Annotated in this window: 47 protein-coding genes; 32 read left to right on the top strand and 15 right to left on the bottom strand. The window is 39.8% G+C overall.

The genetic code is table 11. The annotated features are described in order from the left end of the window. Positions 1-266: 266 nt before the first annotated feature. Positions 267-509 carry a transposase gene (locus KVY11_RS16150; protein ID WP_218289518.1) on the bottom strand — a complete coding sequence of 81 codons (243 nt, stop codon included), beginning with the start codon at positions 507-509 and terminating at the stop codon, positions 267-269. Between the two features lie 117 nt (positions 510-626). Here KVY11_RS16150 and KVY11_RS16145 point away from each other — a divergent pair, with 117 nt between their 5' ends. Then, entirely contained in the window at positions 627-863 is a 237-nt protein-coding gene (locus KVY11_RS16145; protein ID WP_218289517.1) for a helix-turn-helix transcriptional regulator, read from the top strand. 42 nt (positions 864-905) lie between these two features. Here the strand turns inward: KVY11_RS16145 and KVY11_RS16140 are convergent, their stop codons facing one another. The 4 genes from KVY11_RS16140 to KVY11_RS16125 are packed head-to-tail and all read right to left on the bottom strand — an operon-like array spanning position 906 to position 5,725. After that, on the bottom strand, positions 906-2,495 hold the full coding sequence (locus KVY11_RS16140) for an SAVED domain-containing protein (RefSeq protein WP_218289516.1): 1,590 nt from the start codon (positions 2,493-2,495) through the stop codon (positions 906-908). 5 nt (positions 2,496-2,500) lie between these two features. Beyond that, the gene (locus KVY11_RS16135) at positions 2,501-2,974 is read right to left on the bottom strand and encodes a Mov34/MPN/PAD-1 family protein (RefSeq protein ID WP_218289515.1); all 474 of its coding nucleotides are present in this window, start codon (positions 2,972-2,974) and stop codon (positions 2,501-2,503) included. Then, complete coding sequence (locus tag KVY11_RS16130; RefSeq protein WP_218289514.1) at positions 2,967-4,688, bottom strand: ThiF family adenylyltransferase; 1,722 nt, start codon at positions 4,686-4,688, stop codon at positions 2,967-2,969. The genes KVY11_RS16135 and KVY11_RS16130 overlap by 8 nt, the downstream gene beginning before the upstream one ends. After that, entirely contained in the window at positions 4,685-5,725 is a 1,041-nt protein-coding gene (locus KVY11_RS16125) for a nucleotidyltransferase (RefSeq protein WP_218289513.1), read from the bottom strand. The genes KVY11_RS16130 and KVY11_RS16125 overlap by 4 nt, the downstream gene beginning before the upstream one ends. 621 nt (positions 5,726-6,346) lie before the next feature. On the opposite strand from KVY11_RS16125, the gene KVY11_RS16120 reads away from it, so the two are divergent. The 9 genes from KVY11_RS16120 to KVY11_RS16080 all read left to right on the top strand — a co-directional run bounded on the left by KVY11_RS16120 (position 6,347) and on the right by KVY11_RS16080 (position 16,165). After that, positions 6,347-7,225, top strand: coding sequence for a sce7726 family protein (locus tag KVY11_RS16120; RefSeq protein WP_218289512.1), 879 nt, complete (start codon positions 6,347-6,349; stop codon positions 7,223-7,225). Next, a complete protein-coding gene (locus KVY11_RS16115; protein ID WP_218289511.1) occupies positions 7,191-8,111 on the top strand; it encodes a sce7725 family protein in 921 nt (306 codons plus the stop codon). Before KVY11_RS16120 ends, KVY11_RS16115 begins: the two co-directional genes overlap by 35 nt. 1 nt (position 8,112) lies before the next feature. Next, a complete protein-coding gene (locus tag KVY11_RS16110; protein ID WP_218289510.1) occupies positions 8,113-9,153 on the top strand; it encodes an RES family NAD+ phosphorylase in 1,041 nt (346 codons plus the stop codon). Between the two features lie 328 nt (positions 9,154-9,481). Further along, positions 9,482-10,480, top strand: a complete 999-nt coding sequence (locus tag KVY11_RS16105) for a hypothetical protein (RefSeq protein ID WP_218289509.1) — start codon at positions 9,482-9,484, stop codon at positions 10,478-10,480. Between the two features lie 134 nt (positions 10,481-10,614). Further along, positions 10,615-11,295, top strand: coding sequence for a hypothetical protein (locus tag KVY11_RS16100; RefSeq protein ID WP_218289508.1), 681 nt, complete (start codon positions 10,615-10,617; stop codon positions 11,293-11,295). Positions 11,296-11,506: 211 nt separating this feature from the next. After that, a complete protein-coding gene (locus KVY11_RS16095) occupies positions 11,507-12,736 on the top strand; it encodes an ABC-three component system protein (protein WP_218289507.1) in 1,230 nt (409 codons plus the stop codon). Continuing rightward, positions 12,726-13,391 (top strand): ABC-three component system middle component 1, encoded by a 666-nt coding sequence (locus KVY11_RS16090; RefSeq protein WP_218289506.1) that lies wholly within the window; start codon positions 12,726-12,728, stop codon positions 13,389-13,391. Before KVY11_RS16095 ends, KVY11_RS16090 begins: the two co-directional genes overlap by 11 nt. Further along, the gene (locus tag KVY11_RS16085) at positions 13,366-15,693 is read left to right on the top strand and encodes an AAA family ATPase (protein WP_218289520.1); all 2,328 of its coding nucleotides are present in this window, start codon (positions 13,366-13,368) and stop codon (positions 15,691-15,693) included. Before KVY11_RS16090 ends, KVY11_RS16085 begins: the two co-directional genes overlap by 26 nt. 19 nt (positions 15,694-15,712) lie before the next feature. Continuing rightward, entirely contained in the window at positions 15,713-16,165 is a 453-nt protein-coding gene (locus KVY11_RS16080) for a 3'-5' exoribonuclease (RefSeq protein WP_218289505.1), read from the top strand. A gap of 68 nt (positions 16,166-16,233) precedes the next feature. On the opposite strand, the gene KVY11_RS16075 is transcribed toward KVY11_RS16080, so the two are convergent. From KVY11_RS16075 to KVY11_RS16055, 5 genes are all read right to left on the bottom strand, one after another. Then, positions 16,234-18,201 carry a TniQ family protein gene (locus KVY11_RS16075; protein WP_218289504.1) on the bottom strand — a complete coding sequence of 656 codons (1,968 nt, stop codon included), beginning with the start codon at positions 18,199-18,201 and terminating at the stop codon, positions 16,234-16,236. Then, positions 18,198-19,151 carry a TniB family NTP-binding protein gene (locus KVY11_RS16070; RefSeq protein WP_218289503.1) on the bottom strand — a complete coding sequence of 318 codons (954 nt, stop codon included), beginning with the start codon at positions 19,149-19,151 and terminating at the stop codon, positions 18,198-18,200. Before KVY11_RS16070 ends, KVY11_RS16075 begins: the two co-directional genes overlap by 4 nt. Then, on the bottom strand, positions 19,141-21,018 hold the full coding sequence (locus KVY11_RS16065) for a Mu transposase C-terminal domain-containing protein (RefSeq protein ID WP_218289502.1): 1,878 nt from the start codon (positions 21,016-21,018) through the stop codon (positions 19,141-19,143). Before KVY11_RS16065 ends, KVY11_RS16070 begins: the two co-directional genes overlap by 11 nt. Before the next feature lies 1 nt (position 21,019). Further along, positions 21,020-21,727: a hypothetical protein gene (locus KVY11_RS16060; RefSeq protein WP_218289501.1), complete on the bottom strand. Its 708-nt coding sequence runs from the start codon at positions 21,725-21,727 to the stop codon at positions 21,020-21,022. Positions 21,728-21,979: 252 nt separating this feature from the next. Continuing rightward, positions 21,980-22,249 (bottom strand): hypothetical protein, encoded by a 270-nt coding sequence (locus KVY11_RS16055; protein WP_065724934.1) that lies wholly within the window; start codon positions 22,247-22,249, stop codon positions 21,980-21,982. 243 nt (positions 22,250-22,492) lie between these two features. Between KVY11_RS16055 and KVY11_RS16050 the strand changes: the two genes are divergently transcribed. Beyond that, the gene (locus KVY11_RS16050) at positions 22,493-23,389 is read left to right on the top strand and encodes a hypothetical protein (RefSeq protein WP_218289500.1); all 897 of its coding nucleotides are present in this window, start codon (positions 22,493-22,495) and stop codon (positions 23,387-23,389) included. A gap of 264 nt (positions 23,390-23,653) precedes the next feature. On the opposite strand, the gene KVY11_RS16045 is transcribed toward KVY11_RS16050, so the two are convergent. The 3 genes from KVY11_RS16045 to KVY11_RS16035 form a co-directional block, all read right to left on the bottom strand. Beyond that, positions 23,654-24,937 carry a ribonucleotide-diphosphate reductase subunit beta gene (locus tag KVY11_RS16045; protein ID WP_094148766.1) on the bottom strand — a complete coding sequence of 428 codons (1,284 nt, stop codon included), beginning with the start codon at positions 24,935-24,937 and terminating at the stop codon, positions 23,654-23,656. Positions 24,938-25,074: 137 nt separating this feature from the next. Beyond that, positions 25,075-25,212 carry a hypothetical protein gene (locus KVY11_RS16040; RefSeq protein ID WP_004695369.1) on the bottom strand — a complete coding sequence of 46 codons (138 nt, stop codon included), beginning with the start codon at positions 25,210-25,212 and terminating at the stop codon, positions 25,075-25,077. Positions 25,213-25,336: 124 nt separating this feature from the next. Next, complete coding sequence (locus tag KVY11_RS16035; protein ID WP_004695373.1) at positions 25,337-28,168, bottom strand: ribonucleoside-diphosphate reductase subunit alpha; 2,832 nt, start codon at positions 28,166-28,168, stop codon at positions 25,337-25,339. Positions 28,169-28,763: 595 nt separating this feature from the next. On the opposite strand from KVY11_RS16035, the gene bfmR reads away from it, so the two are divergent. Together bfmR and bfmS are read left to right on the top strand one after the other, a co-directional pair. Then, positions 28,764-29,480 (top strand): response regulator transcription factor BfmR, encoded by a 717-nt coding sequence (bfmR, locus tag KVY11_RS16030; protein ID WP_004695375.1) that lies wholly within the window; start codon positions 28,764-28,766, stop codon positions 29,478-29,480. Between the two features lie 36 nt (positions 29,481-29,516). Next, positions 29,517-31,181, top strand: a complete 1,665-nt coding sequence (gene bfmS / locus KVY11_RS16025) for a sensor histidine kinase BfmS (RefSeq protein WP_126037631.1) — start codon at positions 29,517-29,519, stop codon at positions 31,179-31,181. Positions 31,182-31,229: 48 nt separating this feature from the next. On the opposite strand, the gene KVY11_RS16020 is transcribed toward bfmS, so the two are convergent. Further along, positions 31,230-31,586: a hypothetical protein gene (locus tag KVY11_RS16020; protein ID WP_004695379.1), complete on the bottom strand. Its 357-nt coding sequence runs from the start codon at positions 31,584-31,586 to the stop codon at positions 31,230-31,232. Between the two features lie 491 nt (positions 31,587-32,077). Between KVY11_RS16020 and KVY11_RS16015 the strand changes: the two genes are divergently transcribed. The 16 genes from KVY11_RS16015 to KVY11_RS15940 all read left to right on the top strand — a co-directional run bounded on the left by KVY11_RS16015 (position 32,078) and on the right by KVY11_RS15940 (position 49,114). After that, complete coding sequence (locus KVY11_RS16015; RefSeq protein WP_004695380.1) at positions 32,078-32,626, top strand: NADH-quinone oxidoreductase subunit A; 549 nt, start codon at positions 32,078-32,080, stop codon at positions 32,624-32,626. Between the two features lie 6 nt (positions 32,627-32,632). Then, positions 32,633-33,310, top strand: coding sequence for an NADH-quinone oxidoreductase subunit B family protein (locus tag KVY11_RS16010; protein ID WP_004695382.1), 678 nt, complete (start codon positions 32,633-32,635; stop codon positions 33,308-33,310). Positions 33,311-33,398: 88 nt separating this feature from the next. After that, positions 33,399-35,186, top strand: a complete 1,788-nt coding sequence (nuoC, locus tag KVY11_RS16005) for an NADH-quinone oxidoreductase subunit C/D (protein WP_010327357.1) — start codon at positions 33,399-33,401, stop codon at positions 35,184-35,186. Positions 35,187-35,200: 14 nt separating this feature from the next. After that, complete coding sequence (gene nuoE, locus KVY11_RS16000) at positions 35,201-35,710, top strand: NADH-quinone oxidoreductase subunit NuoE (RefSeq protein WP_004982912.1); 510 nt, start codon at positions 35,201-35,203, stop codon at positions 35,708-35,710. Next, positions 35,707-37,038: an NADH-quinone oxidoreductase subunit NuoF gene (nuoF, locus tag KVY11_RS15995; RefSeq protein WP_178928348.1), complete on the top strand. Its 1,332-nt coding sequence runs from the start codon at positions 35,707-35,709 to the stop codon at positions 37,036-37,038. The genes nuoE and nuoF overlap by 4 nt, the downstream gene beginning before the upstream one ends. An 11-nt stretch (positions 37,039-37,049) precedes the next feature. Next, positions 37,050-39,731 carry an NADH-quinone oxidoreductase subunit NuoG gene (gene nuoG / locus KVY11_RS15990; RefSeq protein WP_218289499.1) on the top strand — a complete coding sequence of 894 codons (2,682 nt, stop codon included), beginning with the start codon at positions 37,050-37,052 and terminating at the stop codon, positions 39,729-39,731. Between the two features lie 3 nt (positions 39,732-39,734). Continuing rightward, positions 39,735-40,742 carry an NADH-quinone oxidoreductase subunit NuoH gene (nuoH, locus tag KVY11_RS15985; protein WP_004695391.1) on the top strand — a complete coding sequence of 336 codons (1,008 nt, stop codon included), beginning with the start codon at positions 39,735-39,737 and terminating at the stop codon, positions 40,740-40,742. Between the two features lie 16 nt (positions 40,743-40,758). After that, positions 40,759-41,301 (top strand): NADH-quinone oxidoreductase subunit NuoI, encoded by a 543-nt coding sequence (gene nuoI / locus KVY11_RS15980; protein WP_004651038.1) that lies wholly within the window; start codon positions 40,759-40,761, stop codon positions 41,299-41,301. Then, positions 41,301-41,819, top strand: a complete 519-nt coding sequence (gene nuoJ / locus KVY11_RS15975) for an NADH-quinone oxidoreductase subunit J (RefSeq protein ID WP_171056751.1) — start codon at positions 41,301-41,303, stop codon at positions 41,817-41,819. Before nuoI ends, nuoJ begins: the two co-directional genes overlap by 1 nt. Then, a complete protein-coding gene (gene nuoK, locus KVY11_RS15970) occupies positions 41,819-42,127 on the top strand; it encodes an NADH-quinone oxidoreductase subunit NuoK (protein ID WP_004695395.1) in 309 nt (102 codons plus the stop codon). Before nuoJ ends, nuoK begins: the two co-directional genes overlap by 1 nt. Then, the gene (gene nuoL / locus KVY11_RS15965; protein WP_218289498.1) at positions 42,124-44,013 is read left to right on the top strand and encodes an NADH-quinone oxidoreductase subunit L; all 1,890 of its coding nucleotides are present in this window, start codon (positions 42,124-42,126) and stop codon (positions 44,011-44,013) included. The genes nuoK and nuoL overlap by 4 nt, the downstream gene beginning before the upstream one ends. A gap of 7 nt (positions 44,014-44,020) precedes the next feature. Continuing rightward, the gene (gene nuoM / locus KVY11_RS15960) at positions 44,021-45,628 is read left to right on the top strand and encodes an NADH-quinone oxidoreductase subunit M (RefSeq protein WP_218289519.1); all 1,608 of its coding nucleotides are present in this window, start codon (positions 44,021-44,023) and stop codon (positions 45,626-45,628) included. Between the two features lie 3 nt (positions 45,629-45,631). Further along, positions 45,632-47,128 carry an NADH-quinone oxidoreductase subunit NuoN gene (gene nuoN / locus KVY11_RS15955; protein WP_005400347.1) on the top strand — a complete coding sequence of 499 codons (1,497 nt, stop codon included), beginning with the start codon at positions 45,632-45,634 and terminating at the stop codon, positions 47,126-47,128. A gap of 122 nt (positions 47,129-47,250) precedes the next feature. Then, positions 47,251-47,886, top strand: a complete 636-nt coding sequence (gene upp, locus KVY11_RS15950; protein WP_058870138.1) for a uracil phosphoribosyltransferase — start codon at positions 47,251-47,253, stop codon at positions 47,884-47,886. Positions 47,887-47,967: 81 nt separating this feature from the next. Then, positions 47,968-48,261, top strand: a complete 294-nt coding sequence (locus KVY11_RS15945; protein ID WP_005400349.1) for a cold shock domain-containing protein — start codon at positions 47,968-47,970, stop codon at positions 48,259-48,261. Positions 48,262-48,382: 121 nt separating this feature from the next. Next, positions 48,383-49,114: a cold shock domain-containing protein gene (locus KVY11_RS15940; RefSeq protein WP_218289497.1), complete on the top strand. Its 732-nt coding sequence runs from the start codon at positions 48,383-48,385 to the stop codon at positions 49,112-49,114. Between the two features lie 29 nt (positions 49,115-49,143). Here KVY11_RS15940 and gigC read toward each other — a convergent pair whose 3' ends face one another. Continuing rightward, on the bottom strand, positions 49,144-50,022 hold the full coding sequence (gene gigC, locus KVY11_RS15935; RefSeq protein WP_218289496.1) for a LysR family transcriptional regulator GigC: 879 nt from the start codon (positions 50,020-50,022) through the stop codon (positions 49,144-49,146). Positions 50,023-50,107: 85 nt separating this feature from the next. Here gigC and KVY11_RS15930 point away from each other — a divergent pair, with 85 nt between their 5' ends. From KVY11_RS15930 to KVY11_RS15920, 3 genes are all read left to right on the top strand, one after another. Beyond that, a complete protein-coding gene (locus KVY11_RS15930; RefSeq protein WP_218289495.1) occupies positions 50,108-50,869 on the top strand; it encodes a ferredoxin--NADP reductase in 762 nt (253 codons plus the stop codon). Between the two features lie 132 nt (positions 50,870-51,001). Next, the gene (locus KVY11_RS15925) at positions 51,002-52,669 is read left to right on the top strand and encodes a sensor domain-containing diguanylate cyclase (RefSeq protein WP_218289494.1); all 1,668 of its coding nucleotides are present in this window, start codon (positions 51,002-51,004) and stop codon (positions 52,667-52,669) included. Positions 52,670-52,746: 77 nt separating this feature from the next. Then, positions 52,747-53,769, top strand: a complete 1,023-nt coding sequence (locus tag KVY11_RS15920) for a molecular chaperone DnaJ (protein ID WP_218289493.1) — start codon at positions 52,747-52,749, stop codon at positions 53,767-53,769. Positions 53,770-53,951: the final 182 nt, after the last annotated feature.

Here is a 53,951-nt window from a genome sequence, read left to right as displayed (position 1 = left end):
TTGATTGTTAGTATGCAACATGAGAAGTTACCTTTATTGATTGAGATTCGACACCTTTAATCAAAATCGGTAACTTCTTCTTTTTCAAGCTCTGTGTCAGATTAAGTCGGAACTAATACATGTTAGGGCCTCATCAGATTTTTTGGAGAAGGTCAGGTTTCATAATCTCTTTGAAGAATCACATATCATGACAGTAGAAGCTATCTAAAATCCTTCGCATGTAAATTATCTTTGTAATAGACATTCGAGATTGAGATGAGAGAACCTCACATTTCTAGGCGTTTAGACAGTCTTTCTTCAGCATACATTTGTTTGAGAGCTAGATTTTCTTGTTCCAATTTATCTAAACGAATAAGAATTTGCTCATTAATATCTATATAACTTGCCTTCCAACGATAGAAAGTTGCCATACTGATTTTGTACTCTTCGCAAATTTGTTCGACAGTTGCACCTGCTAAATTCTTTTTAACAATATTGTTGATTTGAGCTACAGAAAATTTTTGCTTCACAATGAATTCCTAAACTATCGTTCACTAATTTTCCAAAGTAAAACTTAAGTAAACTGATAGGGTTAAATTTTAAATATCCTATTTTGGGATATTTTTGATTGTAACTGATATTGAGCCATGCGCTCAATACACGATCCTAGGTATCAACACCTAATTAAGAAACTTATAGAACTACGTGAGTCTAAGAATGTGACTCAGGTGGAGCTTGCACGTCGTTTAAATAAGCCCCAATCCTATGTTTCCAAAGTTGAGATCTTAGAAAGGCGACTAGATGTGATTGAATTAATGGACTGGCTAAAAGTATTGGAAACTGAAATTTCAGATTTTTGTACATTCTATGATTTTTCTAATTAAAAGGCTTAGATAATACTTCTAAGCCTTTTATAGCATCTATTTTTAAACAGATAATAGCTTATTCCCATGTTCCGTACTATTTATCCTTAGCACAGATTCTAAACCTGTTTTTTTATAGTCATAAACGATTATATCAGGATGATTTTTATCAATTCCTTGGCCAATAGCGACACATGCAGCATTTGGAGCAGTTATAAATAAGTGTACTCTTTCTATGCCATAATCACTCTTAAATTTATGAAGTAATTTTTGAATTTGTGCTGTGAGTTCTTTTACATTCAAGGGGTGTGGAATGCTTTTACTTCCCATATATTCAGGTAGTGTGGTTATTTCAATTATTTGATTATCAAATAAATTTGCTAATTCCTGTGCCTTTTTTAGAACTAAATCTACCTTCGCAGTTGCGTGAATACACAGAACAACTTCTTTCTTTTTTTTAAGTTTATCTAGGCCAATAATTTGATTAAATGGCTCTACCTTACTTTGGCTTGGCCATTCCCATTTTTGGCTATCTCTAAACTTTAACATGGGGATAAATTCGCCTTTATTCCCAAGTAATGCACCTAAACCAATTAAGGCAGGCATAGGACCAAATGCAAAAATGGCAGCTTTATGATGAGTAGTTCTTGTTTGGTGAATGATTTTTCCAGCCTCAATTTCAATATGTCGAATCATTTGCATATTGAATAGCTCTGTATCCATAGTGCTATCACATAGAGGAATAAGACATCCATTTACTCTATAGCGTAATGGTAGAAGGCTAGATGCAATTTCTTTTAGGTTAGGATTTGAGGCTGGTTGGCCATGAACAGGCCAAAGAACTGAATATACAGGAATCGGTTCAAAAGCAAGAGCATCTAAAAGCTGTTGAGCCATTACTTTATGGGTTTTTCTCATATTGTTTAAAATAAAGGAGTCATAATCACTTGGTGCTATTTTGTCAATTAGGCGATGATGTTTATCACATAAAAGTAGGACGTTATTAGGATCATCAGACAGGATTTCAGAAAGGAAAGGTAATCCTCTTTCACCATTGTTTGATGATGCAATATTATGTGCGTTATAAGCAAAATTTCCTTTTGATCCTGTTAATTGATCTATATCTAGATTCTCGCCACATCCTGTAAACATACAGCGACCATGGCTATCAATCATTAATTTAGTGATTGTTTTGCTTGTAAATTGTTTGCCCCGACCAATTTTTTTCTTATTACTATAAAAGTCTTTTATGAATTTTCTTTTTTCAGTTTTGTTTTTTAAAATTGCTGTAGCAAAGTTATACTTTTCCCAAAGTGAATTTATTGCTTCTATATTTGCAATGTCTTCAGTTGTCAAAGTTCTATCAGGAATCCCTCTCAGCTCAATAATAGCTTTAGAGCCAGAAATGTAATCCAGCAAGTTTAAAAATTCTTCTTCGCAGAGATTTGCTCGCATAATTGAGTAGATTTTTTCTTGCTTAATTAACAATATTAATAAATTTTGGTTTGATGTATTTCTGAAAAGTCCTATTCTTTCCCAAGTTAGTAAAGGTTTGATTCCATCAATATATGATTTAGCAGTTTGTAAGTCATCAAATGGTTCAAATTTACTTTGTAATAGTTCAAATTTAGGATCACAACTTATATCAGTCATTTGTTTTAAAACCTTAATATAGTAGAAATATGTAGATCGTTATCTTTTAAATAATAAATTTTGACTTCTTGAGTTCCAATGATAATAAAAAAAAGGTTTCTACCACTATTTCTCATTATGCATTTTCTCCAATCATCAATATCAATTGAAGAGGGGATTGGTATTTTCTGAGGATGGCTATGCCAAGTACCAAGATAGATTGATGTACCATTAGATTCTAGATACTTTTGATCTAGAAAGCTCTGATGATATGAATCTTTCATTACAAAGTTAAATCTGCTTCTTATATCTTGCTTTTGTGGTGTTGTAATATATTCTAATTGATAAGTTTTGGTATCTTGAAGTTGGCTTCCTATTAAGATTCCACATGCTTCATTAGATTTTGGTGATATTTGGCGATATTGATTCCATATTTCAGTAATTTCTAAAGATATATAAATAGTAGCATCATCTATATTAATACTTAGTTGTTCATTCATTACAAATATCACATTCTGGATTTAATAGTGGTGTGATTAGTAATGATTTTGAAAAGGCATAATAACGATCTGTTAATTTTAAATTTTCATTTAAAGCATCTAGATCAGAACCTTTCCAACTTACTTTTGAGGAATCTTTTACCTTTCCTTGTAAAAATTTTAAGGCCAAATCTGTAGCTATACTGGCGGTCTGAATGGCAGATAAGTTTGAATAGGGTAGAAAGGCATTACCACATCCTGAAAGATTCCTAGTTAAATCTTGATTCGGTTTTAAAAAATTAAGATTAGAAACTAAGCCTCTGCATAAATTTTCATTATCTATATAAGCACATCTTAAACATCCTTTTTGCTCGGGAATATCTAAAGCTGCATGTCCGCCAACCCCATAACCTTCTGTCCATACATTAATTACGGCTGTTTCTACATTATTCTTAATACAGTAATCATGAAATATCCGTTCTTTTGTTGGAGAACCTATAGCGATAATAACTAGATCAAATGAATTCAAAATAGAAACATCTCTAAGATTTAATAAACATCCCTTAACAGGCTTTATGTTGATCCAAGGATATTTTGTTGAAATTTTAACCTGCAGTCCTGTAGTTTTTTCCCAATTTAAGTAATCGATTGAAAGGTAATGCCTGTATGTATTTTCAATTGATATTGTATCTGAATCAACTAGCGTTAGGCTTCCTAGTCCACATGAAGCGAGCTGGTCTGCAATATATCCACCTACTGATCCACAGCCTACCAATAAGACTTTTTTCTTTTGTAGATCAGTAAAGGCACCACCACGGGGAATTAGACTTGATTTATCAAATAATTTAATCGAGCATGCTTCTATATTCCATTCAGTGAAGCTTTCTAGTCTAAGAGGAAGGGTCTTATTAACTTTATTTTTTTTATGCTGAAATTTCAATCCAAACCAAGATTTTCCTGATGGAGTGTCAATGTTGAATATTATCCAAAAAATATTCTTTCTAATTTGAGCAAAAGTAGTTAAGAAGTGGTGTTTTGTATCAGAATCTAATAATTCAATATGTTCTAAAAACCATACTGGAAGGTCTGATGCATTCCATGGAATAGTGGAAAGGTTCGGTAAAGGGAGAATGCAACCCAAATCAGGACTCTTTTTTCTTTGAGCTACTTGGATTTTAAAAAAAGGTTCTTTTGTTGCAAGATCATAATTTTCAGGGTGAACTAACACGCTACTTTTTAATCCATATTTCCCCTCTGGCGCATAAACTTTTAATTTACAAAATTCAGGTGAGTCTACTAGACAAAGAACATCATTAAATTTTGTATTATTTAAGCTATACCAACTGGCTAAGAACTCTCTTAAAAGCTCATTTTTGTTTTGAACTGGATCTGTTAAACATTTTGTAAGCAATTCAATATGCTTTTTTAATGAATCCTCAAATGCAAGGGTTGGGACTTCATAATTTACTGATACAGAGTCTGTGACATTCACACATATACTTGCTAAGTTGTAATCATTGAAAGATAAGGTATGGGCAAGTCTTGGAAATTGCTGTGGATCTTTTAAATAAAATGCGGGCATTGAAGTCAATTCATTAACTTTAATATGAATCAGTTTAAGTTCGTAACACCCAATAGTTACACTAACTTCTATTGTATCTAGAGTTAGTAGTTCAGCTGTAGATACTGAGTATCCACAGCTTTGTAGATGCTGAATTATTATCTGATAGTTCATGCGCCTTGAGAAGTTCCTACAGACCCAGCTGAAGAAAATACAACTTTAGCTGCTTCATTTTTTGAATTATTTTTAGTTCCTTCAGGAAAATCTTCACCAAATATTTCTCTTAATAGGTCACATTGTTTGGCTTCATCTGTTTCATCAATGACTTGTTGTAATTTATTTCTCAATGTAGATAGCTTATTTTTTAATTGAGTTCCTGTATCTATACTACTACCAGAGAAAATATCTCTGTATGGTGATACGGGTAAATCAACTTTTACTTTCCATTGACTGTCGTTTTGGTATAAAAAGTAATTTGACTGATCTAGTATTTGATCGATAGTTTTTTTCAAAGCTTCTAGATCATTTTCAAGGCCTTCATCATTAATTGAGCTTTGAAACTTTTCCTTGAGCATTACAGTAAGACCGATTGAAAAAACCTTTCGGCAGGTATCCTCATGGAATTTGATGTTTCTCCATCTTTTTATATATCTAGTTAATCGCTTAAATTGCTGAAGTTTCTGTGTTTCATAAATGCCAGAGCCATCTTTAGCATTGATCCAATCAATTAATCCTTTGGGATCTGAATCAGACCACTCTTTATTATTTTCATCAGAATTTTTCTTGCCCACAGCTAATTTGTAATAACCGCTCTCCGATTTACTATAAATAGGGATATCAATGTGTAAATCCTCATTTTTATAGTCAGCAGTTACACAGGGTTTTTTTATTTTAGCATTCTTAAAACCTCTATTTTCTAGAATTTCTAAGACAACTTTCTTCGGTATAGTTGGATCAACAGGAGCATCATTTTCGTTGATGACAATCGCTCTATCTATATCAAAGTCTTTCCCTTTTTCTTTGATCGCTGTGCTAGTGGCTAAAGAACCTTGAATGAAATCCTCTTGGACGGGATACCCATTTTCTTTAAATTTTTTGCGAATGTCTTCTGTAATGCTATCGTCTTTTTGACGTGCATTATTATATTCGCTGCTTTGACGAGTTATGTAGATATTGCTGTTGAATGTTGAAAATTTACTTTGTAGTCCCATTTTTACCTTCTAAATTGATTATTCACTATGAAATTGATTTTCTATTTGCTTGTTCTAAGCACAATTGTCCCTTAGACAGAATTAGCTAAACTTTTATATTCAATTTCAGATTTAAAGTAATTTATTATTAAGTTTCCCAATAAGAAACCTAGACGTCACGCGACACATAAGTTGTCATTTTCCATTTCAGAAATTCAAAAGCTTAGCGATTCTTGCGACATATAATGACAATTTCAGCGACACAACTATTGTCATTTTTGGAGTTTTGCGACACATAAGCTGTCATTTCCTGAAAATCATATGTTAAGTTCTCTGTTTATGATTGGGAGAGGGGTCTTCTTCTTCCAGACACCTATTTTAAAAAACTATCTCGGGCCCCTACAGACTCTAAAGTCTCACAACGAGTCTACTCATTATCCAGATTTGTGATACCAATCAATACATTCTGCCTATGGGGGAACTTAGATTGAGTCTATTTAATAAGGTGAGGTTTAGCGTAAGTTAACAACTGGTTAGAGTCTTATTTTGGCTTGAATTTTTTTTACGGGATGACTTCCAAATGTTTAGGGTTTATCATTTCAATAGAGTAGTTAGTGAGGCACCATCAGTGGTTGGCAATCAATGAGTTTGGATAATAGGGCTATTGCTAAAGTATTTAATAGCAACGTTCTTAATGAAATTTCTAATGGTAATTTTTCTTATATTGAAAAAGTTGCCAGTAGATACTTTTGCTTTGATGATCAAATTTCACTTAGGGATTTTTACCAACATGCGTTTAGCTATTTGCAAACTCACTATCAAAATGAATATTACTATAAGAGTTTAATCGTAAAAAAAATATTACTGGGTAGACACTCTCTAAATACTGCAACAATGTTGACGGAATTTAGAGTTGGCGTAAATAAGGCAGATTGTGTCATTTTGAATGGCAAGTCGACTTGTTATGAGATTAAAACAGACTATGACTCGTTAGCTAGGCTAGCAGATCAATTAGAGTCGTATACACAACTTTTTGATGAGGTATATGTCGTTTGCTCTCCTAAGTTTCAGCAGGCAGTATTAGAATTGGCGCCATTGGGGGTTGGGGTTTTAGAACTTACTGATAGGCACACCCTCAAAATGGTGCGTAAAGCACAAAATAGAACCCACCCAATAAATAAAACGCTATTAATGCAGTCTTTGAGACAACATGAGTATAAAGAGTTGGCAGAACTGTTAGCTGGTGAGCAAATTAGCTTACCTAATACTTTGTTGTATCATGGATGCCTCTCAGTGATTGAGAGTGTTACTGATGATAAAACATTGAGCAATAAATATATTAAAATTCTAAAAAAATCTAGGAAAAATAATGATAAACTGATCAACAACTTGCCAAACTCTTTAGCAAATGCAGCTATTAGTTATAGATTCAGAAAAAGTGAAATGGATGCATTGATAAAGTACTTTAATAAGAATGAGGGGTTGTATGTATTATCCGATCTTGAGAGGAAAGCTCAATGAGTTTTTAGCTTTGAGAGAGCTAGCATCTCTTTCATTGCAAGATCATTTTTGCCCTGTTATTGAGCCTGTTCGAGAAGACTTATCGGCACTTAGACGAGCAGTTTTAGAGCTAAATACCAATAATATTAAGCCGCTTATTATTATTAATCCTGTTATTGGTGAGTTTAAGGGGCAATTTTCAAATATTACTAATAGTTTAAATCATGGTTCTGATCTGCAATACATCCCATGTTTTATTTTGCATGATAGTATTGATGGGGTACCTTCAGAGGTTAAAGCGCTGGGAGAGTATGCGCTATTTGTTACTAGAGGAATTGATCAACAGGTAATTCAAGAGTCAAAAGAGGCTGTACTTACATTTGTTAATCATGATATTGCCCCTAACGTATTGAAACTACTGCATAAGGTGGTGTTATGTGGTGATTTCTTTAGAAGTCAGTTGCGGAATGCTGACTATCCTGAAGAGTCTTCTTTTTCAGCGTTGCATACATACTATAAAGGATATCAAAATTCGGTCGTAGGCTTTAGTGACTACACAATTACTGGACAAGACTTTTTAGAGTCTGGTGGACCGGCCTATGTGGTAACGATACACGTTTCTTATATTGATCCTAAACGGTTTAATGAAATTTTTATTAGACATTACTTATCTTATGAGGATGGAACTCCTGCACAACCTGGAGCCAAATTTTTAAGTGCATTACAACTTTTAATTAAAGATATTGAAAGTCGATCAGTTCCTTTTGTTAACACTACAGCGCTTTCGGAACTGGTAGCATTAAATATTAAACGACATTTCCCTGGTTTGGGACAAGTTAAAAAGATATGTATTAAGCATCATATAGAAACCCTTGTTGATTATTTGAATAATGAGGAAGGTTTTTAGAATGAGTGTTTGTTGTGCTAACTGCTTTAATGATAATCAACTAAAGCATTTTATTTTAAATGAATGTCATGGTGAGGCTTTAAGCCGATGTTCTTTTTGTCGAAGTGAGGGCGTGCAGTTAATAGATACGGGGCTTCTTACTGAGCACTTTGAAACATTAGCAAAAGCCTTTGATGTGGTTGAGTCTGATGGCTTAAGCTTGGTTGATGCATTACAGCAACATTTTTCAATATTTAATGAAAGGATAAGTGATAAAAATACACTGTTAAATCATATATTTAAAGATAATAAAAAATTACTAAGTAATCAATATAAATATTCTTATACTGATTTATGTACATCTGGGTGGACTTCTTTTAAGGATGAAATTGTTGAGCTCAATAGATTCTTTCCCCAAACACATATATATAAAGAAATTTTCTCTAAAGGGAATGGTTCTAGAGTTTTCTTTGAGTTAACTGAAACACTACTTTCTACATATAGCCAAGGGGATACCCTTTTTAGAGCTAGATTATCCGAGACCATGCTTAAAGCATCGGAAATGGGAAAGCCACCAGTAAACCTAACTGCTGCAGGGAGAGCTAATCCTGTTGGGATACCTTATTTATATTTGGCAAATAATATTGATACATGTATTGCTGAAGTTAGACCAAGTAAAGGGGCTAAGATTAGCATTGCGACTTTTAGGTTGAAAAAGCAGATAAAACTTCTGGATTTAACAAATCCCAGAGAGCGTGCAACCTTTCTTTTTTTTAATGATACCGAGTTGAAAGAGGCGCTAGATTATACGGCATTATTAGAAAAGTTTTCCTATGAGTTGTCTCTGCCAGTTTTACCTGCAAGAACCAATCTAGATTATATCCCTACTCAATTTATTTGCGAGTTCTTTAAAGCTGTTTGCGGATATGCAGGAGTGATATTTAAAAGCTCATTTGGCTTTGGAGATAATATCGTTTTATTTAATGATGAGGATGTTTCCTGTGAGAAGGTTATGCAATATCAGATTTCAGAAGTTATTAGTAAGTATGGCTGTATCAACTAAGTAGGTTCCTTTTAATAACTGCTAATCTAATTGATGATAATCACTATATTATGAGCATTTGTATCTAAAGTCCTAAGAATTATAAGACTCATTAAATAAAGGTAACTTAGCATACTGAATTGATAATAAGAATTATAATTTTTTAACAGTGATAAAGTTAACTTAGTATATCTTGAATATTTATACCACGACATGTCTTGTCGCTAGAAGTTCGTATAAAATTTTAACAGTATTGTAGAAGAATATCAAAATAGTATTAAATATAGGAACTAATAAGGTGAAATTATACATTTTTAAATTTTGAGTTGTATATGGTTGAGATAATTTTATGAATAGAGGTTATTTTGATATTTTAAAAAGCTTTCCAGGATATCAAGATTCAGAGAAGTATTGGCATATAACTATTGATAGATCAGACTTTTTTTGGTATGACTTGGTTGTTGATTCTCCAGGTGGATATTATAGTAAGGATGAGATTAAAAAATATTTAGATAACTTTAGAAAGCAGGTTGAGTCTGTAAACAAGAAACGTTTTATTTATTTATTCACCTCTAGAAAAAAAGTACGTTTCAATACTGCTAAGCAACCAAGATTTACCATCTTTGGTAATAAATTGATAATTCACTTATTAATTGGAAGTGGAAAAAAGAGAAAAATTATTCGATCTTTTCCAAAAGGTGAAAGACCGAAAGTCTATGTTGATAGTAAGTTCATTTATTTTGAAGGATCTAACTATTCAACAATATGCACAGTTCATGATTTTCTTCGCCTAAATAATATCCCATTAGGTTTGACTAGTGAGGTACATTACGTTGGGCTGACAGAAGATCCAGCTCAACGAACGTTGAATCGAGAACATCGTGGTTATGCAGATATGTTGTATTTTGCTCCAACATCAGAAAATGATATTTTTCTAACTGTAAATACATGTAAGGTTCTATCACATGCACGTTTGGGAAATAGTATGTTGAATATAGTCTCAACCAATTCAATGATTGATGACATTCCTTTGGCTGAAGAAGGATCTATTATTGAAAAAGCGATGATTCATTATTTTGATACTAAGTGCCAAGAAATAGGTAAAAAAAAGGATTGGGGGGAATTTAGAAACTTGTTGCGTGAGACAATGAGAGCAAAGAATATCAATTCATTATCAATGCATATTGAGATGAATAACCCTTCTGAATACGATATCCTCGGTTCAAGAAAAGTTGAGCCAAGCTTATCCCATTCGTTTGCTTGGGTACTTGAGAATGATGAGCCTAAACTTATAAAATTTGAATCTGAAATTGATATTCTTAAATACCATGGTGATTTTTTTGAATGAAATTGGAATCTTTAATAAATTCTCATAAGGCTTTAGATAACTGAAGAGTGTATTAATATGTCTAGAATAATAAGCTCTTTAAGTTTTTTATTTTAAATATATGATCTACTCAATTAGTTCAAGGTATGTTAAATATGTTTCTGCCTTTGTCAGCATGGATTGATCGCAGACAGCCGATTTCTCAGCGTTTCTATAAATCTGGTCATATTGATGTACCGAAAGATGATTGGAATGTTTGGCTTTCAATTGAGGAGGTTGCCCCCCTTTATCTTGCCAACGAAATGCAGTGGTTAAGCTTAAAAGACTCAAGGGAAAATACATCGCAGTACCTAGAAGCTGCAAGTGAATTGATATCTGGGTTAGATGGGGGCTGGTTGGATAAATGGGAACAAGAGCAGATTTTAAAGCATCTTGGGAGGCCTCCTTTGCCATCATTACCAATTTATTTAATTTCTTGCTTGGATGATTCTGGAGAGGAGCTCGTATATGTTGGGAAGACAAAGAATGTATCTAGGTTTAATGGTGGACATTCTGCAGCTTTAAAACTGCATGCTCCAGAATACAGTCAAAAGCAAAAGAAAATATATAGAAGTACAGTATGGTTTCATGATGATGAGGAATATATTTCTCTTGATTGGATTCAACCAGAGGCCTTAGCTCATGAACTTTTAGATAGTATTGAATCTCATCTTATATATCGATTCCAACCAGCTTTAAATATAGAAAAAAAGAAAAAACCAACAGCGAAATGGGAGTTTTATGTTCATATTCAGAATTTTCAAGAGGGGGCATTTCTGAATGATAATTTTGTATAGAGTGCCATCGTGATTGTTTAATTTATAATTTTGATATACAACATTATATTCTAGAGTTGTATTGCTACAATCTGTCTAAGATGGCGAATCGCTCATTTGACTAAGGAACTTAAATCCTTATGTAGACTGGTTATTGTCGGTCAAAAGGTATCTGCATCTTATAGTTAATAGTGTTTTTCAGAATTTTTATCACAATGCGAATGGAGTCGAAGTGAGCGAAGTAGAAGAACAGTATCCGCATAGTGCGATCTCATCTTGGAGTGGTTTTGTATATCAAGGGAAAGTTGCCTTATATCACTGCCTTAAATTGATACAACAAGGAGAGATTGATTTTGAGCTTCAGCTTGACAGTACTGATGACTTTGCGATTTATAGGAACGGAGCACTAGATAGTTCTCATCAAGTTAAGGCAAAGATTGGAAAATATCGTTCGAATTATCAAGAAGCATTGGAAAAATCAGCAAAGATAGAGCTAGATCGTACTAAGGGTAGTGCTCGCTACTTCCATATATCGGTATCCATTTCTGATACAAGTGATTACATAGATGCTAATGGTGAGGTCGTAAAATTTTATTTATATGGTAATGATAAATATTGTAGTTTGGCTGATATTGAGTATCTAACAAAAGTAATTATTACCAATATAAGTACAAAAAACGGGATTGAATTAACCGAAAAATTATTACATCAGATTTACTGCTTACTATCGGAAAGAATAAGTTCTAAAGCTGTAGAAATTCATAAGAAGATACAGGTTGATGGGGATTCAGAGCGTAAAGCTGCATATTCTGATCGGATTCAAGGACAAAATATTTTAGATGAAATTATTAAGGGCAGTCCTTATAACGATAGAGATTATTATGCAATGGACCTTAAATTTAGACTTCAGGAGTATCTTGAGGAACGACTGGATCAGTTTCTACCGAGCATGTCGGACTTAGATTATCAAAGGGCACGAGAGCTTTATGATCATATTCGTATGACTTCTAAGTATGAGTTAAAACAGTTATGTCAACTTATGAAACCTTCTGAGCGCTTTAATAGTATTCAAAAGAATGATATCAGAAAGTATATGGGATTAATTCAAGCAATAGGGATAGAGCCTATATTTGATAAAGTGCCACATTATTTGTGCAACCAAAGTAAGTTTTATATTCCTACTGCCATTGACCTCCCAGAAATCGAAGAAAACTCATATTGTGCTTCAGATATTCAAAGTGAAATGAGTAGTAATGAAGACTTACTTGAACTTCTTTACGAGTACAATAATCTTATCGCGTATAGGGCTAAAGAGTCATTCTTTGTAAATACTAGGTACACAGTCAACGCAGATTATTCCGATCCTGATAAACAAGAAAAATCAGATAGCCATATAACCAAAATGCTAAGCATTAGCATTCTAACCAAGGAAGATGCAGAGGCTCGCTTAAATGATTATTGAACTTATTGACGAAGCTTTAATTGCGCATCAATTTATAAAGGAATTCGAACTTGAAAGCACACATTTTTACAAAAGAGAGGTCGGGAGTGCAGTTCGCTTTGCCATACTTCATAAGCTTGAAGCACTTTGTACTCCTAAAGAGCTCCATGCGATAGTTAATCAAGCAACACCTGATAGTTTTAAAACAGATTCTGCTTTCAAGAAGAATTGTGACTTAATCTGCATTTATCATGTCAAGCAGCTTTCCGAGTTCAAGGCCCTTGAAGAAAAAATATTTGCTTTGGAAGAAGATCCACATTACTTCAAAAAATATGTTCTCTATTACAGCGATGCTGAAGAGCATGCGCTGAATGGGCAATCTTATGAAGCACTGAGAGCGGTTATTGCTGATAAAGAGTTATTCAAAGCATACAAGGAGAAGCCATTAACGGCCACTCACTTTAGTGCTGCAGCTAAGATATTTATCAAATTACCTTTCCTTGAGTTACCATTTAGCAAAAGAGAATTGGTTCCTCTACGTTTACAGGCAGAGGGCGCTGTCAGTGAAGTGGGTCTTGCTAATATATACCAAGCTATTCAGAAACTTAGTGATAATAACATTGATGATTTAATCAAGGAAATGATACGTGATGAACTGGCAAATATCCAAGATTGAAGTTTCTAGTTTTAAAGCATTCAAGAATATTTTTTTAGATTTTGAAAATTCATCGTTGGTGATCTTAGATGGTCCTAATGGTTTTGGTAAGACAAGTATATTTGATGCTATTGAATTATTACTTACTGGACAAATCAAACGGATTAATGATCTCTTTTCAAAGGTGATGACTAAAAAAAAGCAGAATTATGAGGATAATCTGTTTTGGAATACTCGATCAGGTGAGAAGGATTTATTCATCAAAATTGAGTTTTTTAACTCGGAGCAGAAGATTACACTAGCGAGGTACGCATCAGCTCCAACGTTGAAACAAAAGACTCTTAATCGGGCGGATAGTTTTTCGCAATTTGGGCTTTATGAGTTACCTGATTTCTCTTCGACAGATTTTTCTTCTGAAAATTCACGTAATAATGAATATATCGAGAAGCTATTTGGTAAAAATTTTAAAGAAAATTTTTGCTTTCTCAACTATCTAGAGCAAGGACAAAATCAACTTTTACATACGAGAGTTGATGAAAGAAAGGATGCTTTAGGCACCTTGTTTAACATAACAGATATCACGACAGAGATTGATAACTGTAAAGTACTTGAGCGTAGATTTGCTAAATACCTTGGTGATCCAGACCGGAAATCCAAAGAGACAGAATTAATCTCTGAGAGTGAATCACATAGATCCATTGCCCAAGCTGATTTGGGAAATATGGAATATAAAAAGCTGTCCAATGTTGAATTACAACCGAATTGGGATAAAGAAAATATATTTCCAACCTACTCCTCAGAAATCCTTGAGCAATGTTTAGCGTCTGTACAAAAACTTAAAGAGCTTTTGTTTCTTAAGGGAGCTATACAAATTAGAGATCAGAATGAACGTATTGAAACTTATATAGAACAGAATAAAACTCTTCTTCATAGCGTGGCTCTATTTGGAAGTGACATATATAAGCTAGATACTTTAGATCAGGTTCGCAAAGAGTTGACTCAACTGACAGCGGCTAAGACTACTCTCCAACGAGGTGTGATAGCTATAAATATCGAGGAGGCAAACGCTCTTCCTGGTTGGGATGCTGAGCGACTAAAGTGGTTTGAAATACAAATTGCTTTGCGTAATGAGCTACAACAAAAGAGTCAAATCAATACCAGTGTTTTGGCTGATTTAGTTCGCTTAAAGGCTAAGTTACTTGAAGAGCATAGTAAGTTATATCCTAATGATTCAATGTGCCCCCTTTGTGGGGCTGACTGGCAGCTGCAGCAAACTATGCTGGATGCAATTGAAGATAGATCAAAAAAAATAGCCAATACCTTGAGTGCTGATGAAAAAGCTCTAGTAAGTATTACAACGATGATGGATAACGAATTAGTGCCACTAGCTGCTGATATTCAGCATCGAGAAGCGGAACTAATGAAAGGTTATAATGGGACGCTTCATCTTGCCTTAGAAAGTCAAAGAGTTCGTTTAGATAGTATTACAAAGATAGTTGAGCGACTTAAGACTACTGGTAACATAATTAATTACCAGTATTCTGAAAGCAACGAAATTGTTGACGCGCGTTTGCTAGACTTGGTCACTCTGATACGTGACAAAAAGAGTATAGAGACCGAAGCATTGCCTGATGATTGGCGACAGATTATCAACTCCACCCTTAAAACAATAGAAGATTTCTACAATTTAGAGGAAAAAGATTTAGCAGATAAATTGCTATATATTAGGATTAAGGGTAATGAAGCTAAGAGTAAGAGGCTTCAACAGTCGTTGGAGTCTTTGCGCAAAATTCAACAAGAGAATGGTGCAGCAAAACGGGCTAGTGAAAAGGTTAAGAAGTTACGTAATACACTTGAAAGTGTTGAACGAACCTATGCAGATCACACTATTTCAGAAATTGAGTTGATATTTCATATCTATAGTGGGAGACTCATTCAGAATTACCAACGAGGTCTTGGACTGTTCATTGAAAGTGGTGACGGGAAACAACTAAGATTTCTTACTGCTGAAAAATCTGAGCATGATGCTATCCTCTCTATGAGTTCAGGACAGATATCTGCTCTGAGTCTGGCTTTTTTTCTGTCGCTCAATAAAGTTTATGCTGATACTCCTCTTATTCTAGTGGATGATCCATCTCAATCTTTGGATGAAGTAAACATAGCTTCATTGACGGACTTACTCCGATGTGAGTTACGGAATTCACAACTTCTCTTATCTTCACATGAAGAGGATATTTCATCATATATGAGATATCGGTTTATTAAAGCTGGATTGAAAACTTGTTCGTTAAATATGCAAAGTTTAGCAAAGGAAAAACTTTAGCTCAATTATGTGGTGATAAATGAATCTTTTCTTAGATTGTGAATTTAACGGCTGGCATGATCAAGGTACTGGTGAACTAATTTCATTAGGCTTGGTATCCACTGATGGTAAATATGAGTTTTATGAGACAGTTGGATGCAAAAATCCAAGCCCCTTTGTTTTACAACATGTCATGCCACTTTTAGGGCAATCCATCATTCCCATGTGGGAGTTGGCTGATAAGCTGTGTAGTTTCTTATGGGAAGTGAATAATCAAGAGGAGGGCTGCATCACGATCGTGGCTGATTACCCTTCAGATATAGAGTTGTTTAACCGTATTTTGCTATTGGGACAGGGGCAATGTATCAACGTGCCAGTATTAGGCTTTTTGCTCGATTTATCACTTAGTACAAAAAATTCCACAATTCCTCATAATGCATTAGCAGATGCTAGAGCTTTGAGCCAAGATTATGCATCAAAGTATCTTCAGTAAGTTTTAAAATAAGTGTGCATTGGCATACATATCCAATGCAAACTTAATTCGTACTTCAACAGAGCTTTCTATAAGTTTCTGCGCTTTATTCGTTGAACATCTGATCTCTTAAAAAGACGTATTGGAGTTCCTGTTCCAAGATAAATAGGTTGGATCAATCCCTGAGTGTGTAAATTGGTAATATGTGAGTGAGGCATACCTAGTAATTTACTGGCTTCAGCTCCTGTCATATAGGTTTCTTTCAACTTAATTACTTCATCGACATCTTTTTGCTGAACGAGTTTCCAATACACAAGATTTTCTATCGCCAAAAAACCAGATTTGCACCAATACTTACCTAACCAATTCACTGAGCAATTGAGTAGCTTTGCTGCTTGCTTAGTGGATATTGAGTTTTCACTCAGCAATTTATGCTTTAGCTGAAGTACAGATATTTTAGGAATTCTAATAGACAAAGGATAATTGGCATCTCTAATCAGAATATCTTTTTTAATCAAAATAGAAACTTTATTGGGACTAATGTTTAAGTGTTCTGCTGCTTCATTTAATGAGAAAAAATCTTGCTTTGTTTCTAGTTGGGTAGCATCTTTTTTAGGCCTGCCTGTGCGAGTTGGATATTGTGTTATTTCATCAAAATCATAATCTCTTAGATGATTAACGGAGCGCTTAAGATAGATATTTATTGGGGTGGCATCGATATGCGGACCTCGAATAGGAACAATCCCTATGCTTGCTAGTTTTTCAACAAAATTTGTAGGATTAAGGTTTAGCTTCTTTGCGAGTGTTGAGGCAAGAATATATTCGTTTTGGAAATTTTCTAGCTTTATAAAGGAATATCCTTTAGCTGCTTTTGCATCATTACAAAGTTGATCCAAATCGAACCATCCCATGTTTGTTAATTTTCGTGCAGTTTCGTAGTGTATATCGAGCTGTTGTGAAATTTCTTTTAAGTCTAATTGCTTAGGAGAAGAGAGAATCGCCTTCATACGGGGTTTTCGTAATAAAGGTTTATATTGGCTTACTGTTAGAAATTCTTCAATGAAATGGCTGGGGATGGTGCCATAGTAATGTTGACTCTCACCGAGTTTTAGAAAGTCTTGGTCAATCCAATGGTCGAGAGTTTTATGCGTAATGCCTAAAACAAGTTTTAATTCAGCCCTTGTTATATCAATAGTACAACCTTCATTACTAGGCGTATAAACACGACATTTGGCCTCTACTAAAGCTGCATAATTTTTAAAAAACCTGGAGTATTTCAAAAATGGGAGCAGTTGAATTCTAGGGTGTGCAAGTTTGATGCGTTGATTAACCAGTGTACTTAATCTATCAATGGACTGATTAGGATCATTAAAATATTCATACGTTATTTCTAACGCTACTTCAATGCTCATGGAGTTATCAAGCTTAGAAAAGCTAAGTATTGCTAGCCAGTATGCAGTGAAATTTTTAAAGAATTCATTTGAATCATGATTAAGAATTTCAACAAGCCATCTGATGGCTCGTATTGAAGAACATTTAATCTTAGGTGCATCTTGCAATAGCGCATGGCAATGATCGCACTTTGTCACTCCTGAGCTAAGCGATATTGAGTATCCACATTGATAACATTTATCGACAAGGAAAATAGAGTGTATTGGGCATGCATATAAGGGACGTAAAAGCCAAATTTTTTTTAAAAATGGCTGTTCTTTTATGCATTGTGGGCAATAAGAATAAGGGTAGTATTTTAGTAAATCTTCATGTAGTTCTATATTGCTCCATTTTCTCGCTGATCGGCTCGTGGGGCCAGTTTTTGCGAAAGCAAGACTTTGATGTTTTAGGTCAATATTAAGTAGTTGTAAGACATACTTAAAACGCGGAAGATCTGTTAGTCTACAATTTGGTGCACTTTTTGCTAAGAAGTGGCTCTGCTCTTTATTAATTAATCTCTCGATAGATGAATGTCTATTAAGCTCAGCAACTCTAGCTAAGAAGCTCTCTGCCGATTCGCCATCATAAGGAATGGGATGAATAAGAAGGTTGCTAACTAATGTCATGAGTACTCCTTTTTTAGAGTACTAGCTAGGCTTGATAAAGACATTTCAAAAGGATTAGTTATTTGTTTGCTGATAAATGATGTAATCCCTAGGTTCCAAGCCTGACTAAAGTCATTAATAGTTATGGTATTTCTATTTTCTGCCAAGGCAATTGCCATGCTTTCACGTATCAAGCTCATGACATAAGCATGATAGCCTTTTGTTGCTGTATATATTTGTACTCTCAATAGAAAGTTATCAAAATCTGGCGAAAACGAAATTTGAATTTCTGATGCCCTATGACTGACTTCTTTGAGAAAAGGGTAAAGGGTTCCTGGTGAGGTTTGAGTACCTAAAGTCAGAGGGTTTAATTGATAATGAAAAGGGAATCGTCGAGCGATTTGACTATCAATTTGAATGAGTTCGGCAAATTCAGGTAAACCAACGAGACAAAAGCTTATACCTGTTTCATTGACTAAGGTTTTAAGCCAATTACCCACTGTAATGTTTAAACGGGTAGATGTTGCTTTACGTTCAAATAAATGATGAAACTCATCAAGAAAAACGAGCTTGGTTTCACACTGTTGTAGTAAATAACCTAACCGATCTGTTAGGTAGGAGGTTGTGCCTGTGTGATGAGATGGATCCCCTAGCTTATGTAGCATTGTTATTGCCAAAGACTTCACAGTAGCTGGTGAAGGAACTTCAACATAGAATGCTGGAATAATCATTTTTTTACGATCTTTTTCTACTTTGATGGATCGTGGCATTTGACTCACAATCGTATTACATAGTGTTGTTTTCCCAAGGCCACCATTTGCCAGCAGCATACTTCCAATAGGTTCTTTGTACGCGATACTACGTTCGGTACATTGTCGAATTCCATTAAAGGCCTGCATGAATTCATCAGAAGTAATTACGATTTCGTTCAGCTGACTTATATGTTCATAGATAGATTGATTACTTATCATTTCTTTTCACCTTAAGTGAACCAAAACTTACAGCTGATTGTTGAGCATTCTGTTTGTGGGGAGTTGTTGTGAGTTCTTCGTTACTAGGGGGAGAAGTTAACTCGGACTCCAGTCGTGTAAGCTGTTTAGGTAGCTCAATTTTGAATTGTTTCAGTTTTGGTTTTTTACGGACAAGATCCTTTTGTATATCTTTCATAAGCTGATACAGATTATAAAGATCTGCGTATTTCCCCAGTCTTTGTCTATCGGATTCAGACATCAGTTTTTTACGCTTTTGAACTTCCAGATGGACACTGCGAGATAGGTTATACGTGTATTCAGGCTGAGTAGAGTCTGCTTGAATGACTAGATCCTTTTTATCTGGGTGTATGATATAAACTTTACTTAGGTCTAAATCATCAACAAGTACAGTAACTTTTTTGATGCCGTCAGCTTTCAATGTGGTGAGTGCATGTGAAAAGTAGCTAAGTCCATCAATAATCACTTGCCCATGATTGATATTTCGGTCAATAGGTCTTCGACAAATAATATCAGCATCGGTTTTAGTTAAAGATGCGGGCTTTGTATGCTCAATAGCATCTTGCCATGCAATAAGAGGGGCTCGTTTAGTAGTACTATGTATTGTTTGCTGATAAACCATTTTTATCCAAGAGTCGACGTATTCTTTAACCCTGTCTAATGTAAGACTAGCTTTGCTGGATGAATCATATTGTCCTCGTGCTGTAGGATTGGAGAATGTTGTACCTGGAAGTTTTTGCAGAATACCTTCTGTTAATGTGCTAAAAAAACGTTCAATATGAGGTTTGTTGTTTGGCGTCCCGATTTGCGATGGTGTGATAGTAATTGAGAGTTGTTTACATACACGTGCTAGAGCATTGTTTTTAAACTCAACACCATTATCTGGAATGATAATAGAAGGAATGCCACCAGGTAGATCTCGATCAGGGCGTGTAATCATGTCTTTGATTAAAGCTAAAGTTGTCAATGCACTAGGTGGAAACATACTGATGTAAGTCCCAACAATTGCACGTGTATATGTATCGATGGCACAGACCAGAAAAGGTCGTCCGAGTATTTGTCCAGTTTCAGGATCGATGACGATGATATCTAGATAATGGGTGTCGATTTCTACAGTATGTAAAGCAAATGAGGTTGGAGCACTTATACCAGCAGCTTGAAAATATTTGCGAGCGATACGACTTCCTTTCTTAACACGCATTTCAATATAAGGATCTAATTTTGCAATAGATCGCTGTATGGCTCTAAGGCTAGGTAAATATGTAGTTGGAATATTTTGTTCATTAAGCTTACATAATACGAAAGCCCTCACATCTTTGCTTGTTCGATGCTCTGGTTGTAGATATATCTCGGAAATAATCTGTTTGATGATTTGATAGACTTCCGGTGGGTATCTTAGCGTCTTATTACCTTTACCATGTTCGCTTAGGCTGAGAGCGTTATTGCTACTCATTCGATATTGAAAAATCCAGCGCGCAACAGTTCTTGCTGATGGTGGAGAGGCATCTTCAATTTCTAATGCAATTTCTTGAATAAGTTCTCGAAGTGGTTCAATAGAAGTGGGGGCTGTCAGTTTTGCTAGAGCAGTGAGTACATAGCGTTCTTTACGACGAATGGTTGAACAACTGTCTGGATTGATGAATAGCTTTTCTGGAGCGAAGACACATTGAATATCTCCAGCTTTATAGCGAGTTTCAAAGGTACTGGCGGAAATGGAAAATGGTTTTCCTCCTGCAATTGATGCATAGCGGATTACACCATAATTAGATGAGGTGATTTCAAATACATGTTCATGATCAGCAAAAGTGAATCGAAATCCAGGTTGAGGGATGAGTAATGGTTTTTCCATTTTAAACCTCCTCACCTGAATAATAAGTTTTGTGGCTGATTAATGTGATTAATTCATGAAAAAGTAAGTAGTCACCTAATCGGGGATCGAGGTCTGCTTGTTGTAGGGCTTGATATATTTGCTCGGAATGGCTGAATTTATGAGGCTTCAACGCTTCTGTTGCGAGTTCGAGTTCGTATTTTGTCCAAGAGCATGTATGACCTCGTTGATACCAATGTTGTAATTGTTGTAGGTCTTTATTTGATGGCAAGCTTTTCTGGTCAATCAGTCGAAATGCAATGTTTAGAGGATGTAGTAAGTTTGCTAACCTAAGAAATCTGTCTAGATCATTTACAGATAGAGTGGAGATATTAGGTTTAATTTCATGAACTTCATATTGGTTATTGATTGTTTTGACTAAGAAATCTGGGTAGCAGAATTCCTTTTCTCCAAGAGCGATTTTGAGAGATTGAGATCTAAAACATTTAACCTGTGGGTTTTTCTCAAGACAAATAGCATGTGCTAATTCAAGACGACTTTCGGTAGGAATGGAGCCTCCAGATTTTGCGCTGGGGAAAAGTGCAGTTCTTCGACCATAGCAGCCTTGGTAGATTTTCCTTTGACCATGGATTGTAGAGGCAAGATTCGGCTCTGCTTTAAAAGCATTATTAATTTGATTGAGAATAGATTGATGAGGATTGTGTTTATCATCAAAAGAAAAAGTGTACATAGAGTATTTCCAGTATGTATAGCCATTCATCCAATTTTTAGGGATGAGTTAATTCTTGCGTAAAAATACGCAAAACTTGACTGTTGGCTCTATACGGAAGATACTAGGATTCTCACATCTCTGTACTTTCACGTATAGAACCAACGGATCCGAAAGGGTCCGTTTTTTATTTGAGTAAAATTTTATGTCATGGCTTACTTCTCCTTATGTTGTTGGCTTTTAATCTGAGTAATCAGTAGTTTTTAAACTTTTCTATTTTTTAAGCTCTTGTTGCGTAATAGCAGCATTACGTTGTTTGACTAACCACTCCGCTACATCTTTGACTAGTGCATATTTCCCGCGACGGTTTTCAACAGAGAAGACAGGGATAGGTACAGTTTTTCTTGTAAGTGCTTTTCTGAATGCGTCAGTGGATCGATAGCCTAGAGCCACTCGTAATGCATCATCTGCAATCATCGGGCCATGGCGTTCAAAAAGCTCACGTTCAATGGTTTCTACACTAACTGGAGTGATGTGCTGCATTCCGGCTCTGTCCTAGCTTGTCCTAACAATATGATATAGACGGATGGAGAGTTATACTAGAAAGGCAAAATCTGTATTAACTTTACTCTATTAATAGTATTTAATTATATAATTTACAAAGACTAATTTAATTTAGGGTTCTGATTTAAAAAAGGGACTTATATGAGAGAGACGTGTCGTAAGAGGCGTGATGATATAGATATTGTGAGAGTAAAACTTTGGTACGAGGAGGTGAGATATAGGTTGTCATTAAAAACTTCTTATCAAGTTGAGAAGGCTATTGAACCAATGGCATTTGGGAAAAATGAATATGGAGATCCTTATCACAACAATAAGTGGTCAGGCTATGCCGTTGGACGGCATACACCTAATAAGCGATTAGTTGAATTGGTAGAACAACAACTACGCGGTACTTCTGAGGTGCTTAATAATATTCTTTGGGAAGCAATGCGTGGGCGCAAGGGAGTGGATTGGCTTATCAAGGAAGGGATAAGATATCTTCCATGGGAGGTTCAAAGGATTTTATATAAATACAATAAAGATGGATTATCTAACGAGTTGTTTTCTTTTTTATATACGAAAGAGCTTCAGAGACTTGAACGACTAGCTGGATTAGACTCTTTAGCTGCCTTGATTATTTTTTTACGTATTGCAGATAATAAAAACTACAGAACAGCTGCCTTCGATATAGGATGCTCAATATATCGAGTATTATTAATACTATGTACATTTCCGTACTATAGAGAGCACAACGCTGAGTTATTACAGTTGATGAAACGATATGTATTTCCATTAGCTCATGATGGAACTAAGTGCGTTGCAGTTGAAAATGAAGAGGGTTTTGCTTTAGAGGTTGAATATTTGAATAATGCTTTGCTGGAGTTGGAGCATGAAAGAGAAGGGCATCTGACCCAGAAGCAAAAAATACGCGTAATGCTAGATGTAATTCATGGCTTAGAAAGTTTTATACATAAATTAATCTTCGTTATTCCTTTTGAGATTAAAGATGAATCATCAGTCGATAATTTAGCCAATTTATTAGACATACAAAAAACAAAAAAATGGACAACAGAGTGCCTTAAGCGTGGTATTGCACCACTAAGTATTGACTCAGTTGAGTTTAGTCCCTTTAGCCATTAAGTTGAAAAAAGGCTGCAAGTTGAGTTGCAGCCTTTTTTACTATGGTGTCTATGACAACTTATGTGTCGTTCTTTGCCAACTTATGTGTCGCAAATGACAACATATGTGTCGCGTGACGCTAGATCTCTTATTGGGTATATATTGAAATTATCATCAATGATTATTTCTGTGTCTCTCGATAGTTTGACAAACCATGCGTCGTCTTATGACAAACAATGTGTCGTTTTTGACAAACCTTGTGTCGCATGACGGTGACGTTTTACCTTACCAGCTCAACGCACCGCCAGTTTGATAGTCTGTTACACGTGTTTCGAAGAAATTCTTCTCTTTACGCAAGTCCATCATTTCAGACATCCACTGGAACGGGTTGCTCACACCAGCAAACTGCTCAGGCAAACCTAACTGAGCTAAACGGCGGTTACAAATGAATTTCAAGTATTCTTCCATCATCGCAGCATTCATACCCAATACACCACGTGGCATAGTGTCACGCGCATATTCGATTTCAAGCATCGTACCTTCAAGAATCATTTGAACGATTTCTTCTTGGAATTCAGCAGTCCATAAGCTTGGGTTTTCGATCTTGATTTGGTTAATCATGTCGATACCAAAGTTCAAGTGCATCGACTCATCACGTAAAATGTATTGGAATTGCTCAGCAACACCATTCATCTTATTACGGCGGCCCATCGACAAGATTTGGCTGAAACCACAGTAGAAGAAGATCCCTTCAAGAACACAGTAGAACGCGATCAAGTTGCGCAGCAAAATTTGGTCGTTTTCAGGTGTACCAGTTTGGAAAGTAGGATCACTTAAAGACTGCGTATATTTCAAACCCCAAGCTGCTTTACGCGCAACTGATGGAACTTCGCGGTACATGTTGAAGACTTCGCCTTCATCCATACCTAAAGATTCGATACAGTATTGGTAAGCGTGAGTATGAATAGCTTCTTCAAATGCTTGGCGTAAAATGTACTGACGGCATTCAGGGTTGGTAATGTGACGGTAAATCGCCAACACCAAGTTGTTTGCAACCAATGAATCTGCTGTAGAGAAGAAACCAAGAGAGCGCATAACAATGGTACGTTCGTCTTCAGTTAAGCCATTTTCAGACTTCCAAAGCGCGATGTCATGGTTCATGTTGACTTCTTGTGGCATCCAGTGGTTTGCACAACCATCTAGATATTTTTGCCAAGCCCATTCGTATTTGAACGGTACAAGTTGGTTTAAGTCCGCACGACAGTTAATCATCGCTTTGTCGTCAACCTGTACACGTTGCGCACCCATTTCTAGTTCTTCTAGACCTGGAGCAACATCTAAGCTTTCTAAGGCGTTAGATGCTCTTGCCAACGGATCGGCTGAATTTGTTGATCGGCTTCGAGGGGTTGAAGCGGGTTGTGCAGTTGCCACATTCTTCTGTGGTTGCTCTGCAGCAGATACCATCTGCGGATTAGCCGCTTTTTGCGGTTCGACGGGCGCAGACTTGTGTTCAGGTGCAGCCGGTTTTTGCGAATCATCTTCGAAATCGTCCCAACTTAGGATAGACATATCAATTCTCTCTACGTTGCTTTATATCTTTTATCGACATCCAGCAGTGCTGAGATGTCTTACTATACGCTTAATTTGTGAAAGCAAAATTAAGTTTTGCCAATCATTGTTCTAAAACTGTGCATAGAACGTGACTCTCACGACTTATTTTGCTTTCGCTTTTTACTTTGGTTTGCTTTTACCCAAAAATAGGCAATCGGCATATAAAACAAAACCACAAAGGAAATCACCAAGGTCGCAAGACCTAACATATAGTTATGTGTCATATGGAGCATGGTGATTTCCTAGGTTGTCTTTAATTTTTTAATCTCCTTAAATCCTTCTTTTAAAAGAGGGACTTTCACACCTCAATAAGTTTGGTGTAATTCCCCTCCTTTTAGGAGGGGTTAGGGGAGGTTATTACTGACAAGCCTCACAGTCTGGATTGTCAATTGAACACGCCATTGGCACTGGAGCTGCTTGACCGAAGCCTTCATCTTCAGCAACCACTTCTGGTTTAACTTCCTGAGCAACTGCTGCAACAGGCGCTGCCGTTACAGTTGCAGGTTTTACTGCATTCAATGCACCCGTGTTAATGGTTGATTTCTCAGCAGAAGTTGCACCTAAAGCTCGGAGGTAATACGTCGTTTTCAGACCACGTAACCAAGCCATTTTATAGGTCAAGTCCAGTTTCTTACCGTTTGCACCAGAGATGTAAAGGTTTAAAGACTGCGCTTGATCGATCCATTTTTGACGACGTGATGCAGCATCCACAATCCAGCGTGGCTCAACTTCAAATGCCGTCGCGAAGATTGCTTTAAGCTCTTCAGGAATACGAGAAATCTTCTGAACCGAACCTTCAAAGTGTTTCAGGTCATTCACCATCACAGAGTCCCACAGACCACGGTCTTTCAACGCACGTACTAGGTACGGGTTGATTACTGTGAATTCACCTGATAGGTTCGATTTTACATATAAGTTTTGGAATGTTGGCTCAATCGACTGAGACACACCACAAATGTTTGAAATGGTTGCAGTCGGTGCAATGGCCATCACGTTTGAGTTACGCATACCGTCTTTTTGAACTTTGGCACGTAAAGTGTCCCAGTCCAAACGTTGAGTGCGGTCAACTTCAAACATACGCTCAGGACGTGTTTTAGCAACAAGGTCAAGCGAGTCAATTGGCAGGATACCTTGATCCCACAGTGAACCTTTGAATGTCTCATACGTACCACGTTCAACAGCCAAATCACTTGATGTTGAAATTGCGTAGTAGCTGATCACTTCCATCGATTCATCAGCAAAGTCTACTGCTGCATCAGAGCCATAAGCGAGTTGCATTTCATACAGCGCATCTTGGAAGCCCATGATACCCATACCCACTGGGCGGTGTTTCAAGTTCGAGTTTTTCGCTTGTGGCACAGCGTAGTAGTTAATGTCGATTACGTTATCGAGCATACGAACCGCTGTTTTTACTGTACGTGCAAGCTTTTCACGGTCTAACACACCACCTTGAACGTGTTGTACAAGGTTGATCGAACCTAAGTTACATACCGCAATTTCATCTTTGCTTGTGTTTAATGTGATTTCTGTACACAAGTTAGAAGAGTGAACTACGCCAACGTGTTGTTGTGGTGAACGTAAGTTACATACGTCTTTGAATGTGATCCACGGGTGACCAGTTTCAAACAACATCGACAGCATTTTGCGCCACAAATCTTTTGCACGAATTTTCTTGTGCAACATGTTTGTTTCTTTCGCAATCGCTTCGTAGTGTGCATAACGCTCAGCGAATTCTGCACCCATTAAGTCGTGTAGGTCTGGTGTTTCAGACGGCGTGAACAGTGTCCATTCAGCATCTTCAAAAACACGTTGCATGAACAAGTCAGGAACCCAATTCGCGGTGTTCATGTCATGCGTACGGCGACGGTCATCACCAGTGTTTTTACGTAGCTCTAGGAACTCTTCGATGTCTAAGTGCCAAGTTTCAAGGTATGCACACACGGCACCTTTACGCTTACCACCTTGGTTAACCGCAACAGCAGTATCGTTCGCCACTTTAAGGAATGGAACTACACCTTGTGATTTACCGTTTGTACCTTTGATATATGAGTTCAAGGCACGAACTGGCGTCCAGTCATTACCTAAACCGCCTGCCCATTTAGACAGCATTGCGTTATCACGCATCGCGCCATAAATGTCATACAGGTCATCATCAATCGTCGTTAAATAGCAGCTCGACAACTGTGGACGTAGCGTACCTGAGTTAAACAGGGTAGGCGTAGATGCCATGTAATCGAAGCTCGACAAGAGGTTGTAGAACTCGATTGCACGTTCTTCACGGTTTGCTTCGTTGAGTGAAAGACCCATCGAAACACGCATAAAGAATAATTGTGGCAATTCGAAACGTACGCCATCTGAGTGGATGAAGTAACGGTCAAATAATGTTTGTAGACCTAAGTACGTAAATTGGTTTGAACGCTCTGGTTGAATCGCTGCGGCCAATTTCGCAAGGTCAAAGTTGAGAAGTTCTGGTGAAAGTAGGTCTAGCTCAATACCTTTCTTCAGAAAAGTTTCTAAAGCATCGCCTTCAGCGGTGTCTTCAGACAAGCCAAGGAAAGTTAAACCAGTTGCGACCAATTCATCACGAAGTAGGCGAGCTGTCACGTAGGTATAGTTTGGTTCTTGTTCAATACGGGTACGTGTTGCCATCATCATCGTGGTTGCGATGTCAGACGCTTTTACACCGTTGTAAAGGTTTTTAATGGTTTCATCGATGATCGCTTGAACATTGATGCCTTCTAAACCTTCAGCCGCTTTTGTTACAGTCGCTTCAAGCTTACGCATGTCAAGCGGTTGAAGCTGACCATTCGCGTCAGTGATTTGTAAGGTTGGGTGATGGTTTTCACCTGCTTGTTTACGAGCATCAGCACGTTGATCGCGGTAGATGACATACGCACGAGCAACTTTCTGTTCACCTGTACGCATTAGCGCAAGTTCAACTTGGTCTTGGATTTCTTCGATGTGAATTGTACCGCCAGAAGGTAGGCGGCGACTGAACGTATTTAATACCATCTCGGTAAGTTGAGAAATACGATCGTGGATGCGGCTTGAGTCAGCACTTTGTTGGCCTTCAACAGCCAAAAATGCCTTACCAATGGCAACAGAGATTTTTTCTGCGTCAAAGCTGGCAACATCTCCAGTGCGTTTAATCACCTGAATTTGACCAGGGGTTGAATTCGATACGCTCATGCTAGCATAGCTCCATTTTGTCATCTATTTTTATGTCTATGGACCGTTTGAACTGGGCAATTTTTATGCCACAGTGTTTGAGGTTTAAACACAAGACCTAGTGGTTTAAAAATTAATTGAACACAAGATACGGGAAAATTCAGGGTAGATCAATATTGACATTTTATTAAATATTTTGATCGATCTGGTCTCGAAAAGATCTCAAAAAGATCCCTTTTTTATGATTCTTGTATTAAGCCTTATTAGACAAGGCGATAGCATAACAAAGCTCGGTTTAAGTGCTTATAGATAACATTGTGGATAAGTTCAAAACAGACGAATGAGTGAGTTATAAACTGTTCAAACAGTGACTTGGTATGAAAAATAGCCATTTTGTAAAGAAACGTTTCTTTTGCTTTGGTTGGATATACAGCAAACGCGAGAAAGCGCTCATTTGGAGGCTAAAAAAATGTATAACAAAATGCTACTTTGATGTATCAGTTTGGTGAACAAGATCTTGTTTACAATGTAAACGTGTGTATATTGCAAAATATATCAGAGCGTATCCCTTGGATTTTAAAGGATACGTTAAGTCGTCAAAATAAAGGGGCACTCCATGAGCCAAGAAGAAAAGTTACCAAAAATTTTAATCGTAGAAGACGATGAGCGTCTAGCTCGCTTAACTCAAGAATACCTAATCCGTAATGGTCTTGAGGTTGGGGTAGAACCCGATGGTAACCGTGCCATTCGCCGTATTATTGCAGAACAACCTGATATGGTGGTGTTAGATGTGATGCTTCCTGGTGCAGATGGTTTAACCATTTGCCGTGAAGTTCGTCCACATTATCACCAACCGATTTTGATGTTGACTGCACGTACCGAAGATATGGATCAAGTGCTTGGTCTAGAAATGGGTGCAGATGACTATGTGGCAAAACCAGTTCAGCCACGTGTTTTACTTGCACGTATTCGTGCTTTATTACGTCGTACTGACAAAGCGCCTGAAGATGAAGTTGCACAGCGTATCGAATTTGATGATCTGGTGATCGATAACGGTGGTCGTTCAGTGACTTTAAATGGTGAGTTGGTTGACTTTACCAGTGCTGAATATGACTTATTGTGGTTGCTGGCTTCAAATGCAGGACGCATTCTTTCTCGCGAAGACATTTTCGAGCGTTTACGTGGTATTGAATATGACGGTCAAGACCGTTCAATTGATGTGCGTATTTCGCGTATTCGTCCAAAAATTGGTGATGATCCTGAAAATCCAAAGCGTATTAAAACGGTACGTAGTAAAGGCTACTTATTTGTAAAAGAAACCAATGGTCTTTAAGCCGTTTATTTGATTCGTTAAAACGGGACATTTTTAGTGTTCAAACACAGTATATTCTTGCGTATCTATGCTGGGCTGGTAGTGCTAGTCGCTATTGTTGCCCTCATGGGATATTTGCTTGTACAAATTATTAACTATCAGCGAGTGCAAGAATATCGCGAGTCTTTGACGGACGGGATTTCCTTTATTATTAGTGAAGGTGTATCCCGTCAGACCAATGCACAGCAAAAAGCAGACTGGATTTCAGATGCTTCAGATTTGCTTGAGCTGCCGATTAATATGATCCCTGCCAATAAGGTTGATTTGAGTCGTGCAGAGTTAAAACGGATCAGTGAGCGTAAAGCGGCTGTGCGTTATGATGCGCAAACGCAAGTGGCGTACTTGATCATTGGTCTAAAAGATGATCCGAATCATTTACTGTATATTAAAGTAGATAAAATTGGTGAGCTGCAAATGAAAGCACTCCCGATTTTTATCCTAGATTATTTGGTGTATTACCCAGGTCAAGAAGAAGAGTACTTGGAAAAAGTACAGAAACATTTCTCTTATCCTGTGCAGATTGAAGAAGTACAAAATCTGGCTTTAGAGTCTGAGCAGATTGGTCGTTTGCGTTTAGATCATAGCGTGATCTTATATCGTGATAGTGCTTCTGTGCGTGGTACCACCATTTCTATTGTGTCTCCACCTTTACCAAGTTCACCGAGCAAGGTTTTGGTATTGGGGCCTGTGCCTATTTTCAACTGGATGCCGTTTCAGCTCGCAGCAGGGATTACCTTGTTGAGCCTGTTTGTACTCAGTTTGGGGGTGTATGGCTTGCTTGTACCGATGCAGCGTAAACTGCGCGAGGTCAATTACGGTTTAAACCGTATGAAAGCGGGTGACATGACCCTACGTTTGCCTGTCGATGGCACGGATGAAATGGCCAGTCTAGCCAATAGCTATAACAGCATGTCAGATCATATTCAGCGACTCATCGAGGCGCAGCGTGAGCTGATGCGTGCGGTCTCTCATGAACTTCGTACGCCCGTTGCTCGGATTCGTTTTGGTATGGAAATGTTGGCTGAAGAAGATGATTATGAATATCGTCTTCAGCAAGTCGATATGATTGATAAAGACATTGAGGCTTTAAATACCTTAATTGATGAAATCATGACCTACGCCAAGTTGGAGCAGGGCACACCATCACTCGATATTGAAAACATTGTATTGTTTGAAGTCTTAGATCAGGTGGTGGTTGAGACGGAAGCACTAAAAACCCAGAAAGAAATTCATTTAAATGCCCCTCCTTTAACTTTAAAGGTTGAAGCTGAGCGCCGTTATTTACACCGTGTGGTGCAGAACTTGGTTGGTAATGCGGTTCGTTATGGTGACCATCAGGTGCTGGTCAGTGGTGGTATTAATGACAGCGGTATGGCCTATGTTTGTGTTGAAGATGACGGGCCAGGTATTCCAGAAGACGAGCGAGAGCGCGTTTTTGAGGCCTTTGCACGTTTGGATGATAGCCGGACGCGAGCTTCGGGTGGCTATGGTTTAGGCTTGTCAATTGTGAGCCGAATTGCCTATTGGTTTGGTGGTAGCGTTAAAGTGGATCAGAGTCCAAGCCTCGGTGGTGCACGTTTTACTATGACATGGCCGGCACACCGCTTTAGTAAGTCTAAAAAGAAATATAGTGTCAAAGATAATACAGACTCAAAAAGTTAAGCATTAAAAAGCACCGAAATTCGGTGCTTTTTTATTTCTCATACTGACTTATTCTTGGATGCTGGCATCGGGAGAAATAATCTGTTTGCCTTGTTTTAGGCTTTCAAGCGCATCTGCATTAAAGTCAATCAATAATGAGTTATTTTGCGTATCTATGCCATAACGGCTAATGAGTTTTTGATCACCATTAATCGTTTCAATTTTATATTCATCCACAATATTCATAATGCCATCAAGGTTGGTGGTGGCTGAAGCTTTGTCTTGGCGAAAAAGTTCATAAATGTCGCGTAAATCAAAGATGGCATTATTGGCATCGGGGTGTTTACGAACATAAGTTTCAACATGGCGAATAAGCAACTGGGCAAATAAAAAATAGTTAGGTTTATGGGTGAATTCCAGACTCATGTGGTGCTCCTTATTCTTTGTTGTTGGTTGTTTATATCAATAGCACAAGAAAAAGCCAAGTGCATTAATTGATTGGGGTGATTTGCAAAAAAATACAAAAAATATGAGTGACTTAATCTACTTTTGTACTTTTTAAATAAGCAAAATGCTGCGGTTGCTGAGCTGAGTTTTTTAAACTGCTGATTGTGTGATTGTTATCGAAATAAGGCTGAAAAATGCTTTATAGGCTTTGTTTGAATGTCAAAATTTGGAAAAATAATAGAATAGTAGTGTTTTATTAGATAAAGCGATTGGTTTCGAAATAAAAGGGCTTTCATCGAAAAAATCTCAAAAAACGAAGAGAAATCATCCTAAAGACGAAGGTCTATAAGCTAGCAACTTACGTCAGCAATCGGGTACAATTGGCGGGATTAATTTTGTGTTTGGTGTATTTGAAGGCCAATACATGCATTCTTTGTTAATAAATTAGGCCTGCCAGGAGTTATCCCCGCATGAGTGCCATTACTCCATACGAATGGGCAATTATTGCCTTCGTGATCGGCGTTACATTTCTTTGCGTCTTTATGCTCACTGTCCCATTACTCCTTGGGGGTAAGTCATGGGGCCGTGCAAAGCAAGAGCAATTTGAATCAGGTGTGGTTGGTGCTGGTGGCGCACGTATCCGCCTGTCAGCAAAGTTCTATTTGGTTGCAATCTTCTTTGTCGTATTCGACTTAGAGGCGCTTTACCTTTACGCATGGGCTACATCGGTTCGTGAAGTGGGGTGGGTGGGTTTCACCACTGCAGCAGTATTTATTTTAGTTTTACTCGTTGGTTTGGTTTATGAGTTGTCTACTGGTGCGCTTAACTGGTCGCCTTCTGACAAACGTAAAGCAGCAGGGATTAAACCTAAAGTTGGTTCTCCAAATATGAATCTTGCAGAAATCACTCGCTTTAATTCAATTGAAGAGTTGGTTATGGACCCTACAGGTCAAATCCCAGCTCAATCATCTGGTCGTGTGAAAGATAAGTCACCGGCTAAATCGTCTGATAAGGAGTAACTCGGGATGAAATATACCTTAACCCGTGCGAATCCGGATGCTGATCAATATCCACTTCAAGAGCGTCAAATCGTAACGGATCCGCTTGAAGAAGAAGTGAATAAAAATGTGTTCATGACTCGTTTAGAGGACGTGGCACATACAGCAGTGAACTGGGGTCGTAAGAACTCAGTTTGGCCGTTTAACTTTGGTACATCTTGCTGCTACGTAGAGTATGCAACGACTTTAACAGGCGTGCATGATTTGTCGCGTTTCGGTGCCGAAGTAATCCGTGCTTCACCTCGTCAGGCTGACTTGATGATTGTTGCAGGTACATGTTTCGTCAAAATGGCTCCAGTTATTCAACGTTTATATGAACAAATGTTGGAACCGAAGTGGGTTATTTCAATGGGCGCATGTGCAAACTCTGGCGGTATGTACGATATTTATTCAGTTGTACAAGGTGTGGATAAAATCATCCCAGTCGATGTTTATATTCCAGGTTGCCCACCCCGTCCAGAAGCATTAATCCAAGCATTAATGTTGTTACAAGACCAAATTCAATTAGAGCGCCGTCCACTTTCTGCCGTGATTGGTGATGATCTTAAGCCAGTGTATAAGCCAAAGATGATGCCAGAACGTGACCGTAAGAATGCTGAACGTATTGCAGTGAAAAACTTACGCTCTATGGATGAAATTAAATAATTTAAACGACAGTTGTTTTGATGCACCCGGTCTGGGTGTAGTTGTCGTTTAGGTTGAATGAATTTGTATTAAATAGGAAGCCAAGCCAATGGCTGAAACTGAAAACGCTATGCCAGAGTCAGCGCAAGTTGATTCACGCCCAGCATTTGCAATTGTAGAAGAGCTCAAAACCAAATTTGGCGAGAACTTCTATGTGCAAACGACTTTTGAAGACTTTCCAACGGTCTGGGTTGAGCGCGCGCGCGTACAAGAAGTTTTAATGTTCTTGCGTACAGTGTCACGTCCATACGTGATGTTGTTTGACTTGTCTGCGGTAGATGAACGTTTACGTACACACCGCGACGGTTTGCCTGCGTCTGACTTTACTGTGTTCTATCACTTATTATCGCTTGAGCGTAATAGTGATATTCGTATCAAAGTTGCATTGAGTGAAAATGATGTAAATCTTCCAACTGCAACCAATATTTGGCCAAATGCCAACTGGTACGAACGTGAAGCTTACGATATGTTCGGGATCAATTTCGAAGGGCATCCAATGCTCCGTCGTATTTTGTTGCCAACCTATTGGGAAGGTCACCCACTTCGTAAAGAATACTCTGCACGTGCCACTGAATATACGCCGTATATGCAAAACCAAGCGAAGCAGGATTACGAACAGGAACACCTTCGTTTCGTACCTGAAGATTGGGGTATGAAGCGCGGTAATGACGACGAAGACTTCATGTTCTTGAACTTAGGTCCGAACCACCCATCTGCGCACGGTGCGTTCCGTGTAATCTTGCAGTTGGATGGTGAAGAAGTGAAAGACTGTGTGCCTGATATCGGCTATCACCACCGTGGTGTGGAAAAGATGGCTGAACGTCAAACTTGGCATTCATTCATTCCTTATACCGACCGTGTCGACTACTTAGGTGGTTGTGCGCAAAACATGCCTTATGTGATGGGTGTGGAGCAAATGGCGGGTATTACTGTACCTGACCGCGCGCAATGTATCCGTGTCATGATGTCTGAATTGTTCCGTATCAATAACCACTTATTGTATATCGGTACTGCGATTCAAGATGCCGGCGGTATGACACCAGTCTTCTACATGTTTGCGGATCGTCAAAAAATCTATGACGCGATTGAAGCGATCACGGGTTATCGTATGCACCCAGCATGGTTCCGTATTGGTGGTACAGCGCATGACTTGCCAAACAACTGGCAGCATCTGATTCGTGAAATCCTAGATTGGATGCCGAAGCGTATGAACGAATACTACACAGCAGCGCTTAAAAACTCTGTATTTGTAGGCCGTACGCGTAACGTAGCTCAATATGACGCGAAATCTGCGTTAGCTTGGGGTGTAACTGGTACAGGTCTACGTGCAACAGGTATTGACTTCGACGTTCGTAAATATCGTCCATACAGTGGCTATGAAAACTACGACTTCGATGTGCCACTTGAGTACGAAGGCGATGCGTATGCGCGTGTTCTTGTTCACTTCCGTGAAATTGAAGAATCACTCAAAATCGTGAAGCAATGTTTAGATAACATGCCTTCTGGTGCATACAAAGCAGATCATCCATTGGCTGTCCCACCACCAAAAGACAAGACTTTACAAGACATTGAAACCTTGATTACGCACTTCTTAAGCGTATCTTGGGGTCCTGTAATGCCTGCAGGTGAAGCATCTGTAATGGCGGAAGTGGTCAAAGGTGCGTCGAATTACTACTTGACTTCAGACAAGTCAACGATGAGTTATCGTACCCGTATTCGTACACCGACTTTCACGCATTTACAGCAAATGCCTTCTGTGATTAACGGCAGTCTGGTATCTGACTTGATCATTTATTTAGCGACAATTGACGTCGTTATGGCTGACGTGGATCGCTAAGGGGTAAACGCATTATGATGATTTTGACTGATAAAAAGCCACGCGTGAATGTTGAAGGGATTTTGACTGCGGACGAAATCCACGAAATTGAACATCACATTGGTCACTATCCGTACCCACGTGCAGCATCTTTGGATGCTTTGAAGTGTGTACAACGCCGTAATGGCTGGGTAGATGACGCGCAGCTAAACGCCATTGCTCAGTTATTGACAATCAGTGTTGCTGATTTGGAAGGTGTTGCAACTTTCTATAACCGTATTTACCGTCAACCCGTGGGTCGTAACGTCATTTTACTTTGTGACTCGATCGCATGCTTCTTGATGGGTGCGGAAACTTTAGCAGAAGCTTTTCAGCGCGAGTTAGGCATTCAGTTTGGTCAAACGACTGCTGATGGTCGTTTTACTTTGCTGCCGATTTGCTGCTTAGGTAACTGTGATAAAGGCCCAACCTTAATGGTGAATGAAGACACTCACGGTTTGGTTGAAGTTTCTTCAGTGAAACAGTTATTGGAGAAGTATGTATGAATACCGAACCAAAACCAATTTATGGCGAAGGTAACCCAGAAACGCATCCATTAACTTGGCGTTTGAGTAAGCAAGAGCACGTTCGTAATGCAGATGATTACGAAGCGCTTGAAGGTTACGCGGGTCTGAAAAAAGCAATCACTATGCCGCCGAAAGATGTGCTTGAAGTGATTAAAGCTGCGACCGTAAAAGGCCGTGGTGGTGCAGGCTTCCCAGCAGGGATCAAATGGTCTTTGATGGCGCCAAATGATAACTCAGGTCCACGTTACCTGATTTGTAATGCCGATGAGATGGAACCAGGGACCTTTAAAGACCGTTTGTTGATGGAAAAACTTCCTCACCAATTGATTGAAGGGATGTTGATTGCAGCGTATACGCTAGAAGCAACCCATGGTTATATCTTCATTCGTGGTGAGTACATTGAAGCAGCTGCGTACTTAAATGAAGCGCTTGAGCAAGTTCGTGCCAAAGGTTACTTAGGTGAAAACATTCTTGGAACGGGCTGGAGCTTCGAGTTGCATGTGCACACCGGTGCGGGTCGTTATATCTGTGGTGAAGAGACCGCATTGATCAACTCGCTTGAAGGTCGCCGTGCAAACCCACGTACGAAACCACCATTCCCACAAGTTGCAGGTGCTTGGGGTCGTCCTACGATTGTTAACAACGTAGAGACCTACAACAACCTACCAGCAATCATGTTACGTGGTCCTGAATGGTATATCGGTTTATCTGCGGGTAAGTCGAAAGATCCAGGCACAAAAATCTATGGTGCATCTGGCAAGGTGAAATTCCCAGGTCTTTGGGAGCTTCCATTTGGTACAACTGCGCGTGAAGTCATTGAAGACTATGCGGGCGGTATGCGTGATGGCTTAAAGCTTAAAGCATGGTTACCGGGTGGTGCGTCTACAGACTTCTTGGCTGCTGAACACATTGATCTACCGATGGATGCTGAGAGCATCATGAAAGCAGGTTCACGTTTAGGTACGTGTTTGCTGATGGTGGTGGATGAAACGCAATGTATGGTTTCAGCGACTCGTAACTTAGAAGAATTTTTTGCACGTGAGTCATGTGGTTTCTGTACGCCTTGTCGTGATGGTTTACCGTGGGCGGTGAAAGCACTGAAAGCATTGGAAGATGGTACAGGTAAGAAAGAAGATATCGATCACTTACAAGAACTTACTCGTAAGCTTTGGATTGGTAAGACTTTCTGTGCGCATGCTCCAGGTGCAATGGAACCGTTGATGGGTGCACTCAAATATTTCCGTGGCGAGTTTGAAGCAAAAGTAGTGAATGCTGCTGCGCAAACTAGCAACGTAGAACAAGCTTAAGGAATTCGACTATGGCTACAATTCATGTCGATGGCAAATCGTACGAAGTCAATGGCTCAGAGAACTTGCTGCAAGCATGTTTGTCTTTGGGTATTGATATCCCGTACTTTTGTTGGCATCCATCCTTAGGTTCTGTCGGTTCTTGCCGTCAATGTGCCGTGACTCAATACGCGAATCCTGAAGATACGCGTGGCCGTTTAGTCATGTCATGTATGACACCTGCATCTGACAATACCTACATCTCGATTGAAGACAAAGAAGCGAAAGACTTCCGTGCGTCAATTGTTGAGTTCTTGATGACGAATCACCCACACGACTGTCCAGTCTGTGAAGAAGGTGGGCACTGTCATTTACAAGATATGACCGTGATGACTCAACACGACCGTCGTCGTTACCGTTTCACTAAACGTACACACTACAACCAAGAGCTGGGCTCATTCATTTCACACGAAATGAACCGTTGTATCGCATGTTACCGTTGTGTTCGTTACTACAACGACTATGCGGGTGGTACTGACTTTGGTGTGTATGCAAGCGCGTCACGTGTTTACTTTGGTCGTCCTGAGTCAGGCACTTTAGAGTCTGAATTCTCGGGTAACTTAACTGAAGTATGTCCTACAGGTGTATTCACTGACAAAACTCACTCAGAACGTTATAACCGTAAGTGGGACATGCAGTATGCGCCAAGCGTATGTCAAGGCTGTTCTTCGGGTTGTAACATTTCTCCGGGTGAGCGTTATGGCGAACTTCGTCGTGTCGAAAACCGTTTTAACGGCGAAGTAAACCAATACTTCTTGTGTGATAAAGGTCGTTTTGGTACAGGTTATGTGAACCGTGCAGATCGTCCACGTCAACCGCAGTTCCGTGATGGTGCTGAAGCAACTACAGTTTCTGTAGATCAGGCATTAGATACGGTAATTGCAAATATCCAAGGCAAAAAAGTTTTGGGTATTGGTTCTCCACGTGCATCACTTGAGTCGAACTTCGCGCTTCGCGAATTAGTTGGTCAAGAGAACTATTCAACAGGTATGTCTCAAAAAGAGCAAAACTTGGTTGAATTGGCTGCATCGATTATGCAAACCGAAGGTGTATATAACCCAGGTATGCGTGAAATCGAAAGCTATGATGCTGTGCTTATTTTGGGTGAAGACTTAACACAAACTGCGCCACGTATGGCTTTGTCTGTTCGTCAAGCGGCGAAAAACAAAGCCAAAGAAATGGCTGCGGAACGTCGTACTCAAGACTGGTTAGCAGAGCCGCTACAACGTATTGCTCAAGATGCGAAATCACCGATTTTCATCCTCGCTGCAACACAAACACGCTTAGCTGATGTTGCTGCAGGTGAGGTGGTTGCTTCTCCAAACGACATCGCTCGTTTAGGTTTTGCCGTTGCTTCGGCTGTAAAAGGTGATGCAATTCTTGGTCTAGCGGATGATGCGAAAGCATTTGCTCAGAACATTGCAGATACATTGAAAGCGGCGAAGAAACCACTGATCATTTCAGGTACAAGTTTACAAGACGCATCAATCATGGAAGCTGCTGCACAAGTTGCGCAAAACCTTGGTGGAAATGCTGGCTTAACCTTGACGGTTCCTGAAGTCAACTCTATGGGCTTAGCAATCTTCGGTGGCCAAAGCTTAGAACAAGCGTTTGCACAAGACTATGACACGGTTGTGATCGTTGAAAATGATCTATTCCGTCGTTTGCCAGCGGTACAAGTTGAAGCAGCACTTTCTGGTAAAGACGTGATTGTTTTAGATCACTCTGAAACTGAAACTGTGAAGAAAGCGGATATCATACTTTCTGCTGCGTCATTTGCTGAAGGTGATGGTACGGTTGTCTCTCAAGAGGGCCGTGCACAACGTTTCTACCAAGTGTATGACCCGAGCTACTACAAACCTGAACTGGCGATCAAAGAATCTTGGCGCTGGTTACATGCTATTGAAACAGGCGTGAAGGGCAAAGCGATTTCTTGGACCTTGCTTGATGATGTAATCGAGTCAGTTGCGAAAAATGTACCTGCACTTGCTGCGATTCAAGATGTAGCTCCAGATGCGGGCTTCCGTGTCCATGGTTTGAAAGTTGCGCGTGAACCGCGTCGTTACTCTGGTCGTACCTCTATGCGTGCACCATTGAACGTGCATGAACCGAAACAACCGACAGATATCGACTCTGCATTAACATTCTCTATGGAAGGTTATGTTGGGAACCAGACGCCGTCTCCACTTGTACCATTTGCATGGTCAGCAGGTTGGAACTCACCACAAGCTTGGAACAAATTCCAAGATAACGTGGGTGGTCACTTAAAAGGTGGTGATTCGGGTGTGCGTTTATTCGATCGTTTAGCGAAGCGTCCAGCACGTACTTTCGTTGCTCCAGCGGTTGTGGTTGCAAACCCTGAAAGCTTCCGTTTAGTGCCAATGCATCACATTTTTGCTTCTGGTGAATTTACTGTGAAAACACCTGCAATGGAATCGCGTATTCCTGAAGCGGTCTTTGCAGTGGGTGAGCAAGATGCAACTCGTTTGAATGTTCAAGATGGTCAAAAAATCACTGTGAAATCAGGTGAGACTTCGATCGTACTTCCAGTTCAAGTGATTGATTATTTACCTACAGGTTATATTGGTTATCCAGTTGGTCTTGCACCTACGGTTTCACTTGCTGAGCCTGTATCAGTCGCGGTAGGAGCGTAATTCATGCAACAAGAATTAATCCGTCAAACGCCGCTTTGGGCTGAGAACTGGCCAATTGCCTACTCAGTCATTCAAGCGATTGTGATTTTACTCGTTGTAGTACTCATCGCTGCGTTGATGTCTTTTATTGAGCGTCGTTTATTGGGCTTATGGCAAGACCGTTATGGTCCGAACCGTGTAGGTCCTGGGGGGATGTTCCAGATCGTTGCCGACATGCTGAAAATCATGTTCAAAGAAGACTGGACACCAAAGTTTGCTGACAAATTGACTTTCCGTTTAGCTCCTGCTGTTGCCATGGCAACAGCGGTGATGTCGTTCATGGTTATTCCTGTATCACCATACTTAGGTGTTGCAGACATGAGCATCGGTCTATTGTTCTTTATGGCAATGGCAGGTATTGCAGTCTATGCCGTATTGTTTGGTGGTTGGTCATCAAACAATAAATATGCATTGCTTGGTGGTCTACGTTCTGCAGCTCAAACCATTTCGTATGAAGTGTTCTTGGGTATTTCATTGATGGGTGTGGTTGCAATTGCAGGCTCATTCAACATGCGTGAAATTGTAGAAGCACAAAAAGATGTATGGTTTGTCATTCCACAGTTCTTAGGTTTCTTAATCTTCGTGGTTGCAGGTGTTGCGGTAACTCACCGTCATCCATTTGACCAACCAGAAGCAGAACAAGAATTGGCGGAAGGTTACCACGTCGAGTACGGCGGTATGAAATGGGGGATGTTCTTCGTTGCAGAATATGTCAACGTAGTTCTGATCTCTGCATTGATCGTCACGCTATTCTTCGGTGGTTGGTTAGCGCCATTTAACATCGATATTCCGTTCATTCCACCAGTATTCTGGTTCATTATCAAAACAGCATTCTTTGTGATGATGTTTGTCTTGGCTCGTGGTTCACTTATGCGTCCGCGTTATGACCAAGTGATGAACTTTGGTTGGAAGATTTGCTTACCATTAGCGTTAGTTAACTTATTAGTTACTGGCGCAGTGATTCTGTGGTAAGGGCAGGGAGAATAAAATGTATAAAATTCTAGCTGGGTTCGGGTCAATCGTACGTTCACTGTGGATGGTTTTCTCACACGTGACACGTAAACGTGACACCATTCTTTACCCAGAAGTGCCAGCCGAACAAATTGTTCCACCACGTTTCCGTGGTCGTATCGTGTTAACACGTGACCCAGATGGTGAAGAACGTTGTGTTGCGTGTAACTTATGTGCAGTTGCATGTCCTGTTGGCTGTATTTCACTACAAAAAGCAGAAAAAGAAGATGGTCGTTGGTATCCGGAGTTTTTCCGTATCAACTTCTCACGTTGTATTTTCTGCGGTATGTGTGAAGAAGCATGTCCGACGACTGCAATTCAAATGACTCCAGATTTCGAGTTGGGTGAATACGTTCGTCAAGACTTGGTGTATGAGAAAGAAAACTTACTCATTTCAGGTCCTGGTAAATACCCAGACTACAACTTCTACCGTGTAACAGGTATGGCTGTAACTGGAAAAGACAAAGGTCAAGCGCAGCGTGAAAGCGCACCAGTTGATGTACGGAGCTTATTACCATGATGTGGCCATTTTATTTGATGGCACTTGTGGCCATCGTTTCTACGATTCGTGTTGTGACCAACGCAAATCCTGTACACGCTTTATTAAGCTTGATCGTGTCACTTCTTGCAGTTGCAGGCATGTTTATGATCGTGGGTGCGCCATTTGCTGGCGCGCTTGAGATCATCGTCTATGCAGGCGCGATCATGGTGTTATTCGTATTCGTAGTGATGATGTTAAACCTTGGTCAACACACCGTTGAACAAGAGCGTAAATGGTTAACATCGTCTGCTTGGGCCTATCCAGCACTCATGAGCTTCTTAATGGGCTTGGTGTTGGTGTGGATGCTCGGCTCTGACTACACAGCGGCTGGCCCTGTTATGGGTACTGAAGTTGTGGGTCCAAAAGTCGTTGGCCAAGCACTCTTTACTCACTATTTATTATTGGTTGAAGTTGCTGCCATGTTATTGCTTGCTGCGTTGGTTGCAGCATTCCATCTTGGCAAACGTGAACCAGGTGCAGAAGAGGACAAACAATAATGGGCAACATCCCTTTAGAACATGGTTTGATTGTTGCAACCATTCTTTTTGCACTGGGTTTTTACGGTGTGATGGTGCGACGCAATCTATTATTTATGTTAATGAGCCTTGAAATCATGATGAACGCAGCTGCGCTTGCGTTTGTTTTGGCTGGTAGTGCATGGGTACAACCAGACGGACAAATCATGTTTATTCTGATCTTAACGCTTGCTGCGGCAGAGGCTTGTATTGGTCTTGCGATCGTCCTTCAGTTCTACCATCGCTTCCATCACTTGGATGTGGATGCTGCTAGTGAGATGCGCGGATGAGTTTTTTATATTTAACAGTATTATTCCCGCTCATTGGTTTTGTCCTTTTAGCGGCAGGTCGCAACAAGCTTCCTGAAAATGTCGCTGCAATTATTGGTGTGGGGGCGGTTGGCCTTTCTGCATTGGTTGCTTTGATCGCTGGTCTAGACTTTGTTAATAATGGCAAAGTGACTTATGTTCAACATCTTTGGACATGGTTCAATGTTGGCAACCTAAGCCCAGGCATTAGCTTACATCTTGACGGTTTATCACTGCTCATGATGGGTATGGTGACAGGTGTGGGTTTCCTGATTCACATCTTTGCATCATGGTACATGCGTGGTGAAGAAGACTTCGCGCGTTTCTTCTCTTATTTCAACCTGTTCGTTGCCAGCATGTTGCTGCTCGTATTGGGCGATAACTTAGCGTTATTGTTCTTAGGTTGGGAAGGCGTAGGTCTATGCTCTTACTTGCTGATTGGTTACTACTACCAAAACCCTGCAAATGGTTTTGCAGCAATTAAAGCATTTACCGTAACACGTGTCGGTGATGTTTTCTTACTGATCGCTTTGTTCTTAATTTACCAACAGTTTGGTACTTTAAACATTGCGGAAGTGGTTGCAGCTGCACCAACAGTGATGACACAAAGTTCATCTTTAACTATTTGGACAGCACTGATGTTGTTCTTGGGTGCAGCAGGTAAATCTGCACAGATCCCATTACAAACATGGTTGGCCGATGCAATGGCAGGTCCTACACCTGTATCTGCATTGATCCACGCTGCAACGATGGTAACCGCAGGTGTTTACCTGTGCTGCCGTATGTACACCGTGTTTGAAATGGCACCTGAAGTGATGATGTTTATCTCAATCACAGGTGCGGTAACGTTGTTAGTGGCTGGTTTTGCTGCATTGGTTCAAACCGACATCAAACGTATTTTGGCTTACTCAACGATGAGTCAGCTGGGTTATATGTTTATGGCTGTGGGTGCTGAAGCTTATCAAGCAGGCTTGTTCCACATGCTGACTCACGCATTCTTCAAGGCATTATTGTTCTTGTCTTCAGGTGCAGTGATTTTGGCTTACCACCACGAACAAAACATCTTCAAGATGGGCGGTTTGTTCTACAAGAACAAATTCCTATTTGCTTGTTTCGCCATTGGTGGCGGTGCATTGGCAGCGATTCCATACTTCACCGTGGGCTTCTTCTCGAAAGACGCGATCTTGGGCGCAGTTTGGGTACAAGGCGAATCAATCGCAGTATATAACTCATTGTATTGGGTGGGTGTAGCTGGTGCTTTCTTAACGTCGATTTACACATTCCGCCTCATTTGGGTTGTGTTCTTTGGTAAAGAAAATACGCCGTATCATGCGATCAAAGGCATTACCTTCTGGGGTCCTTTGGCGATTCTTGCTGTACTTTCAACTTTCGTCGGTGCGGCACTTAAAGCACCAGTGGAAAGCATTTTAAATGCAGCAAAAATTCCAGCATTTGTGATTCCTGAAGCTTTAGAACATGGCATGCATAGCGCTGAATGGACTGCTGTAGGTATTGCATTGGTTGGTTTAGTGATTGGTGTGGTCTTGTTTGCGTTTGCTTATAGCGTAGTGAAAGGCTTTGCTAAAACGTCATTGGGTGCAGGTCTTGCAAACATTTGCCGTAATGCACTGGGCTTCGATGCGCTTTATGACATCGTTTTTGTGAAACCATATTTGCTTATTGCGAAGATTTTAGGTCGTGATCCAATTGATCGCTTGTGGTTAGTCTTGCCTGCACTTGTAAAAGGCGGTCACAGCTTCACAAGTTCACGTCAAACGGGTTCATTGCGTGATTACGCATCAAGCATGGCATTAGGTATCTTTGTATTACTAATGGTCTTGATCGTAACTCAGATCGTGGGGAAATAAGATGGAAATCACAAACAACTGGATTCTACCCGCGCTGATCTTAGTTCCGTTCATTGCTGGTTTTATTTGTTGGTTAGTCGACAAACTCGACGACAAACTGCCGCGTTATATCGCGTTAGTGGGTATGCTCATTACTTTGGGCTTAACTGTTGCGCTATGGCAAACAGGTACATTTAACTACGAACTTGGCGCGAAAGTGCCATCGTGGTCTGCTGAATTCATGTTGCCATGGATTCAGACTTTAGGCATTAACATTCACTTAGCGGTGGATGGTCTATCTCTATTAATGGTGGGCTTAACTGCACTTTTAGGTGTGTTGGCTGTCGGCTGTTCTTGGGGTGAAATTCAAAAGAATGTTGGTTTCTTCCACTTAAACCTTTTATGGTCTTTGGGTGGTGTGATCGGTGTATTTTTAGCGGTTGACATGTTCTTGTTCTTCTTCTTCTGGGAGATGATGCTTGTACCTATCTACTTCTTGATCGCACTTTGGGGTCATAAAGGGGCAGAAGGTAAGTCACGTGTTTATGCTGCAACCAAATTCTTCCTCTACACGCAAGTAGCGGGTCTTATCATGCTCATCGGTATCCTAGGCCTTGTGGTTTATGGTTACATGATGACGGGTATGATCGGTTTTGATTACAACTATTTATTAGCTGTAGCCAATACTTTAGACAAAGAATTACCTGCTGTTGCTTTTGCATTCATGCTGTGTTTATTCGTCGGTTTTGCGGTAAAACTTCCAGTTTTCCCATTACATGGCTGGTTACCAGATGCGCATGCGCAAGCACCTACAGCAGGTTCGGTTGACCTTGCAGGTATCTTAATTAAGACCGCTGCATATGGTTTACTACGTTTTGTGATTCCATTCTTCCCAGCGGCTTCTGCACAGTTTGCAGACATCGCGATCATTTTCGGTTTAATCGGTATCTTCTACGGTGCTTGGTGTGCTTTCCAGCAAACCGATATGAAACGTTTACTTGCGTACACGTCAATTTCACATATGGGCTTTGTTTTACTTGCGATTTACGCAGGTAACATCTTAACCTTCCAAGGTTTGATGATCATGATGTTGGCACATGGCCTATCATCTGCTGCATTGTTCATTATGTGTGGTCAAGTGTACGAGCGTGTTCATACTCGTGATATGCGTTTGATGGGCGGTATGCGTGGTCAGTTCCCATATCTTGCATTCTTCCTCATGTTCTTCGTGGCGGCGCTTGTAGGTATTCCGGGTCTAGGTAACTTCATTGGTGAGTTCCTGATCTTGATGGGTTCTTATGCAAAATTCCCAGTGTTTACTATTCTTGCAGCAGTAAGCTTAGTATTTGCAGGTCTTTATGGCTTGATTCTGATCCACAAAGCGTTGTTTGGTACGCCAAACGAAGAACAACAGCAGCACTACAACAACCCATTGAAAGACTTAAATGCGCGTGAAGTAGTGATCTTGTTAATCTGTGCTTTCGGTCTGTTATGGCTTGGTTTGTACCCACAAAGCTTCCTTGATATTTCAAATTCAAGCATGGCGTGGTTAGCGAACAGCTACATTCCTGTACAAGAAGTAGTTGACGTTGCGAGTCAAGCAACTGTTCAACTCGAAAATGTGGAGATGCAATAAGTCATGAACTTCACAATGTCATTTTCTGAGCTTATGCCTTTAGCTCCTGTGATGATTGTTGCTTTAACAACGATCGTCGTGATGATTCTTACCGCAATTAAGCGTAACCATAACTTAATTGCGACAGCATCAGTGGTGGGCTTAAACCTTGCAGCAGCATATGTACTATTCACAATGTTCGGTGGTGCTTTTAAACCTGCGAATGTGATGGGTATGTTCATGGTGGATGCGTTCACCTTGCTGTACCAAGTGATTATTCTAATTGCTGCTTTGGCATGCTGTACTCTGTCGCATGCCTATATTGAAAGCTATAAAGATAACCGTGAAGAACTGTATATCTTAATGTTGTCATCAGTGACTGGTGCAATGTTAATGGTGGCAAGCTCTCACTATGCATCGTTCTTCATTAGCCTTGAGTTAATGTCGATTCCTGTGTATGGCTTATTGGCATATACACACCAACGCTCTAAGTCTTTAGAAGCGGGGGTGAAGTACTTGGTGCTTTCAGCAACAGCTTCGGCAATGTTGTTGATGGGTATGGCTTACATCTACGCATACACAGGTTCAATGTCGTTCTATGACAATGTTCAAGCGTTAATGCAAAATATCCAACAGCCAATGGTACTTTTAGGTTTAGGTCTGATTGTTTTTGCTGTGGCATTCAAACTATCTTTAGCGCCATTCCACAAATGGACGCCAGACGTTTATGCAGGTGCCCCAACGCCGATCGCAACATTCCTTGCTACAGCTGCAAAAGTAGCGACGATTGGTCTGTTTGTACGTTACATCCTTACTTCAGGTGCGATCCTTGTTGACTCAATCGTGACGATCTTAACCGTGATTGCGGTGTTATCGATCTTGGTGGGTAACTTCCTTGCAGTGAAACAAGTGAACTTGAAACGTATCTTGGCATACTCTTCAATTGCGCACTTTGGTTACTTGTTGATTGGTTTAATCAGCATGACGTATGCAAGCCTTGGTAACGTATCTGTCTATGTGATCACTTATGTGTTAACTACGATTGGTGCGTTCGGTGCGGTTGCATTGATGTCTAGTCCATACAACAACGTAGACGAAGCAGAAAGCTTAGCGGACTACCGTGGTCTATTCTGGCGTCGTCCAGTCTTGACTGCCGTATTAACCGTGATGATGCTATCGCTTGCGGGTATTCCTTTGACAGCGGGCTTCATTGGTAAGTTCCTTGTGGTCATGGCTGCGGTAACGACTCAACATTGGTTCCTTGCTGCGATGATCATCGTTGGTTCTGGTATTGGTCTGTACTACTACCTCCGTGTGATGGTTGTTATGTACATGACACCACCAGATGCACCTCGTGTAGATGCTGTGGATCATTGGGGTCAAAAAGTGGGTGGTATTATGGTGCTTTTAGCTGCGGCAGCAGTGCTTGTGATTGGTATCTATCCAGATCCAATTATCAAGTTAGCACTCCAGTCAGAGATTCTCTCTCCAATCCACTTTATGCTTTCTCAACAGCACTAATTTTTAAAAACGTTTCGTTTTAACAAAAAAGCCTCCATCAATTGGGGGCTTTTTTGTTTTTATCGCACGATAAAAAGCTTTATAATGTAAGGAATTTTATTTTACCTTTTAGGTGCTCTCCCGTGGCTATCCATGAAATTCGTCATCCACTGATTCGTCATAAGCTTGGTCTTCTTCGTCGTGCAGATATCAGCACTAAAAACTTCCGTGAGTTGGCTCAAGAAGTGACCATGCTGTTGACCTATGAAGCGACCAAAGATTTACCTGTTTGCGACCATGAAATTGATGGTTGGAATGGTAAAGTAACGGTAGATCGCATTGTGGGTAAAAAAATCACGGTTGTGCCAATTTTACGTGCGGGTATTGGCATGTTAGATGGTTTCTTAAACCTGATTCCAAGTGCAAAAGTGTCTGTACTGGGTTTAGAGCGTGATGAAGAAACGCTTGAAGCACGTACTTATTACAAAAAATTAGTTCCAGATGTACAAAACCGTTTAGCGATGATCATCGACCCAATGCTTGCAACGGGTTCTTCATTGGTTGCTGCGATTGATGTATTGAAAGCAAGTGGCTGTAAAGACATTCGTGTGATGGTGTTGGTTGCGGCGCCTGAAGGTATTAAACGTGTTTTGGATGCGCATCCAGATGTCACTATTTTCACGGCTTCAATTGACCAAGGCTTAAATGCTAATGGTTATATCGTGCCGGGTCTAGGCGATGCGGGCGATAAAATCTTTGGTTCAGTTCAAAAAGATTAAGATTGAGCCCCAGCAAAAAGAGGCTTTTATAGCCTCTTTTTTATATACTACAACAAAGCGTGTACATATTAGGATCTGTTTATGAAGGCCGAGCAATATCAAGGAAAAGTTAAGCAATATAACGCTGACAAAGGTTTTGGTTTTATTTCCTCACCTGAAGGCGACGTATTTTTTCATATCTCGGATTTCCCTGCAGACTCAGGTGAGCCGAAACGCAATGAACGCGTGAAGTTTAATGTGGTTGAAAATGGCGATCGCTATAAAGCGATTAAAATTGAGCGGGTTGAAGACAACTCTGCCAAAGCCAAGAAATCGAAAGTCTCAAGTCATAATAAATCGATTACCACAGACTTATTGTCTAATTTTAGACGCTAAGTCAGCGTTGATTCAGAGTTCAATCGTGCAAAGATTAATCTTTGCATTTTGAAGCAAAGAGGCTTTTTAGCCTCTTTTTTATTGATTACAATACGAAAAAGACAGTTGAATAGAGCAGATTATGTTTCTGAAAGGAAAAATCAAAAGCTTTAGTACCCCACGTGGTTTTGGTTTCATTGAAGTGGAAGCGGATATTGATGATGTGTTTTTTCATATCAAAGATTTGCCACAGAACAACATTGAACCCAAGATTGGTGAAGCGCTTCAGTTTATGATTGTAGAAGACCAAGGCAAGTTTAAGGCTGGCAATATCCAGCGGCTCGGTCTGACCTCAGAAAGCAAAGCCACGACATCATCAAATAAGAAAAAAGCACGTACCCAGGCCTCACCACGTTACCATGAGGCAGGGCATAAAAGTACCATCATCACCGTGATTGGGATCATCATCGTTGTAATACTGGGCTTTTTGACCTATGGGAAATATCAAAGTTATAGTGCAGAAAAACAGCGTAAAGCTGAACAGTTGATGCTCGAGCAGCAACAGATTGTAGAAGAACAGCGTAAAGCTTTAGGAAAGTTGCCCGATCAAATCTTATCTGAGCAAGGGAAGCGTAATTTAGAGGCAGGTCTGCATCAGACCAATCAACCACGCTCTGAACGTGTAACGGAAAGTATTGATAAACAAAATGGGCGTTTACCTGTCAGCTCTGGACAGTTTAAATGCGATGGACGAACCCATTGCTCCCAAATGCGTTCCTATGAAGAAGCAGTTTATTTCTTAAGAAACTGTCCAAATACCCAAATGGATGGGAACAATGATGGTGAGCCTTGTGAGCGCCAATTTGGGAAATAAAAAAAGCACCCTCGGGTGCTTTTTTTTACTTATTTTTCGCAGAATTTCATAAAGGCTTTGAGTCCTGGGCCTTGGTACTTCTGACGATGCACCAACATGAACAGTGGACGCGTGAGAGACCAAAACGGCGTATCAAGCACCACTAACTGGCCTTTTTCGCGCAAAGGTTCTGTTGCCAGTTTTGAAATACATGACATCCCTAAACCACCCGCCACGATTTTTAAAATCGCTTCATTATGACCCAAGGTTAGACGGATATTGGCATCAGGCAAGTCTTTTAAAATAGCGTTATCAAACACTTCACGCGTACCTGAACCTTCTTCGCGCAAGATCCACTCGACAGATTTAAAGTCATCAGGCGTTAATGCGCGATTTAACTGCGCCAAAGGATGGTCTGGTGCACAGCAGACGGCCAATTCATCGTCACGCCAGTGAATACATTGCAGTTGTGGTAAGTGACAAGAGCCTTCAATCAAGGCCAAATCCAGTTGGAACTGATTCACCGCCTCAATCATTTGACGAGTATTACCAACTTGCAGCTGTAAATGGGCTTGAGGTTGAATTTGTAAGAAGTCAGCCATCAGGTCAGGCATGAGGTAGTCACTGATGGTCAGGGTTGCACCTAAACGTAAATCAATACTTTGTAACTCACCTTTAGCGGCTTGCTCGAAAGCATCACAACGACCCAAAATTTCTAAAGCTTGTGGCAGCAGGAAACGACCCAGATCATTGAGCTGAAGACGCTTACCTAGACGGTCAAACAGAGGAGCTCCCAAACCGTCTTCTAGATCTGCTAAAGCCATACTCGCAGCACTCTGGGTGAGTCGAACCGCATCACTGGCTTTGGTTACTGTGCCTTCTTGAGCAACTGCTACAAAAACCGCCAACTGGCGTAAAGTCATGCGCATGAATATAGCCTTAACATTTAAAAAATATTAACAAATTATGTGGTCATGCTAACATGAGCAACGTCTTTGATGCCACGCTGAAATCATGTCAATTGAAAAATTTAGCCTAGAAAAGGTTTTATCCGTACACCGTTGGACCAATACACTTTTTAGCTTCACCATGACGCGACCTGCACATTTTAAGTTTACCGCAGGACAATTTGCCCGTATTGGCATCAAAGTGGGGAATGAATTGGTGGTTCGAGCGTATTCGGTGGTGTCCTCTCCTTTTGATGAAACTTTAGAGTTTTTCTCGATTGTGGTGCCTGAAGGTGCATTTACCTCAAATTTACAGCACTTAAAAGTCGATGATGAGATCTACCTCGAAAAGATCCCGTATGGCTTTTTGACTTTGGCACGTTATCAGTTGCCGTTACCAAAAGACTTATGGCTACTTGGCACAGGGACAGGGCTGGCACCTTTTATTTCAATGCTACAAGACTTTGAGACGTGGTCGAAGTACGAGAGCATTACACTGGTCTATAGCGTACGTACAGCCTCTGAACTGGCCTATGCAACACGTATTCAGGAAATTGCAGAGACTTTTGGTGAAGGGCATACAGGCTTTAAATTTGTGCCGATTATTACCCGTGATCCGCATGCGCCACTGCATGACCGCTTACCTGTACTGATTGAAAATGGTGAGCTTGAAAAAGCAGTCGGTTTGAGCCTAGACCCAGAAACCAGCCATGTGATGCTGTGTGGTAACCCGCAAATGGTTGAAGACACCAAAGAAGCCCTGAAAGCACGTGGTCTGACCATGAACCGCCGTGGTGAAGGAAATATCGCGGTCGAAAACTATTGGTAAGCTTCAAAAGCTCACATGGATAGCGATAGCAAAGTATTGCTTAAACACTGCTTTAGCACAGAGAAAGAGACGAAATATCGCGCAGGTTTTGTTGTTGACTGAAACACTTTAAACTGAGGAGCAGTGGGGTAAATGCTAAAAATGGATTCATTTCGTAATCGGTTGATGGTGTTATTTGCTGGTTTGGCGTTTACTTTGGGGCTCTGTATTACCTTATATATCGGTAAAACTGCTTCGGCTCAAATGAGTAAATCCAGCGGTCAAACCTTATATATTGCTGCGAAGAGTATCAGTAATACTTTGGCAAATTCGTTGACAGAACGTGAACGGGAAATGGTGCTTTTGAGTCAATCACCGTTTATTGCTGAGGCAGACTTTAATAATCTACGTGTTCAACAGCAACTCGATCAAGTTAAAAAATCATATCAATATTATGCATGGCTTGGGATTGCGAACCCCGAAGGTAAAGTCGAAGTTGCAGCAAATCATTTATTGCAAGGTGCAGATGTATCTGAGCGCGATTGGTTTATTCACGGTTCCAAGCGAGTGTATTTGGGCGATGTACACAAGGCTGTTCTACTCGCCAAAAAAATCAAGGCCATTAACCCGAATGAACCGATGCGTTTTATTGATTTTGCGACTCCCATTTATGACCCTACGACGCATAAAATAAAAGGCGTTTTGGCTGCGCATGCAGACTGGAGCTGGGCAAGCCATGTGCTGAAAAGTTCATTATCTGAAAATGCTGCACAACGTGGGATTGAAGTATTTATTGTGAACCAAGCGGGTGAAATTCTATATCCGTTTAAAAGTATTGGTCAGGTGAACCCTCCGAGTTTTAGCAAACAACATGGCAATTACTTTGTGCATGACTGGGGAGAGGGACAAAACTACCTCACCACGGATGTTCCTGTGTTTTCACAGACACAGATGAACTTGGGTTGGCATGTCATGATTCGCCAGCCAGTTTCGATAGCCTTGGTAGAAGTTCGGTCACTGCAACATCAAATCTTAGCTATTGGTTTTGTGATTTCATTACTGCTACTTTTTGTGACTTATCACTTAGCGAATCGTTTTAGCCGTCCAATTGAAAACTTGGCAAAAAGTGCGCATGCAGTCGAGCAGGGACGTGAAGATGTTTACTTTGAGGTGAATACCAGTATTCGAGAAATCAAAGGCTTGTCACAGTCATTAAATCGTATGACCGACACACTGTTGACACAAAAACATCAGCTAATGGATGCCAATACAACGCTTGAGCAAAAGGTTCAGGAACGCACACAGGAACTTAAAACGGCCAATATAGAATTAGAAAAGTTGGCACGGCATGATGCACTGACAGGACTATATAACCGCCGTGCTTTGACCGATTATCTGGATTATTTATACGCTCAGTTTACACGTAGTCACGTGGGCTATGCGGTGTTGTTGTTGGATGTGGATTACTTTAAAAAAGTGAATGATCAGTATGGGCACGAGGTGGGGGATCGAGTCTTAAAAGGCGTGGCACAGGTGTTGTCCTCGAACATCCGTGAGTCGGACTTTGTTGCTCGTTATGGTGGTGAAGAGTTTGTGGTGTTGTTACCCACGACCACGCTTGAAGGAGCAATGGTTTTGGCTGAAAATCTACGACAAGCTGTCGAACAAGCGCAGATTTTGGATCAGCATCCCATCAGTATTAGTATCGGGGTGAGTGTGGTTCAGGTTACTGATAGCGATGCACAGACTGCCATGCGCCGTGCCGACCAGCATTTGTACCAAGCTAAAGCGCAAGGGCGTAACCGTGTGGTTGCACTTTAACATTTAGACTTTGACTGTGGCAGATTGGAGTGATCTGCTACACTGAAGTATCTTCTGCTTTACTGTGCATTATTGTGATGTCTTACGATATAAAAATGAGCCAACTACCTAAGGTTGAGTGTTCCCCACAGCAGAAAAAATTAAATCGTTTGATTGAACGGATTGAACAACAAAAACAAGAACTGGCGACATGGGAAAATGCGCAAGCCGACATTCAAAACTATACGCGCAGTAAGCTTTTTCCCGTTTATGCAGAGTTACACACGGTTTTATTTGCACAGCTCGATACCCTGTGGAAGCACTTAGCCAGTGATGCCTTTAGCAAAGCTGATTTAGCGCAGATCGATACCAAAATAGCTGCGTTAGCCAAAATGCTAAAAAAATCTCAGATGCTGAATTCCGAGCAAAAAGAGCTGGTAGAGAAAGTGGATACTTTCTATATGCAACATGCAGAGGATATGCGCTCGAAGAAAGCCAAAGCAAACTCAATACAAAGTCATGACCTTGCTGAAACGGTAGAACAAAACGTAGATGTAGACTGGGAAAATTATGAATATGATTCTGCTCAATACGAAGCAGAGCGGGAACGTGCCAAGCTGTTAAAGCAACAACAAAAACGTGAGCAAGCAGCCAAAATGGCAGAGCAGTCACTAAAAACCGTATATTTAAAAATCACCGCGATGATTCACCCTGACCGTGAGCCTAATGAAGCGAAGAAATTAGATAAGACTGAACTTTTGCAGAAGGTCAATGAAGCCCATGCAGAGCAGGATTTATTTTATTTATTGAAACTCCAGTTACAGCTAGAGACCAATAAAGGCCTAAGCTCAAAGGTTTTAAGCTCGGAACAAGTGAAGTTTTATCAGTTGTCTTTGGAAGCACAGAGTCAGAGTTTACAAGGTCAATTAGATGAGATCTTTACGTCCTTTCACTTAAGCAGTCATATCAATACCAAACAGCTCAAAATGAGTGATGTGTATAAGGTAATTGATAAGGATGCTACCGAGTTAAAGCAGCACTTGAAGTGGGAAAAGGAACGTTTAAAGCATATGAAAAAGGTGAGTGGGGTGGGGGTGTTGTTGGGGCATGGGGTTTTATAAATCTTTTATCCTTATCTAATAAAATTAAGAAGATAAGGATGAGGCTATTTTAAATAATTAAATGTATTAGTTCCGACTTAATCTGACACAGAGCTTGAAAAAGAAGAAGTTACCGATTTTGATTAAAGGTGTCGAATCTCAATCAATAAAGGTAACTTCTCATGTTGCATACTAACAATCAA

The organism is Acinetobacter sp. CWB-G5 (assembly GCF_019209785.1).
Taxonomy (GTDB): Bacteria; Pseudomonadota; Gammaproteobacteria; order Pseudomonadales; family Moraxellaceae; genus Acinetobacter; species Acinetobacter johnsonii.
This window is presented reverse-complemented; position numbering and strand designations above follow the sequence as displayed.

What these genes read in the sequence shown, in the direction of transcription:
- KVY11_RS16040 (WP_004695369.1), bottom strand. Translation starts at nt 25,212, where the DNA reads ATGCTCCATATGACACATAACTATATGTTAGGTCTTGCGACCTTGGTG.
- nuoC (WP_010327357.1), top strand. Translation starts at nt 33,399, where the DNA reads ATGGCTGAAACTGAAAACGCTATGCCAGAGTCAGCGCAAGTTGATTCA.
- nuoL (WP_218289498.1), top strand. Translation starts at nt 42,124, where the DNA reads ATGAGTTTTTTATATTTAACAGTATTATTCCCGCTCATTGGTTTTGTC.
- nuoN (WP_005400347.1), top strand. Translation starts at nt 45,632, where the DNA reads ATGAACTTCACAATGTCATTTTCTGAGCTTATGCCTTTAGCTCCTGTG.
- KVY11_RS16065 (WP_218289502.1), bottom strand. Translation starts at nt 21,018, where the DNA reads ATGGAAAAACCATTACTCATCCCTCAACCTGGATTTCGATTCACTTTT.
- KVY11_RS16105 (WP_218289509.1), top strand. Translation starts at nt 9,482, where the DNA reads ATGAATAGAGGTTATTTTGATATTTTAAAAAGCTTTCCAGGATATCAA.
- KVY11_RS16055 (WP_065724934.1), bottom strand. Translation starts at nt 22,249, where the DNA reads ATGCAGCACATCACTCCAGTTAGTGTAGAAACCATTGAACGTGAGCTT.
- KVY11_RS15920 (WP_218289493.1), top strand. Translation starts at nt 52,747, where the DNA reads ATGTCTTACGATATAAAAATGAGCCAACTACCTAAGGTTGAGTGTTCC.
- KVY11_RS16075 (WP_218289504.1), bottom strand. Translation starts at nt 18,201, where the DNA reads ATGACATTAGTTAGCAACCTTCTTATTCATCCCATTCCTTATGATGGC.
- KVY11_RS16070 (WP_218289503.1), bottom strand. Translation starts at nt 19,151, where the DNA reads ATGATAAGTAATCAATCTATCTATGAACATATAAGTCAGCTGAACGAA.
- nuoK (WP_004695395.1), top strand. Translation starts at nt 41,819, where the DNA reads ATGGGCAACATCCCTTTAGAACATGGTTTGATTGTTGCAACCATTCTT.
- KVY11_RS15930 (WP_218289495.1), top strand. Translation starts at nt 50,108, where the DNA reads ATGTCAATTGAAAAATTTAGCCTAGAAAAGGTTTTATCCGTACACCGT.
- KVY11_RS16100 (WP_218289508.1), top strand. Translation starts at nt 10,615, where the DNA reads ATGTTTCTGCCTTTGTCAGCATGGATTGATCGCAGACAGCCGATTTCT.
- nuoG (WP_218289499.1), top strand. Translation starts at nt 37,050, where the DNA reads ATGGCTACAATTCATGTCGATGGCAAATCGTACGAAGTCAATGGCTCA.
- KVY11_RS15940 (WP_218289497.1), top strand. Translation starts at nt 48,383, where the DNA reads ATGTTTCTGAAAGGAAAAATCAAAAGCTTTAGTACCCCACGTGGTTTT.
- KVY11_RS16140 (WP_218289516.1), bottom strand. Translation starts at nt 2,495, where the DNA reads ATGACTGATATAAGTTGTGATCCTAAATTTGAACTATTACAAAGTAAA.
- KVY11_RS16090 (WP_218289506.1), top strand. Translation starts at nt 12,726, where the DNA reads ATGATTATTGAACTTATTGACGAAGCTTTAATTGCGCATCAATTTATA.
- KVY11_RS16085 (WP_218289520.1), top strand. Translation starts at nt 13,366, where the DNA reads ATGAACTGGCAAATATCCAAGATTGAAGTTTCTAGTTTTAAAGCATTC.
- KVY11_RS16035 (WP_004695373.1), bottom strand. Translation starts at nt 28,168, where the DNA reads ATGAGCGTATCGAATTCAACCCCTGGTCAAATTCAGGTGATTAAACGC.
- KVY11_RS16135 (WP_218289515.1), bottom strand. Translation starts at nt 2,974, where the DNA reads ATGAATGAACAACTAAGTATTAATATAGATGATGCTACTATTTATATA.
- nuoE (WP_004982912.1), top strand. Translation starts at nt 35,201, where the DNA reads ATGATGATTTTGACTGATAAAAAGCCACGCGTGAATGTTGAAGGGATT.
- KVY11_RS16015 (WP_004695380.1), top strand. Translation starts at nt 32,078, where the DNA reads ATGAGTGCCATTACTCCATACGAATGGGCAATTATTGCCTTCGTGATC.
- KVY11_RS15925 (WP_218289494.1), top strand. Translation starts at nt 51,002, where the DNA reads ATGCTAAAAATGGATTCATTTCGTAATCGGTTGATGGTGTTATTTGCT.
- KVY11_RS16115 (WP_218289511.1), top strand. Translation starts at nt 7,191, where the DNA reads ATGTATTATCCGATCTTGAGAGGAAAGCTCAATGAGTTTTTAGCTTTG.
- KVY11_RS16110 (WP_218289510.1), top strand. Translation starts at nt 8,113, where the DNA reads ATGAGTGTTTGTTGTGCTAACTGCTTTAATGATAATCAACTAAAGCAT.
- bfmR (WP_004695375.1), top strand. Translation starts at nt 28,764, where the DNA reads ATGAGCCAAGAAGAAAAGTTACCAAAAATTTTAATCGTAGAAGACGAT.
- nuoI (WP_004651038.1), top strand. Translation starts at nt 40,759, where the DNA reads ATGTATAAAATTCTAGCTGGGTTCGGGTCAATCGTACGTTCACTGTGG.
- nuoH (WP_004695391.1), top strand. Translation starts at nt 39,735, where the DNA reads ATGCAACAAGAATTAATCCGTCAAACGCCGCTTTGGGCTGAGAACTGG.
- KVY11_RS16130 (WP_218289514.1), bottom strand. Translation starts at nt 4,688, where the DNA reads ATGAACTATCAGATAATAATTCAGCATCTACAAAGCTGTGGATACTCA.
- KVY11_RS16145 (WP_218289517.1), top strand. Translation starts at nt 627, where the DNA reads ATGCGCTCAATACACGATCCTAGGTATCAACACCTAATTAAGAAACTT.
- KVY11_RS16045 (WP_094148766.1), bottom strand. Translation starts at nt 24,937, where the DNA reads ATGTCTATCCTAAGTTGGGACGATTTCGAAGATGATTCGCAAAAACCG.
- KVY11_RS16020 (WP_004695379.1), bottom strand. Translation starts at nt 31,586, where the DNA reads ATGAGTCTGGAATTCACCCATAAACCTAACTATTTTTTATTTGCCCAG.
- KVY11_RS16060 (WP_218289501.1), bottom strand. Translation starts at nt 21,727, where the DNA reads ATGTACACTTTTTCTTTTGATGATAAACACAATCCTCATCAATCTATT.
- KVY11_RS16010 (WP_004695382.1), top strand. Translation starts at nt 32,633, where the DNA reads ATGAAATATACCTTAACCCGTGCGAATCCGGATGCTGATCAATATCCA.
- nuoF (WP_178928348.1), top strand. Translation starts at nt 35,707, where the DNA reads ATGAATACCGAACCAAAACCAATTTATGGCGAAGGTAACCCAGAAACG.
- gigC (WP_218289496.1), bottom strand. Translation starts at nt 50,022, where the DNA reads ATGCGCATGACTTTACGCCAGTTGGCGGTTTTTGTAGCAGTTGCTCAA.
- KVY11_RS15945 (WP_005400349.1), top strand. Translation starts at nt 47,968, where the DNA reads ATGAAGGCCGAGCAATATCAAGGAAAAGTTAAGCAATATAACGCTGAC.
- KVY11_RS16125 (WP_218289513.1), bottom strand. Translation starts at nt 5,725, where the DNA reads ATGGGACTACAAAGTAAATTTTCAACATTCAACAGCAATATCTACATA.
- nuoJ (WP_171056751.1), top strand. Translation starts at nt 41,301, where the DNA reads ATGTGGCCATTTTATTTGATGGCACTTGTGGCCATCGTTTCTACGATT.
- KVY11_RS16080 (WP_218289505.1), top strand. Translation starts at nt 15,713, where the DNA reads ATGAATCTTTTCTTAGATTGTGAATTTAACGGCTGGCATGATCAAGGT.
- KVY11_RS16120 (WP_218289512.1), top strand. Translation starts at nt 6,347, where the DNA reads ATGAGTTTGGATAATAGGGCTATTGCTAAAGTATTTAATAGCAACGTT.